Raw genomic sequence first — 57,671 nt, forward strand, 5'->3', positions numbered from 1 at the left:
AAACACTTCTAAATTTTGCGGTTACTTGTTTTACATTTTGCGGTTTATCTCTTTTTTTGAGTAATAAAAAACCGTCACCGGGATCAGAATGCTCCCCAATATACCAATGAAAAATCCTCCAACCCATTCCTCCCGGGACAAAAATGGAGCCCGGTAAAATCAATGTATAAATACTGAAAGTTTTTACAACTTTTTATAATTATATTTTACAGGATCGGCCTCGGCCATTATCCGGTAGATCACTTCAAAAACATTTTCAGGGTTAGGTTTTGAAAAATAATCTCCGTCATCACCGTAGGGCGGACGATGTTGTGCCGCAGTCAGGCAATAGGGCGCTGCATCCAGGTATCGATAACCTCCCTGAACTTCAAGTACTTCACGCATCATAAATGCGGTAGCACCTCCCGGAACATCTTCATCCATAAATACGATTCGGTTCGTCTTTTTCAAAGACTCGACAATGCGGTGTTCAATATCAAAAGGAAGCAAACTTTGCACATCAATCAGTTCGACTGAAATGCCTCTGCTTTTCAACAATGCCAGGCCTTTTTTCGCTACGCGAACACAGGAACCATAAGTTACGAGTGTTACATCTGTGCCGGCTTCCAATACTTCGGGCACCCCAAGCGGAATGGTAAATTCGCCGAGGTTGTCGGGCATTTTTTCTTTCAGTCGGTAACCATTGAGGCATTCCACGATCAGGGCCGGGTCATCGGACTGGAGCATGGTGTTGTAAAAGCCAGCCGCCTGGGTCATATTGCGCGGAACCAGTACATACATACCCCTCAACGAATTGAGGATCATTCCCATCGGTGAGCCGGAGTGCCAGATTCCTTCAAGCCTGTGGCCGCGGGTTCGGATAATGGCAGGCGAATGTTGTAAACCATTGCTCCGGTAGCGCACGGTTGAAAGGTCGTCCGCCAAAGGCTGCAAACCGAAAACAAGATAATCGAGATACTGGATCTCTGCAATGGGCCTCAACCCACGCATCGACATCCCGATAGCATGGCCGACAATCGTATTCTCCCGGATCCCGGAATCAAAAACCCGGTCGCTTGAGTATTTTTCCTGCAATCCTGCCATCCCCTGGTTAACGTCCCCAATCTGTCCAACATCTTCGCCAAACGCGTAAAGGTTCGGGTATTTGTCAAAAGAGAGGTCAAAAAAGTCATTCAGAATCTGGTAACCATTTTTCAATACAGACTTTTTTGAAAATACCGGAGGAACAACGGGAACTTTCAATGCTGATTTTTCGCTGGTGCTGTAAAGATTGGTATGGTAATGATTATGCCCCCTGGATTCCACTTCCAGTATCCATGTTTCAAGGGGTTCCATTACCGGGTTTTCCACGTTGAACAAGGCATATCGCATGTGGCGCGCATTCTGAAGAATCTCCGTTACGGTCGGGTTATGGAGTCGGTTCAGTTCTTTTTTTATAGTTTCCACCTCCTCGTTATAGGCAGGCATAGTCTGATAAATTTCCAACAGGGCCTGCTTCCTTTGCTTTCCCGGAGCAAGGTAATTGTTCCAGGCTATTTGTTGTTTCTGTTTTACTTCTTCCTTGGCAGATTCGCGAATGGCCTCCGTTTCCTCTCTCGTGGCGATACCCGATTCGATCATCCAATTTTCCATTATAAGGATACAATCTTTTTCTTTTTCCCATTCCAGGCGCTCCGTGGATTTATATCGTTCGTGAGAACCTGAAGTAGAGTGTCCCTGAGGTTGAGTCACTTCCTCCACATGGATGACAGAAGGCCGATGGTATTTGCGCACCCGGCCGGAAACGTTTTTATACAAGGCCACGAGGCCGGGATAATCCCATGCTTTGGCGGTATAAATTTCAATGCCCTGATTTTTATTTTTATCGTAGGCAAATCCGCCGAGCACTTCGGAGATACTGCTTTTGGTCGTTTGCAGTTCAATAGGCACACTGATCCCAAAGCCATCATCCCATACTGATATCAACAGCGGTACCTGCATGACCCCCGCTGCGTTAATGGTTTCCCAGAAAACGCCCTCAGAAGTACTGGCATCCCCGATGGTGGCAAAGGTGATTTCATTGCCTTTGTGGGAAAAATTTGTCGTGGTAGCCAGGGCTTTATTGAAGCGGTATTTTTTGGAAGCTCCTGCCAGCCCCAGGGCACGGGCCATCTGCCCGGCAGTACAGGAAATATCCGCACTTACGTTGTAGGTTTCAAGATGGTTGGTCCAGCGGCCTTCCTTGTCAATTAAAGGCGTGGCAAAGTGGCTGTTCATTTGGCGACCTCCTGAAAAAGGATCGTTTTCAGGATCGGCGTATAATTGAGCAAAAAGCTGTTCGACCGTTGCCAGCCCCTTGGCCAGCATGAAGGTTTGATCGCGGTAATAACCGGATCTGAAATCGCCTTTTTCAAAGACGCGGGCCATGGCCACCTGGGGAACTTCTTTCCCGGCACCGAATATCCCGAACTTTCCTCGTCCTGATAAAACGGCCTTTCGGCCCAGCAAACTTACCTCCCGGCTGATACAACAAATTTCAAAATCACGAAGGATGGAAGCCTTACCGGCAGGAAATGCTTTTTTTGTCTTTGAATCTGGATTCAATACAATATCTTTGGCCATAGGTAAATTTAGGTTAGGACTAAAAAAAAATTGGGCTTGGTCAAAATATAATTTGGAAAATACACTTTTTGGTTTTGCTAATATAAGGTTTGTTTTTCGAAAATCAATAACTTAGGTATAATTATCTTTTTCAACCCTATATCTGCTACGAATTACAAATGGAGTATCGAGGTTTTTTTAAGGTACTTCATGTAAAGAGGCAAAATGCTGAATTGCTGCTTTTGATTTTTTTTGATATTCCTCAAAATTACAGTATTTATTTTGTTCGGGGAAAAAAATCTGGAAGGGTGTTACCAATAGACTTTCAATCCGTCTAAAAATTTGGAATTTCAGGGTTTAACTTTGCATTAACAAAATATAACTTTTCAAAGTTTACATATTACTTTTTATCCGTTAAATTTGCCTCTCGGTATTTCATACTGAACATTGATCAAAAATTAACTAAACAAAATTCAATAATGATGAAGAAATTTCTTTCTGTATTAACGCTTGTTTTTGCTGTTTCTGTTTTTGCTATGGCTCAACAAACCACTGCACCTGTAGCTGTTTCCGCTGAACAAGCCGTTAAGGTACCTGGTCCTGCAATTACCTTCGAATCTGATCTCGTAGATTACGGAACCATTACCCAGGGATCTGATCCTTACCGTTTTTTCAATTTTACCAATACAGGCGATGCTCCTTTGGTCATCACTGCAGCGAAAGGAAGTTGCGGATGTACAGTTCCAACCTATCCTAAAGATCCTATTCTTCCGGGAGAAACCGGCCAAATCAAGGTAAGATATGACACTAACCGCGTTGGTCCTTTCACCAAGCGTGTTACTTTGACCATCCAGGACATAGAGGAAAATTCAGTATTGACCATCAAAGGCAATGTTGAAAAGAAAGCTGAAGAACCAGCTGGTGTTCCTTCAAATGATGGCGGAATTTTCAAAAACAACTAATACTTGTTTTGTTCATTTCGAATATTATATCCTAAAATAAAAAATCCCTTTGGGCAAACCCGAAGGGATTTTTTATTTATCACCTGAATAAAAAGGGATTCCACAATACCTAAATGAAAAGACCCTTGCAGTGTTGCAAAGGTCTCTAACCCAAACAAATAAACACAAAAACTACTTTAAGATATACAAAGCTAAATCTTTTTCCACTAACAGGCAATTATTTTGATGTTTTTTCCTAACCTTAATATAGTCATCACCGGCCCTGAATCTTCGGGCAAAACCTGGTTATCGCAAAGTCTATCAGAACATTATGAGACTATCTGGACACCAGAATTCACCCGTTCGTACCTCAAAACGATAGATCGGCCCTATGTTGAAGAGGATTTGCTTATCATCGCAAAAACACAGTTGGAAAAACAAAAATCCGACCTTTTGTTAGCCAATCGCTTCCTGTTTTCCGATACGGGTTTACTCGTGCTCAAAATATGGTCAGAGGTCAAATTCGGACGCTGCGCCCCCTGGATAGACCGGGAATTAAAAAACGGGCACTATGATCTTTTTCTTTTATGCGCCCCCGACCTTCCCTGGGTTTACGACCCTCTTAGAGAAAATCCGGATGACAGGGCACTACTTTTCGAACGATACGAAACTACGCTCAAGCGTTTTGAACTGCCCTATGCAGTCATAACGGGCGAGGGCGAGGCCCGTCTCCTCAATGCCACACAGGCGGTGGAGCGGTTCCTTCTCACACCAGGAATCAGTCAATATTAAAAAAAACAGGTGGATGCTTTCCTTTTTGTGTTTCATTGAATACCTTTGCAACGCTTACATGACACATCAGAAACAGATTTCAACTCCCAGTTGTAATTTAATTACATTTTACTAAGGCGAAAAGTATTATAGAATCAAAGTCAGGCTGCACAAAATGAGAAACAACATTGTTTTCTCTTTTGGGGCTGTTGTGCTTTGGTCAAAGAATTATTGTCCCCAACACACGCAATCCAATCGTGTGCTTTCGCCCTTCCGCTACTCGCGGGAGGGTTTTTTTATCCCTCACATTTAAGGCCGGTATACTAAAAAAGACAACCGAATAGCCTATTTTTGTCCGATCAATCAAAATGTACCATTTCAAATATGACCTACCAAAATTTACAATTATCCGAAGAAGAAGGAATCCTCATCGTTACCATCAATCGCGAGAAAGCGCTGAATGCACTCAACGGGCAAACCATGAAGGAATTGCACCACCTGTTTGCTGAAGATGCTCCCGGGAGGCCCCATATCAAAGGGATCATCATTACCGGGGCCGGCGAAAAATCTTTCGTGGCCGGGGCCGACATCAAGGAATTCCTTAACCTTAGCGATATAGGCGGCGGCAGAGAAATGTCTCAATTCGGGCATGACACATTTTTCCTGATTGAACGCTTTCACAAGCCGGTCATCGCCGCCATCAACGGATTTGCCCTGGGCGGTGGCTGCGAACTGGCCATGGCCTGCCACCTCAGGATTGCCGGTGAAAAAGCACGTTTTAGCCAACCGGAGGTAAGCCTGGGCATCATTCCGGGTTACGGAGGCACCCAACGCCTTATCCAGTGTATTGGTAAGACAAAAGCTATGGAAATGCTGATGACAGGGGATATGATCGATGCCGCCGAAGCCCATCGACTTGGACTCGTCAATCATGTGGTGCCGGCAGGTGAGGAAGTGACCAGCAGCAAGGCTCTGCTCGGAAAAATCGCCAGCAAAGGACCTGTAGCCATTGCCAAGATCATCGAAGCCGTCAACGCTTATGCACAGCATGACGTAGATGGGTTTGCCAAAGAAGTGGAAGCATTTGGACAAACCACCAATACCGAAGATTTTGTGGAAGGCGCTACAGCTTTTGTGGAAAAGCGGAAGGCCGAGTTTAAGAATAAGTAACTCTTTTTTTAGATTCCTGATCGGCTTTCTCTCCTCTGGAAAGCCGATCAGGAGCTAAATGATCAATTATTAACTGACGTTACGCGGACAGATCCAATAATAAATTATTTTGATTCTTTTTGGAAAATGGTTCTCGCCCGAATATCAGATAGGCACGTTGCTTTTAGCTTTTGAAATGCCTGTTTTAGATGTGTTCATTTTGAATCCTTTATCTTTTTTTCCGGCCAAAAAAAGATAGAAAAAAGGCCTGGAAATGCAAGGCGGCAAGCTCAAACCCGGTATTATCGGATGGCATAATCGAAGGTTTTATCAGGCTCTTTCGTTTGATATAAGGCGATTTTCCCGTTAAGTGGCACCGATTCCGTTTACTTGGGAATTGAAATAACTTAAACATCCACAGATAAGAATCATTTTTTGTTTTTGCCACTTCCCGAAGCCATCTGACGCCTTATATCTCTTTGAGCCGCTGTGCATTTCCAATTTTTGAATTAATCAGAACCCTTCCCGGAATTAATTTAAAACAGAGTTAACGCATAACGTCAATTATTAATGCCTTTATCTGCATTGAATACGTCGATGATTGAATCCTGTAACCCTTCATCCGTCAGGATATACTGGAAATTGCCAAAATCATTGGCGGCGATGCCTTCAAAATTTCGTTTATCTGGGTTGGCTCCCTGTTCTACCAGCAGGTTAGCCAGTTTTTCATTGCCATTTTGTGCCGCGGCCATGATCGGTGTCGTCCCCATAATATTGGGATGATCAGGATCGGCCCCTCTTCCTAAAAACAATAGGGCTATGGCATCAAAACCTTTTTCCACCGCAACATTTAACCCGGAATTTTCCATAAAATCCACCTGGTTTGGGTCGGCGCCGTAATCGAGTAATAGTCTTACCATCTGCTCATTTCCCTGGGCGGCCGCCAGGTTCAGCAGAGGCTCTCCAAGTGGTGTTTGCCAGTTGGCATCCTTACCCGGGTGATTGCTTTTAAACAAAAGCACTCCTGTCATTACCGTCAGGCCATTTTCAATCGCAAGAAACAAGGGGCTTTCCCCGTTATCATTGGCTTTACTGGCATCGGCACCATTGCGGATGAGGAGCGCAACGGTCTTTAGCTGGTTTTGCTTTACAGCCTGGGCAAGCGGGGTTACCCCGTTGGATTTTCTGTTGACATCCGCTCCCCTGTCGATTAAATTCTGGAGCAGGTCGAGGTTGGCCAGGTCGACGGCCAGGTACAAAGGAGCCTCTCCCTGTTCATTTTTCAGAGAAGGCTTGGCACGAGTCAGGAGGATATTGGCGATTTCGGCACTCCCCAGCTTGAGGGCAAGGCTCAGCGGTGTTTCTCCTGCTTCATTTTTGTAATTCGATATGGCGTTCTGAACCAGGAGTTCGACCATTTTTAAATCGCCGTTCAGAATAGCCTGGGTAAGGATGGTTTCTCCCTCTTCATTTTTGAGATAATAAACAGAAGAATTGAGTAAGCCCGCGACCTCTTTTGTATCTCCTCCGTTAACGGTTTCAAAAACCAACCTTTTCTTTTCTTCCATGGTAAGTTTTGATAAATCGTCCCCGGGGATTTTAGGGTCCTCCACAACTGCTGAACTATTGGGTTCCTCTGAAATAATTTGAGAAACAGCGACCTCTTGCGCAGACAAATAAGTCAAAGGCAAAAGGGTCATGGCTAAAAAAGCAAAAAGGGTATTCTTCATGATGCACAATTTTTGTTAAAAAAGTGTAGACTTACCGCATAGCATTATCATGGTTTTAATTTTGATTAAAACATTATTAAAATAATCATTACTCTGACTGATTTTTCAGTCATGGAGTAAACCAAGGAAAGAGAAAAGAAAAAAGGAAATTACCGGAAGTGAATGCTTTTGTTGTTTGTTTTGGCCGGCATGGTGTATAAAATGCATATTCAGGCCTTTTTATTTTACGAAAATGAAAAAATTTGTTTTTTTTATTAAAATCTCCTTACTTTTCCTTAACATTGATTGTTTATACAGCATCATAACACTAAATAATACTGATGCCTGTAAATCAAGGAAAAATTACTTTTCTTTGTACCTTGAAAAATAATTGAATCACTAAAAGCTTTATAATATGGCTATGTCAAAACTCGATTTCATCACTATTTTAATTGTTGCCATTTGTGTGGGTGCGCTGGGATTCCTGGTGTACAAAACGGTCCGACTGATGAATCCAACGGACGGAACGACCACAGAAGTCTCTGAACAAAAGGATACTACAACTTATGACCCGGCGGATGATTACACGCTTGATGATGAGGGGGATGTCGTTTCTGATGATACTCCTGCTTCGGGGGAAAGTTCAGAAGATGTACCTGCCACCGCTGAAGATTTCCCTGTTACTGAAGATGCTGCCGACCAGCTCACCGAAAAGGAGGAAACAGCCACTAAAACGCCTGAAAAAACCACGCCTACTTCCTATAATGAAAGTACCAAAACAGGAGCCTACATGGTCTTGGCTGGTTCTTATAAACAAAAGATCAATGCCTCCAATCAAGTCAGCAAACTTAAAAAAATGGGATATGATGAGGCAGCAGTAGAGCTTTTTAACGGGGGGGCGCTGGCCGTAGCACTGGTGAACCGGTTTGATTCCTACAATGAAGCTGCCAAATTAAAAAAAGAACTCGAATCGAAAGGGTTTGATGTTTTCATCAAAAAAAAATAAAGTAAAGTAACTTATGGAATTTACCGTTGAGCCCAAAGAACAACAAAAACCGGATCCAAAACCAGGCGACCATCTCAAAGATAAGCTGAAGATTTTTTTAAATAACGCCTGGAATTTCCTCAAATCACCGGTTTTTTTAAAAAACCTGGGCGCCATATTCCTGTTCCTGATCCTCTGCTTCTGGATTTTAACCGTATTGCTGAAAGTGTACACGCATCACAATGAATCTATGCAGGTAGACAATTACGTTGGCATGGACCTGGAAGATGCCCGGCGTAAGATCCGCAAAAAAGACTTCCGCATTGAAGTAAAAGAGATCTTTGGACAACCCGCCAACAAGGTATTGATGCAATATCCCGAACCTTTGTCCCGTGTTAAGGAAGGCAGAACCATCTACCTTACCGTGAATAACGGTAAAATGGAGGAAGTTGAAATACCCGATTATTCGGATATGGATAATTACGACACTTACAAAAAGCATCTGAAAGCAAGAGGGCTCAACCACATTATTGAAAAAGAATTTAACGCAAAATATTCTGAAAATACGATTCTTTACATCACCTACAAAGGCAAAAAGATTTCCGGGCTCGACCTCCGCAGAGGCGTAAAAGCCCATAAAGGAGATACGATTAAGTGTGTGATCACAACCCGGTTTTCTGCCACCGTATCCTTACCCAACCTCGTTTGCCAGGATTACGAAGCTGCGACCTTTCTGCTAGAAACCCACGATCTGATCATCGGAAGGATATTCGGTGATGTGGCTGACAGGAACAGTGCCTTTGTCTGGAAACAGGATCCTCCCTTCGAGGCAGGACAGCAGATTCAAAAAGGAACACAGGTGGATGTTTACCTGACGGATACTTATCCGGATGGATGTAATTAGTCCTGTGTAGCAAAAGATTCATTATAATTTTTGAATAGGAAAATTTTTCAGATTTTTCCTGGAAATTAAATTTTTTAAAAGCCATCTATCGCCCTGTGATTATTGGCTTTGAACATTTAATCGCCGAATACCATTAGGTGCAGCGCACCTTAATCTTTGTCACCAAACAAGAGGAAAGAGGTTTCAAGGTGCAGAGCACCGCAACCTTTGTCACCAAACAAGAGGAAAGAGGTTTCAAGGTGCAGAGCACCGCAACCTTTGTCACCAAACAAGAGGAAAGAGGTTTCAAGGTGCAGAGCACCTTAGATAGATTGCGGTAATTAAAGTAAATTAAACAAGGCCTGGGTTCTTGATGATATTTCCCCGGGCACAAAAGCACTGGGCAATCGGAATTTAATTTAAAGCAATTATTTTTATTACACGGAATTGAATTCAAACAGAAGGCCCTGTTTGAAAAAAGATCTTTAGCACAACGCTAATTTAATTTCCCAACACTCTGACTTTCAAACCAGTCGATACCGAAAAGGTATGCAAGACATCCTTGAAGGGTCCCAAACCACCGCCGTAATAATATAAAGTATGTTGGTAATTGGCTTGTGAAAAGAAACTCCAGCGGTCGCTGATATATCTTTCAAACCCGAGGCTTCCATTCACACTGAGGTAAGTATTTTCCCGAAGTCCTCCCTCCTGGAAAAGACCTTCTGACAGCCCGCGTTCCAGTTGTTCGATAACACTATTGCGCCCCCCGTAAGTAGAAGGCTCATCCCTGCTATCATCCGAAAGCTCTGGAGTTCCGACATGGTAAAAGGCCTGGGCGGTAAAATGGATGGCTCCGCCTGCTAAGGCATACACGCGCCATTTGCCTTTGGAAACAAAATCATACTTCAGATTAAGTGGAACGGAGAGGGTATTGAATTCAAAAAACTTAAAGGCCTCATTCTTAAATCCTTTTTCAACATTTCCGGCCACAAACTGTACTTCAATGGGTTCATACCTCTTGGAAGTATAAATGAGTCCGGTTTCCACTTCAAAACGATTGACGCCGAAACCTGCTGAAATTCCACCACTGTACCCCAGCGCGTAACGGTTAAGGGAGGGAATTTCCTCTCCCCCGATGACAGAAGGCTGGTTGATGATATGATCCACATTGGGTGATCCGTACATTCCTATCCGAACGATGATATTTTCCTGGGGAAACTTAAACCGATCCCTGCCCAATAGCCTTTTGGAAGGTTCCAAAAGAGCGATTTCACCGGAAGTCAGTTCTTGCACGACGGGAAGATGTATCCTTATCTCCGAATGGGTTCCTACAGGCGAAAGACCCAAAGATCTTGGTGTATTGTTTTCCAATAAAGCCATGGCTCTGGCTTCGATAAAGGGCATTTGAGTTCTATCATGAAGATTGGATAAGATGCTTATTCCATCCAATCCTGTTTTTTCAAATCCGTTACTTTCGGCAACATTTTCCATGAAACTTTCGGCAGGTTGAGCTTCAGCAGCGTTGGAATGAAGCTTTTCGGCCTGCAAATCAGGGACATTAACAACTTCCTGGCGGTTGGCACCGGAGTTATGAACGATAAGATTTTTATCCGTATTTACGGGAGCGGGACGGGTTTCGGTGGGAATGAACCGGCCGATGGTCAGCAAAAGCAGCAACATCAGGCCCACTTCCATGGTTTTCATCCGGAAAAGTTCCTGGATAAAATAAAATTCTCTTTCCAGTTTGCCGGCCATTAATTCCCAGTGGGATTTGTTGAACGGCTTTTCGTAATTGTGCAGTTTTTCGTAACTTATCTGGTCGATCATCTCATTTTCGGGAACGGCATTATCCTCCACGGCTTCTGAAGCATTCATCTTCTGCTCCAGGAAGTCCCAGGATTCAGGAGCTAAGGACGGTTCCAGCCCTTGCATTTTTTCCTTTATGAAATCATCAAATTCCCTGTTATTCTTCATCACCCGAAAAACGCTTATTTAACAAAATTTTTAATTTAATGCGTGCCTTTACCAGATTCGATCGGGAGGTACTCTCCGTTATCTGCAGTAAATCGGCAATTTCTTTGTGTGCAAACCCTTCAATAGCATAAAGGTTGAACACCGCCCTGTAAGCAGGAGAAAGCAGTTGAATGGCCTCCAGTATCTCCTGTTCCGTACACTGGCTCACCGCATCTGCATCACTGCTGCTGACTTCGTAGGCTTCTTCAAGCGTACCCGTTCTGCGCCTGACTTTTTTCCGGTAAAAATCAATTGCCGTATTGATCATTATCCTTCTCATCCAGGCGGAAAGAGATGTTCCGAGTTGATATCTTCCAATGTTTTTGAAGATTTTGATAAAACCTTCATGTAAAATATCCAGGGCATCCTCCCCATCGTTGGAATACCGCAAACAAACGCCCATTAAGACGCCGTAATACTCTTCGTACAGCATCTTTTGGGCCCAGCGTTCTTTGCGAATGCAGGCTTTTATCAGGTCTTCCTCCTGATGATCGAGTTGCAATGCGATATCCATCAATAAACGGGCATTTGGTAAATAAACAGCCTTCTACTTGTCAAATAGAAACCCCTAAATTAGGCAATATCCGGTAATAATCGAAAATTTTAACGTTTACCGGTCGGCCGGGAAACAAAGAGAATTTAACAAATAAACCCCAGGACATGTTTAAACCTGCTCTCGAAAACATTAACGCCCCCCGATCAATAATTGCTGCCTGGCATAGGGGATAAAAGACCACTTTGTCATCATTTGAATGAACGTTCTTGTTCTCACCTTTAAAAAACAAATTTCAACACCATGAAAAAGATATTATCACTCGGCGTTTGCTTCGTTTTTATTTTCCAGGTGGCCCGTGCACAGGAAGAAACCCTGATCAGCGACCTCAGTTTTACAGGAGCCTTTGGCGGTCCCATTCTTGAATTCAGCCAGATCAACGGTCAGCTTACGGCGGACGTTGGCGGCGGCGGCGCCCTCATCCTCAACAATTTTTTCCTCGGCGGGTACGGTATGGGGACCAGTTTTCCGGAATATACCTATGAAAACAAAACCTACGACATCCTTTTCAAACATGGTGGACTGTGGATGGGTTACGTCCAGAAGCCTTACAAGCTGCTACATTTTTACAGCAGCTTAAAAATTGGCTGGGGCAAATCAAAATTGCTCCTCGAAAAAGAGGCGCCCTATTCAGACCGGATCATCAGTCTGCTCCCTGAAATCGGCGTGGAACTCAACGTCACAAAATTCATGCACATCAGCTTTACCGGGGGCTACAGGGTAGTGAGCGGGGTCAACAAACTGCCGGGACTGACCAACGAAGATTTCTCTTCTCCTATCGGAAACATCACCTTTCGCTTCGGGGGATTTGCCTCAATAGATGATTTCTAGGAAATTATTTAAAAAAAAGATGACCGGAACTTTTTTTGAATAGTTTTTTGTTATAAATTTGCATCGCTTTTTAACCAAGGTACCTGCCTGGTGTTGAATAGCGAGGCAAAAAGACCTATAGTGTAATGGTAGCACTCCAGATTTTGGTTCTGTCAGTCAAGGTTCGAGTCCTTGTAGGTCTGCAAAAGCTCTGAAGCAATTCAGGGCTTTTTTTGTTTTTATGTCTTTCGTATCAACGATACCTTTCCTGATTGGCTAAACGCCCTGCAAAAGCATAAGGTTTGACATTTTTTTTGTAAAAATCACCGCTTTTGTTTATATTAGCGGTGATTTTTACAACAATGTCAAAAGAAAAAACACTTCTCGAATTTATCAGGGAACACAATGGTTATGTAAGAACCAGGGATGTTCTTGAAGGTGGTTTCCATAATCATTATCTAAACGTACTTGTGGAACAAGGCGAAGTATTGAAAATAAAAAGAGGGCTATACAGACTATCCAACCTAACCCCTGACGATGAGATGGAGGAAATAAGCCGGATGATTCCCGATGGCGTTCTATGTCTGTTTACTGCATGGAATTATTACGAACTCACGGACTTCGTACCTCCTGAATATCATATTGCTATTGAAAAAAACAAAAAAGTCCTGCTCCCGGACTACCCTCCCATCAAAGTATACTTTTGGAGTGAACAATATTGGAGTCTGGGTATTGCAGAGATTAAAATTGGCAAAACAACCGTAAAAATTTATGAGAAAGAAAAATCTGTATGTGACGCCATCAAGTTCAGGAATAAAATCGGAAAGGAGGTAGAGAAGGAAGTGCTTCAAAACTACCTCAAAGAAAAAGACCGGAATATTGAAAAACTCCTGTATTTCGCCCGATTGCTAAGGGTAGAAGCACAGATGAAAACTTATTTGAGCATATTACTATGAGTGAAAAGAAAAATACCGTAGCATCGATCAAATACCTTTCCATCAGGCTGCGGTTCCACTTACAGAATATTTGTTTTCCATCATCGACAATGCAAATTCTTTACAGGCTTCAATATCTTCAGATTCCAGAACAGGGTATTGTTCCAGAATTTCTTCCCCGCTGGTCCCTGCCAGTAAAAACTCCAGAATAGTTTGCACCGTTATCCTGTACCCCCGAATGGTTGGCCTGCCATTACAAACCTTATCATCTATTGTTATTCTTTTTAATAATTCACTCATATTGCTTTTTTTGGAAATTTTCCCTTCAAAGATAATGTATTTACTTGTTATAAACCTGCTTGTCCTGATTTTCGTTCTAATTTCAATAGACACTGAACCGTTCAGCGAGAAGCTTTAGAGAAGGGGGTCGATCTCCCTTTCATGAACCCGCCTGGAATGGACGGAGCTGGATATATGATGTGCGTATGGGGGCTCGAAGCTGCCAGCCTTATCCTGTCCCATAAATCATGTCGGTTTAGTTTTAAGCATGTAACCTAATTTCTTAAAACATCAAATTGCAATCGCTCCGATCGATCTTTTTTATTTTTTTATCGGCATGCTTCGGACATCAGGGGATGTCCCCTCGTCTTAGCAGACAGTTACCCGAGCCATATTTTAGAGGGCATGATGGGAGTCGAACCCACGAATTCAGGATTTGCAGTCCTGTCCCATTACCACCTGGGAACATGCCCGTATTTGAAATGTAAAATGTAAAACGCTAAATGTAAAACCGAACGAAGTGAGATCCCGCGAAAAGGAATCCCAAGGGCCGGGATGTAAAAGGAAGTTGTGGGGGTTGAGAATTGGATATGGGAAAAAACCTACAACTTTTACATTTTACATTTGATATTTTACATTCTACATTCCTTTGGTGCTCAGGGGCGGACTCGAACCGACATTTTCAACCCTTACCTGACTCCGGCATATCAGACCGGGCGGTTACCTGAGCATATACTTTGTGGAGGACAAGGGATTCGAACCCTCACTACCCTAAACAGGCAGACTGCTTTAGCAAAGCAGCGCAGCAAACCGTATCTGCCTATCCTCAATATTTTTTTTGGAAAACAACTACGGATGATAAATCTGGAAAAAAGAAAGAAATGCCGCCCGGAGCTGTTTTCCAACAGTCCGGACTCCTATGAGTGGAGACTGTTAGAAAAGGGAATACTGACAACAACTTGTAATTCGAAATTCTGAAAAACGAATTCCGGCAAAGGCGAGGTGCCCCTGAGTTACAAGTTGTGCCGACCGAATTTCGGCACCGATACTTTCTGTATGTCGATAAGTATGTGTCATAAAAGGTTCCCTTCCGGGTTTTTTAATGATTTGAAACCTAAAACTAAAGATTCAGGAAAAAAGTTCCATGGAGGAGGAAAAATGTTGTTTGCCGGGCCCGGCCGGCATGTATCGGGCAGAGATGACACCTTTTTTCCCGCCTTAATGGCCCACACGCGAAGATGTCACATCGGCTTAGCACCTACGCCGCCTCGATCTCCAGTAGCACGATCGTATTTTCCCAACAATCATCCGAAAGTTCATAATCGAGCAGTACCTCGAAAGGATAGTCAGTGATATCATCGGCGTTGAATTCACTGCCTTCCGGGAAATCTAAAAAATGATAGTTTTGTCCGTCAATTTCAATAAACCAGCCGCTGCAACAAATGGTCGGACAGGCCATAGGATTAGGGCCGGTAATGGTTCCGTGTACCATATTATTGGTCGGAGAAGTTGCTTCCTGGTGACAATTGGCAAACATCAGTAACATGAAAATGGCGGGCAAAAGTAATTTTTTCATATCGGCATTTTTTTACTAAACAATCTAAGGTTCAATTATATAGACCTTCAAACGAGATTAAAGGGTTGGATCAATTCGAACGTCTTAATTTCTTTGCTTAAAAATCATCTTTCAAATTGAGCACTTGGACTATTTTTTAACACATAGGCACATAGAGTACAGCAGCTTTTTTGACTAAACTCATGGAGCTATCCCGACCTACTGTACTGGATGTCGCGGCGCTTCATCTACCTGTGGCACAACGGAAGACAGGTTTGAATTTTAGACTATTTTAATTCCCGCTCGCCATCATGATAAAATTGTCCTTAAACAGCTTTATCGCAATGGATAAGAGGATGATACCAAAAACCTTTCTCAGGATCATCGCCCCGCCGTTACCCAGTTTTTTTCCGATCCAGGTAGAAGATCTCAGTACCAGGTAAACGAAAACGATGTTTAAAATAATGCCCATTTGTATATCAATCACACTGTATTTCGCTTTGAGTGCGATAATGGTGGTCATGGTACCTGCCCCGGCCACGAGAGGAAAAGCAATGGGTACAATACTCCCTGATTTTGTGTCTGGCGGATCGTGAAAAATCCGGATACCGAGGATCATTTCCAGGCCAATTAAAAAAATAACAATTGCCCCGGCCACGGCAAATGAGGGAATGTCCACCCCGAACAATTTGAGGATGGAGGCTCCGCCGTATAAAAATACAGTCATGAGCAACAATGCTACGATGGAAGCTTTCGCGGATTCAATCTCTATGCCCTTCTTTTTCATATCGATCAGCACAGGAATGGAACCGATGATATCAATCACTGAAAAGAGGATGAGGGATACGGCGAATAAGTCTTTAAAGATCATGGCAATTTAATTTTATTTTTGGGGCGGCAAAGGTATAGCTTTACGCCATCAATACTTCTACATTTTATATTGGATATTCTACATTCTGCAGTTCTGGTATGCTTCTATGTATCTTACCCCTATCCTTTCTGATTTAGGATTACAAATTTTAAAACCGTTAAAATTTAGAAAAAAGATATCCGGGGTGCTGGACCAGTATGTAAAAATTTAAAACACATCAAATAACCTCAAAATCGCCACGATCACCACCACCACCAAAACCCGATGAGCCCAGACATTGGCTTTGGGATGTTTCGCCGCCACATTGGCCATAACATATCCTCCGATCATTTGCCCTACCGCCATAATAGCGCCTATTTTCCAATCGACCAATCCCTTGTAGTGAAAGATGACCAACACAATCGCCGTATAAACGGCCACAATGAGCGATTTAATGACATTGCTGTCCATAAGGCTGTGGCGGGCACCCAGCACCATGATGGCGAGAAAAAAGATCCCCATGCCCATTTGAATGAACCCGCCGTAAAAGCCAAGGGCCAAAAACATCGGCACGATAAACCACATGGAGGGCGGGTTGTCAGTATCCGTCTCACGAAGCCATCTTTTGGGTTTGACCAACACGACGACCAGCATCACGATCATCAGGTACCTGAATACCTGGATAAAGGCTTCATTGGAGATGCGGGTGGCCACGTAAACCCCGAACATTGCCCCGATGATGGTGAGGATAATGTAATAACGGCTCTCAAAAATATGGAGTTTGCCTTTGCGATGGAATGCATAGGTGGAGGCCACCGTCTGGGAAAGCACCCCCACCCTGTTCGTTCCGTTGGCAATATTGCCCGGCAGGCCGAGCAGTTCCGTGAGGATCGTCAGCGTAATGGCCGAACCGTTGCCGGCGAGGGTATTGATGGCCCCCGCGAGCGCGCTGCCTACAATGGCGATGATGTAGTGGTAATATTCCAGTTCCATTTATATGCTTTGACAAAGTTCAACGAGCACGCCGTTGGCACTTTTGGGATGAATGAAACAGACGAGCTTATTGTCGGCCCCACGTTTGGGTGTTTCATTGAGCAGCTGAAAACCTTCCTGCCGCAATCGCTCCATTTCCTGCCCGATGTTTTCCACTTCAAAGGCGATATGGTGAATGCCTTCCCCCTTTTTTTCAATAAACCGGGCAATGGGGCTCTCCGGGTCGGTGGCTTCAAGCAACTCGATCTTTGAATCGCCGGTTTCAAAAAAAGAAGTGCGTACGCCTTCGGAAAGGACTTCCTCTATTTTGTAATGGTCTTTGCCGAGAAGTTGTGCAAAAAGCGCGTTGCTCTCTTCCAGGTTTTTGACGGCAATGCCGATGTGTTCAACTTTTCTTACCATGGTGTTAAATTAGGATCATAAAGAAAACCGCAAAATAGGCATTTAACCGCAATGAGCGCAAAGAAAGCGCAATGGACGCAAAGGTTTTTTGGCATAATAACGGCTATTTTTACATAATATTCAGCTTTCGATACATCTCCATCATTTGTATTGCCGCTTCGTCTCCGTCAAATTTTTTTACATATTCATACCCCTTGGTAATCATATGTTGTCGCAACTGCTCATCGGTCAGGGCCTTTTCTATCGCTTCCGCCAATGCCTCAATGGATGCGGGATCCACCTGTAGGGTATCCGGGCCACCAGCTTCGGGAAGGGAGGATACGTTGGAAGTGACCACGGGAGTGTGACTGTACAAAGCTTCAATGACCGGTATCCCAAACCCTTCATAAACAGACGGATAAACAAAGACTTTAGCCTGCTGGTATAAAGCCGGGATATCTTCAAAAACAGGGGCAATAAAAGAAACCTGCTCTTCCATTCCATGTTCAGCCAAGAATTCATGGACCTTATTTTTATAGGCGCTGCCCTCACCGACCACCACGAGGTGAGGGGTTACATTTTTGGGGAGTATTTTTATGGCCTTGACGATATTCAGCAGATTTTTGCGTTCTATCACCGACCCCACATACAGGATAAAATCCTGGGGCAGGTTGTATTTTTCCAACACCGCATTTATTTTTCCGACCGTCCATTTTTGCTTGAACTGATCGTTGCAGGATTGATAGATCACTTCAATTTTTTCGGGATCGATGTGGTAAAAATCGATGATGTCTTTGCGTGTGCTTTCGCTGATGGCGACAATTTTGTCGGCATGGCGGCAGGCATATTTAAATTTCGCATCATAAATCAAATTGTCGATGGGTTTATACTGTTTCGGGTAATGTTTAAAAATGAGGTCGTGAATGGTGACTACAGATTTGATTCCCGTATGCTGGATGCCCAATGGAATCTCATGGCTAAGCCCGTGAAACACATCAATTTCGTGTTTCTTCAACATTTTTTTGATGCCCAGGGATCTCCAGAACACTTTTTGAGCACGTTTTGGCCTATGCACCTGAAATCCGGGGCTATTGAGAAAAAAATTGGTGGCCGGCAAGCTTTTTACTTTAGGCGTATAAAGGAAATAGACTTCTTCAGGAAAATTGGCGGACAGGTCGAGCAAAAGCGTACGGCTGTAATTTCCCAGTCCGGTAAAATTATTGAATAATCGTTTTGCATCGAAGCCTATATTGAGCATTGAAATGAATTTAATTTGAAATACGCATGATCTGAAATTTAGAGGATGTTTATTTAGTCTCTCGAAAACCAGCCCCGTACACGAATAGCCGCGAGCCGCAAGGGCGTAAAGTTTTGATTTTTTAAAAAATCTCCTCCGAATAATTATACCCTGTGTTACTTTTCAGAGAATCGGGCGTTATGTTTTTCGGGGCAAAGAAAGTTACGGGGGTTAAACAAATTTAGCATAAGGATACAATATTTTGTTAAAAAAACGTTTATACCTCCAAATAATGGCTTACGAATCGTTATCATTATGGATTCCAGGAAATCAATTCATGATAAACGGTTAAACACCCTTCGCTTTACTCTGCAGCCGGATAGATACACCCGTATGAAAATTAAAAAGGCAAAATGATAAATTTAAAATTTAAAGGAATTGATCCGTTTTAAATTTATTATTTCAGCACCTTTTACTGATATGTTACTAAAGGCAGGTTTTGCGTCTTAATAAAAGTTAACGACCTTAAAAAGTTGAACTATTATTTAAAAAATATCAATTAACCTTTCTTTGAAAGGATTAATTTCAACCAAAGCCTGTGAGTTTACAATGAAAAATTGCATATTCACAAGTTTAATTAAACGAGAAAACACATGAAAAAATCATTTGTTTTTGTTCTGTTTCTGGCACCGGTCATAGGATTATTGAGTTTTGATTTAGCTGCTATCACCCGCGCCATCAATGATGGAGACGCGGATGCTTTAGGACAATATTTCGGTCCAAAAGTTGAAATTTCGATTGCAGATGATGGAAACGAATATTCCAAACCGGCCGCTATTGAAGCCGTTCGAAAATTTTTCGGCAAAAATCGTCCTTTATCCTTTGTACAGGTACATCAGGGCACCTCCAAAGGAAGTGCTGCGCATTACTGTATCGGAAATATGGAAACAAAGGACGCCACTTTCAGGGTTTACATTTACCTTGAAAAGGTGGCAGAAGATTTTAAAATCAAAGAATTGCGTTTCGATAAGGAATAAAGTCCTCAGCACTTTATTCAGTAACAGGGGTAAGCCAATGTAGGTTTATCCCTGTTTTTTTTAAACCAGGCTTAGAAAAATGTACACATAAGGAACTACGAGAAAAAAGGCATCAAACCTGTCGAGCATCCCGCCATGTCCCGGAAGCAAATTCCCCGAATCCTTAATATCGTAACTGCGTTTGAACTTGGATTCCACCAGGTCGCCCAGGGTGCCAAAAACACCGCATATCAGGGCCAGGGCCATAAATTGCCAAAGTTCGAGAAAATCCTCCTTGAAAATATAAAACAAGGCGATGCTGACCAACATGGAAAATACCCATCCGCCAACGGTACCTTCCCAGGTTTTTTTCGGTGAAATTTTCGGAGCCAGTGGCGTTTTACCGATTAAAGAACCTACCAGGTAGGCCCCTGTATCACTCGACCACACCAACAGCAACATACTGAATATCAGGTAGGGGCTATAACCCTCCAGTGTAAAAAATGCATCCGTCAGCAATAAAGTGAGCGACCCGCCAATGTACACGGCTCCTGCAAATAAATAACCTGTAAGGTGGAAAGGATGCGCCGTCTGTCGCAACAACTCATAAATAAAAACCAAAAATACCCCTCCGATGAAAAGGGAATAAACCCACAGGGGAATGTCCAGACCGAGGCGCCCCATCGCCAGCAAAAAGTAAGGGAAAAGGCCGAAAAATATTCCAAATAATCTCAATCCGGTATGCTTTCCATCCTTCAGTACGATGCCTGAAAATTCCCAAAGTGAAAGTGCGCCAATGATACCAAACAGCAGGAGAAATGAGGTCAATCCTCCAAACAACCCTCCCAACATTACGGCCACAAAAACGATAGCAGTAATCAACCTTTGCACGAAACCTTTCATTCCAATATCTTTAATACTTAGTAAGTAAAATAGCGATCCTTTCTGTTTTTAAGAAAAGGCACGGTCATACTGTATCCTCTTTTTTTAACGCCCGTTTTATATGCAGTGCAAGCGCAATGGTAAAAATCAAAGAGATGATGCCCAGGAACCATGGCGGCTTGTCCACGCTCCCTGCCTCCATATTTTCCATCAGTCCACCGGCAAAATACTTCAATATTACCTGGATACCGTTAAAAACCAAATGTGCCGTAATGGGCACCCACAAATTCCGGCTCCAGCTAAACAGGTATCCCAATATAGCCCCCAACAGAAATCTCGGGAAAAATCCCTCAAATTGCATATGCATCATACTAAAAAGGAAAGCCGTGACCCAAATGGCCGTGTGTTCATTCCTCAACGACCTGGTCAGTACCTTCTGAAAAACGCCCCGGAATAAAAGTTCTTCGCCTATTGCCGGCACGATGGCTATGATGAGCAGGTTGAACAATAACTCTGCCGGGCTGTCCATGGTGAGCAGGGCATTGATCATCTCTTCGGCTCCTTGCTCCAGGGAGGTGGCCCATTCCGGTAGCGGTATCTGCATATTGATCCAATAAATCAGGCTGGTAAAAGGCATAGCCACAAAAATAAGGACGCTCGCCAAAGCGAGGATACGGGGTTCCGGTTTCACATTGAGGGAAAGATATTCGTACCATTTATTACGCCGAATAAAAATGGCAAGCAGCAGGCAAGGCAGTGTAAAGGACATAAAGTGTACTGCCAGGTTGGCAAAACGAACCAGGTTCCTGTTGCCCAGGGTATTATTTTCCCCCAGCGTTTTCAACAGCGTTTCCAGATCCTGGCCGCTGCTGCGGGCAATCATTTGGGCGATCTGGCTACCGCCCCATCCGAGGATAATGACCAGGAATATAACAAAAAGAATCTCCACCAATCCCGGCAATTGTCCAAAGTTTGGCCGGTTGTCCACGGGTTCCCTCTCTTCGGTTGGATCAGTATATTCCATGTTTTATTTTAAAAGATTAAATTTGCGGTAAAAATAGAAATAAAAAATGGCTCGACTCAGTGTAAACATAAATAAAATAGCCCTCATCAGAAATGCAAGAGGCGGTAATCTGCCTGATCTGGTACAGGTAGCTAAAGATTGTGAAAAATTCGGAGCACAGGGCATCACCGTCCACCCGAGGCCGGATGAACGACACATCAGGTATGCCGATGTCCCGTTGTTGAAGGAAGTAGTCCAGACAGAATTCAATATAGAAGGCAATCCTACGGAAAGTTTCCTGGAGATGGTGCTACGGCATCAACCGGACCAGTGTACCCTGGTGCCTGATGATCCCGATGCCCTGACTTCTGATCAGGGGTGGGATACCATCAAACATGAAATTTTCCTGAAGGAGGTGATCGGTCGGCTGAAAGCAAAAGGCATCAGGGTATCCATTTTCCTCGATCCGGTGGAAGCCCAGGTGGAAGGAGCCAAAAAAGTCGGCGCCGACCGCATTGAATTTTATACCGGACCTTATGCCGAGTTTTATGCGCAAGATCGGGAAAAAGCCATCCGGGAGTTTGTCCGGGCGGCCAGGGTGGCCAACGATATAGGCATTGGGATCAATGCCGGCCACGACCTCAACCTGGACAACCTCGCGTATTTCAGGCAGATGATCCCCGGGTTACTGGAAGTTTCCATAGGCCATGCCCTCATCAGCGATGCGCTTTATTTCGGGTTAAAGAATACCATTCAATTATATTTAGCCCGATTATCAGAATAAATTTAACTTTTAATTAACTTTGTGGCAGCACATTGGACCATTCAAACGTATTGTTCAGTGGAAGCTTACGCAACCAACGGACAGAAACAAAAGAACATAATAATCCTTACACTACTATTCTTGTGAACATATTCAAATTAGCAAATCCCAAACGCTATTTGTTTCTACTTCATTTTCAGTAAATTAAATTGTCTGCAAAAGGCTTTTTTAACAAATTTGGATAAAACAACTTAATGGATATTTCATTTTAATTTTTTTATCGCTTGGCTAAAATCTTGTTTTATATATAGGACAGGAGTTTGCCCGATTGTATTATTTTAATTAAATCTTTTTTTAACTAAATTGGACTTAAGTATGAAAAGACTATCACTAGTTTTGACATTTGTGTTCTTTGCATTTGGCTTAGCCATGGCACAAAGAACCGTAAGCGGGACAGTTACTGACGCCAAAGGGGAAACCCTTATCGGCGCGAGCGTTCTCGTGAAAGGTACCACAACCGGTACCGTTACAGATTTTGATGGAAAGTACTCGCTTTCCGTTCCAGAAGGAGCCAAAACCATTGTATTCAGTTATACTGGTTTTGAATCTCAGGAAGTAGAACTCGGCACCAGTAATGTTGTTGATGTTATTATGGCAGAAGGAGTTACCCTTAATGCTGCCGTAGTTACGGCTCTCGGTATCGAAAGAGATAAAAAATCTCTCGGTTATGCTACCCAGGAAGTTTCAGGGGAAGAAGTTACCAAAGCAAAAGATGCTAACTTCATCAACTCCCTTTCCGGTAAAGTAGCCGGGGTGGATATCAAGAGAAGTACCCAGATGGGGGGATCTTCTAACGTTGTGATCAGGGGTGCTAAATCCTTGTATGGCAGCAACCAGGCACTGTTCGTTGTGGACGGAACGCCGATTTCCAATGACATCACTAATACTACCAACCAACAAACAGGCCGCGGTGGTTATGACTTTGGTAACAATGCCATGGACATCAACCCTGAAGATATTGAGTCTGTTTCCATCCTTAGGGGTGCTGCGGCAACCGCTTTGTACGGATCACGCGCTGCGAATGGTGTTATCCTTGTTACTACCAAAAAAGGAAGCAAGAAGAAAGACCTTGGCGTTACTATTTCTTCAGGTATTACTACCAGTGCCATTGACAAATCAACCTTTGTTCGCTACCAGAAGCAATATGGTGGTGGTTATACTACAAAGCTTGGATGGTACCAATCAGATGGCGTAGAAGGCGATCCTCCTGGATTTGACTATTTCGATTTCGGCAATGGAGCAGGTAGCCAACTTAGTGTGGCAACTTACGAAGATGCTTCCATGGGACCTGAATTCGATCCTAACCTGATGGTGTACAGATGGGAGTCTTACTACCCTGAATTGTCCACTTACCAGCAGTTGGTTCCTCACGTTGCCGCAGAAAATGATGCGTCAACCTTCTACGAAAGAGGATTTACCTACAACAACAGTATCGCTATCGATGGTGGAGGCGACAAGAGCCAGTACCGTTTGAGTTATACTAACTTTGACCAGACAGGTAACCTGCCTAACAGTAGCCTCAAGAAAAACACAATCGCTTTCAGCGGTGGTTATGATGTTACCGATAAATTGAAAGCTTCGTCTTCCATCAACTTCGTCAATACGAAAGGTTTGGGAAGATACGGAACAGGATACGACAACAGGAACCCTAACCAGTCTTTCCGTCAGTGGTACCAGGTGTCCACTGATATGGTAACATTGAAAAATGCTTACTTCGACACAGGTAAGAACATTTCCTGGAATCCTTATGGTCCTTTGGATCCTTCCATTTCCACCACTCCGCACTACTTTGACAACTATTACTTCGTACGTTACGAAAATTTTGAAAGTGATGAACGTAACAGGGTTATTGGAAACACTGCTTTAACCTATGAGTTTAACTCATGGTTCAGCCTGATGGGACGTGTATCTATGGACCGTTATGATGATATCCAGGAAGAAAGAATCGCAGTTGGATCTGTTGATGTACCTATGTACTTAAGACGTAACAGGAATTTCTCAGAAATGAACTATGACCTGATCGCGTCTTTCAACAAATACTTCGGTACTGACAATAAAATCAACTTTGACGGTAACCTCGGTATGAACATACGCAGAACGGCATATTCTTACATTGGTGCTTCCACTAATGGAGGTTTGGTTGTTCCGGGCATCTACGCTTTATCAAACAGCCTTAATACTCCTGCGGCTCCTAGTGAAAATGCTTATCAGATTGGAACCAATGGATACTTTGCCAGAGCAAGTGTTGGATATGACAACTTCCTGTACTTAGATCTCGCAGGACGTTATGATATATCTTCTACATTGCCTAAAGCAAACAATGGTTACTTCTACCCATCAGCCTCTTTGAGCCTCGTGTTCTCTGAATTGATGAATTCTTCTGTATTGAGTTTCGGTAAATTGAGATTCAACTACGCTGAAGTAGGTAGCCCTGCTCCTGCACAGTCTATTTTGAATACTTATAGCCTTTCAACTCCTTTTTCTGGACTTGCATTGGCTACAGCAACAGGCCCTGAAAAGAATCCTGACCTGGTAGCTGAGAATACCAAGAGTCTTGAAGCTGGTTTGGAAATGAACTTCCTGAACAACAGAATTGGATTGGACTTCTCTGTTTACAGATCTAATACTTACAACCAGATCATTCCTGTTTCAGTAACAGGAGCTACTGGTAGCTTGTCCAGATACGTGAACGCAGGTAACATTCAGAACCAGGGACTTGAGTTGGCTTTGAATACTGTGCCAATCAAAATGGGAGACTTCCGTTGGAACCTGAACCTGACATGGGCTAAGAACCAGAACGAAGTAATTGAATTGTTTGAAGATCAGACCAATATCCAGTTGACAAACGTACAGGGTGGAGTAACCATCAACGCAACCAAAGGTGAGCCTTATGGTGCACTTTGGGGAACCAACTACGTTTACCACACCAATGGAGAAATTATTGTTTATCCTCACCCATACGGAGGAGTACGCCCAAGGAAAACAGCTTCCCCTGAGGTTATCGGAAACGTAAACCCAGACTGGAAGGGAGGAATCCTGAACTCATTCTCTTACAAAAACCTGGCATTGAGCTTCCTGATCGACATCCAGAAAGGTGGAGACTTCTTCTCACTGGATATGTGGTACGGAACATCTACAGGTCTGTATGACTTTACTGCCGGAAACAACGATAAAGGAAATCCAATCAGGGATTTACCTGCCGACGGTGGTGGATTACCAATTGGTGGTGTGCTTCAAACCGGTACAGATGAAGATGGAAAACCGATTTCTGACGGTACCGTAAATACTGAATATGCTTATGCATCAGATTATTATTCTTCATTTGGTAGCGCAATTGCTCCAAACGCTGAACACATTTATGATGCTTCTTACGTAAAACTGAGAGAATTAACATTGACTTATACGCTTCCTTCAAGATTATTTGAAAATAACTTCATCGGAGGAATCGACTTGTCACTGATCGGAAGAAACCTCTGGATTATCTTCAAGAACTCTGAATACTCTGACCCTGAAGCTGGTCTGAGTGCAGGTAGTTACTTAGGAAACCAGTCAGGTGCTTATCCTTCTGTTAAAGAGGTCGGATTCAACCTTAAAGTTAGATTTTAATTGAATCGTAAAAATTAATAGGAAGAAATGAAAACAGGATTGATTTTTCATCTTGTTTTCGTTTCCTCTGAACATTAATTAAAAATTAATAAATATGAAAAAAATAATATTTCTCGTCTTAATGGTTTTCGTGCTCGGAGCTTGTTCAGACAATATCTCTGACCTCAACATTGACACGAAAAAACCTGAAGTAGTACCGGCAAGTTCCCTTATCGGTCATGCCACGCTCAACCTTTTTGATTTAATGACTGAAACCAATGTGAACTGGAATAATTTCAGATTATGGGCACAACAGTGGTCACAGACTACTTATGCGGACGAATCAAACTACGAACTGGTTGAACGTAACGTAAACGGTAGAATGTGGAATACCATGTATGCTACTGTACTGCGTGATATCAAAGATGCTAAAAAGTTTATCGAGGCCGATGTGGTTTTGACACAGCAAGTAAAGGACAATCAGTATGCCATCCTGGCCATCATGGAAACTTATGTTTATTCTGTGCTCGTGGATGTTTTCGGTGATGTTCCTTTTACTGAAGCATTAGCAGAAGGAATCATTACGCCTGCTTATGACAATGATACGGATATTTATTCCACGATCATTTCAAACCTGAATAAAGCGATCGATGACCTTGGCGGCGCAACCGGCATGGAAGCTGATCTCATTTACGGTGGTGATGCCGAACAATGGAAAAAATTCGGTAACTCTCTGAAGTTGAAACTGGCTATCCGTATCGCTGATCTGGATAATGCAAAAGCAAAATCCATGGCTGAAGCAGCTGTGGCAAGCGGTGTTTTCACTTCCAGTGATGATGACTTCCAACTTGCTTACGAAAGTTCTCCTCCATATACCAACCCATTGTGGGATCAGTTAGTCCAGAGTGGACGTTCTGATTTTATTGCTGCCAATACCCTGGGTGACTATATGAATGATCTTAACGATCCGAGAAGAGCGTATTATTTCAAAGATTTGGACGTAGACGGCAATGTTATTGGTGGAGTTTACGGTGATAACGGTAGCTTCCCTACCAGCTCAAAACCTGGTTATATCCAGGAAGACCCAACCCATCCAGGTACCATCATGAGTTACTCTGAAGTGGAATTCCTTTTGGCTGATGCCGTTGAAAGAGGATATAGTGTTGGTGGAACTGCTGCGGATCACTATAATGCAGGAGTAACCAATTCTATCATGGAATGGGGTGGCTCTGCTGATGATGCAGCGGCTTACCTTGCTCAGGCTGACGTAGCTTATGCTACTGCTCCGGGTACATGGAAAGAAAAGATCGCGCTCCAGAAGTGGATCGCACTTTATGACATGGGCTTTGAAGCATGGTGTACCTACAAAGTTTACGATGCTCCTGTTTTGAACATTGCAGCTGTAGCACAAGTGCCTACGCCTAAGCGTTATACTTATCCTGTTACAGAATTCTCTCTTAACGGAGACAATGTAAAAGCAGCAGGTGTTGCCATTGGCGGTGACTTAAAAACTACTCCTGTATTCTGGGATGTAAACTAAGAAATTTAAAATTATAAATGTAAAATGTAAAATTGTAAAGGATGGTTTACCGGAAGATTATAGTTTAGCATTGATCATTTAATTTTTAAAAAACAACAAAGTGCTGTTCTCGATTGATTCGGGGGCAGCACTTTTTTTTGTCCCTCCCCTGGAAAATGTAGTTCGATCTGCTTTCGCTGATTCCGGAATTTCCATCTCGGAATTTGTCTGTTTTATTAATTTTGACTTTTCCGGGAATCATCAATTTAAAATTTATCATTTCACCAATTCCCTTCCACGCTTTACAGGAATATGTTATTTTTGCGCTCAGAAAAACGAAATAACCTGTAAATAATGGAACAACTCAATGTTTACGTGGAGAAGATAGGCACTATGGTCATCGACTTTGCCCCCAAGCTGGGCCTTGCACTGGTCGTCCTATGGGCAGGGTTTAAAATTGTAAACAAGCTGGCCGCCATCGTGGGCAAAGCCCTGGAGAAAGCCGGTATCAGTGACAACATCCGCCCTTTTTTAACTTCTATCCTGGGCATATCCCTCAAGGTGTTGATCATCTTCAGTGTAGCGGGCATTATTGGTATTGAGACGGCTTCTTTTGTGGCGGTATTAGCTGCTGCCGGTTTTGCCATCGGTCTTTCCCTCCAGGGAAGTTTGAGCAATTTCGCTGCCGGCATCATCATCCTGATTTTCAAACCTTATAAAGTAGGTGACTGGATAGAAGTGCAGGAAAAATTTGGCAAAGTGGAAGAAATCCAGATTTTCAATACCACCATAGTTACCCCTGGCAGCAAAACACTGATCATTCCCAATGGACAGGTTGTGGAAAGCATCGTAACCAATTATTCCAAGAAGGGCTTCATCCGCATGGAACTCCAGGTGACCATGCCTTACGCTGAAAATTTTCCACAGGTAAAACAAATTATTCTGGACGCCCTGAAAACGATTCCCAAAATTTTACAGGACCCGGAACCTGAAGTAGGGATAGAAACTTACGAAAGCCACAGCATCATTCTCGCCGTACGTCCATACGTCAGCCCCGATGACTTCTGGGAAGTTCGCTTTCAGACCTACGAAAAGATCAAAACCGCCTTCCACGACCACAACATCAAAGTGGCCTATTCCGAAGGGGTGGAAATGGGCAGTATCGGGAAATAAGATATTTTCTCTGTTTTATTCCTCTATTTTGGCAAGCTTTTTTTTTTGGGATTAAGTTATTGGCTCAAGGTACTACGGAACCCATGGAGGATTTTCGGTTAATTCCGTCAATCCATATCAGCGGCTTTCGAACTCACCCGAGGTGCCTTCTTCATATGCTTCGAGATTATACAAGCCTTATCCAAAACTCAAACCTCCAGCCGATACCCCACCCCATGTATGGTCTTAATATTTACCCCTTCATCCGCTTTCAACAATTTCCGCAGGCGCGAAATGAACACATCCAGGCTGCGACCGACGATGACCCCTTCGTCTCCCCAAACCTCTTCGAGCAGGGTGTCACGGGCGATGACTTCATTGGGGCGACAAGCTAAAAAGTACAACAGTTTGTTTTCCCGGAAAGTCAGCGATTGCTGTTCTCCATTTAATTGAAGGATTTGATTTTGGAAATCAAAGCTGATATTGCCCAAAGCCATGGTGGAATTGGTTGAGGTCGAAGCGACTTTAGTCCTGTTATTTGTCTTCCAGTAAAAACCAAAACTTATCCCCACTATACCCAAAAGAAACCAGGGAATCAATTGCCTCCGATTGCCGGCAAGAGGGCCGGCCGGTGAGATAAAGGTGAGTACTATGTTGTTGCAGCTGGACTTTAATGCTCTTCCAACACACGGAACTTCGCCAGCGGTAAAAGCCAGCCGGTTATACCCGAGAATGGTAGTATTGTCGATACATTGTTTGATGGCCACTTGGTAATCGCGGTGAATGCCAAAAGACAAGAAAGCCTTGTTGAGCAGCTGGGGCAGGGTATCATAGTTGAAGGAATGCTCCAGGTAGAGGGTGAATTCATTGGGACCGGTCATTTGAACCGGAGGCACTGTAGAACGCTCATCCCCCGCCAACTGGAGTAACTGGTGACCCACCTGCCGCAGGGACAGGTTGACCTGATCGGAGAAATGGTCGTCTGTGCCGGGAGTGGCCGCATTGAGCCTTCCAAAACTCAATCCCATCAAAAGGAGGAATATTACTTGCTTCATGGGTGCAAATTTACGCTCATTAATGTTCTAAAAAAATACATTTACATTTCGTTTACATTGTTTTACAAGGATTTATGGCTTCAAGGTCTTTTCACCCGCATCTTTGTGGCGACAATTATGAATGGCTTTTCAGGACAGAACATGCTTAGATCAATAGAAAAGTCCTCAAGTCCTTCTTCTTTTCTAACTCAATAAAAAAACAAACCATGAAAGTTGTAAAATTTATCTTCGCCGTCCTGCTTTTAATGTCCATTACGTTATCTTCGAGTGCCCAATCCCAGCAGGTATTCAACCCGCTTTTATTCCCTCCTTTTATTCCGCCTCCGAAATATACGGATTGCGCCGCCATTTTGTTCAACGGCAAAGTTCTGGTCAACGATTATTCTCCGGAAGGCACCTGCAAACTGGAGGACATCCGGCACGGAACGCTAAGCGTGGCCACCGTAGATTTATCGGACGACTCCAAAACACCCGCCAAAAACATCGGATTTAAAGTGGCTATCAAAAACCACCGGACCAACACCCTTTCCATGTATTCGGACGAGACCTTTCAGGAAGTCCGGCTGAAACATATCATCGAAAAATGCGAAATGGGCGACCACATCATTATCATGACGGTGGATCAAAAATATTCCCTGCCGCATCATGAGATTGAAATCCGGTGGGGGTGTTGAGGCAAAACGGTAATTAAAAACCAGTGAAGCAGGTTCGGTGTTCTGGAACAAAAATGTCCGGAACACCGAATAGGCTTAATCCTGATTTTTAGCCTTTCCTGAAGCCTTCCTGACACGGCAAAAATTGCATACTATGCTTCAACAATCATCTGAACCTTCCTGCCCCGGGCGGGACAGCGGCGAAATAACTGTTATGAAGAATCGTAGTTGGCATGATTGTTTAATAAATTACAACCCATATACATATCTAAAAAGGAAAAAGTCCCTCACCCCACTCAAAAGAGACCAACTATTCCTTTTTCTCAATATTCCCGACTCTGGAATCACCTCCAGGGTTAAGGGGAAAATATTTATATTTTGTCAAAAAAAAAAATTATTTTTCAGTACCAGCGCTATTAATAACATTTAATATTGTTTTTTTGATGAATTTGTTTATTTTTGAAAAAATTCCCCCTTTTAATTTTCTCAGATTGAATATTAATCCCTTTTATCCCGAAGGATAGCAGGAAAGTCTTTTTTGTTTCCAAACAGGGTAGATTACTTCATTTTAAAATTACGTCTGTTAAAATTCAGAAGGAAAGCACCAGTATTAAATGAACACCTAAACCCGAATTGAACTATGCCTGAAACGAAAGAACAAAAAACGGACAAACAACCGTCCAAAGTAGCAATAGCCAAAGCAAAAGTCAAAGAGAAATTTACCAAGCAAAAAGGCAAGGGAACCGCCCGGGGGCTCAAGTTTTTATCGAAAGAAATTAATCAAGACATAGTTAAAAACCACAAAATTCACCACTTCGTCATTCCTTCTAGATTCAGGTTCTACACACACCAGGAATTGTTCAACCGCCTTTTCGTTTTAAGTCCTGATTACAAAGGTCAATATGGCTTCAGTTTTGCAGAGACTGGAGTGGGCATTGGCGTTGGAGTTTCCGTTGATATCGCTAAATTATTGGCATCTCCATTATTCCCCGTTGAATTAAGCGCCGATTTAGAAATTAAATATGACAACCTGACGGAAATAGTTGTATTGCTTTCCAGAATGATAGAGACTAAAAGAGGTATTCTGATCACTCCTGGGTCCAGAACCATTAAAACACCTAACCCTTTCTGTCTACAAACATTTTACGGAAGAAAACACAGGCTTAAAGTTAAATTCGGTGTTACGGCAGGAATCAGCCTCAAACCCCCATTAAGCCTTGGAAAGGCAGATTTACGATTCAGTCTGGCACAAGCAGGACTTTCCGGATCTTCCGGTTTTACCCGTTATTATTACATAGATAAAACTCCCGGGTGGTATATTAATGACCAGGACCCATCCCTTGAAATGGATCTTGAGAACCTCATGTTGTCTGGGCTAAAAGTGGAACTAAAGAAACAGATCGTAGATTGGCTCCGGGACCACATCCAGAAGCTAATTCACCTAAAAAGAAGAAGAAGACAAGTCAAAAATGAATTAACTACCGATGAAAATCAAAAATTAAAGGAACTAGAGGAAAAACTTGATGCCCTTCCCAAACGGACTAAGTTTGACAGGCTGAAAAAAGCCGCTTCCAGAGTAGCTGAAGGAAAAATCCCTGGTAAAAAAGCCGGAACAGATGAAATCCTGAAAAAAATGGAAGAAATAAAGGAAAAACTTAATGAGCTCCCCGTAAACTTTTTCAGTCAAAATGACCTGGTCAGAATAAACAACCAGATATTCAATTATGGTCAAAAACTGAAACAAGCTAAGGATAATTTCGATGATGTTGTTAAAACTAACGAACTTCCTCCAAAGCATGGTTCTAATCATTTACCTGCCGATTACCCTTTCTTCCAGAACCTTTGCTTTGTGAAAATGAATATGATAGGGCCTCATTCCGGAAAGCTGAATCTCAGTCTTCTGAAATTCAAACTGGCAAAAGCAAAGGACGCCATGGAAGAAGAGGACCAGCCCACCTGGACTTCCGATCCCGGGCAAAAAGTCCTGAACACCCTCAAGGAAAAAACAGTGGACGAAGTAACTGGAAAATTAAATGTAGTCGAAAAGGTCAAAAAATTCAACATAGGCAGCAATTTGGGGGTTGATGCAACCCTTCATAAAACTTCTGTCAGAACAAAATACCAGACCCTTGGAATCACCAAAAATGAAGCTTCTCCTGTTATTTTCACCCAATTGACTCATATCGATTATTTGCTGACTGAATTAAAACTTGGAAAAAACTTCCCTTTAAATGCAGAAGAAGCCCCACCAAAAGAATTTCTAATCGATGAAACGAAAAAAGAAGAAGAAAAAGATGGACCAACACTTTGGGAGTCATTTACCAATAGTTTTATAGATGATAACGTTGTCGAAAAAATTAATGAAAAAGTAAAAGCAAAAATTAAAGCAAAGTATGATAAGGAAATTGGGGATAAAATTGATAAAACAAACGTTGGAAAAACACGAAAAAAAATAGTAGATGCAAAATTCGAAAGTGAACACCAGAGAATTACCCGCAATGGTAAAATCTATTCGACAGGTCAGCTTTCTGAGTTGGGGTTTGGAATTTCCATCATTATCAAAAAGATGGAATACTCGTCCGTTTCAGCATATTGGGTATATCCTAAGAATGGGCAGGGAGACAAGGTGAAACTTGAAAGGGGAAGTGGTATTTCCTTTGGTATTTCAATTGAAAAAGCAGACCTGATGAAAATTGCCAGGCAGTCTTTGGGTATTACTAAAAAAACAGAAAAAACCAATCAAAATGCATTCATCGGGGACTTTTTTAGAATCGCTGAGCTGCTGAAAGTCCCTAATCGAACCCTAAAGTCATTCCTTCACAAATTCCATGAACTGTATGGTTCAAAAGGGCCTATGGGTTCAGAATGGAAAGATGACAAAAAAATCGGAGGTACCTTATTACTTGAATCTGCACATTTTCTGGATACAGCCATTTCTGTCGAGAAAGAAAATGGCGAAGAAAAAGACGAGGAAAAAGACTTTTTTGTTGATTTAGAAAGGACAGAAGAGTCAAAAGCCGCATTTTCTGTCAAAGATCTTTTCAAAAATAAAGTTTTTAAAAACTTCCTTGAAGGCAATCCTCCTGAGGAAGATGGACCAAAGATCCTGCCAGAGAGCATTAGGGTCAGACACAGAATTGCTGACAGTGTCAATGATAACCAAACCTTTAGTCTTGGTTTAGACGTAGGAGTAGGTGTTAATGTTAATTTCAGCAGATACAAGAGTTCAGGAAATGAAGCTATCAAAGACCTGCTTATTTACACCGTAAATAATAAATCATTCCACTTTAATGAATTCCCGTTAACGGACCTTGACGAAGCTGTTCCTCCCACTATTCTTTTGCCTCACGTATTTCCGGAAACTGAATAACCCAAAACGATCACCATGCCAATATCTGATTATTTTCAAGCAGAAAACTTAGAAATCATTTCTTCAGAGGAGGGAATAGCAATAAAGGGTCCAATTGATTTTAAAGACATCAATAAGTTTTATGAAGCTTTAAAGGGACTTGTCAATGACTATCTTGTAACAATTGATGATGACCTGGCCGAGATATTCAAGTCTTTGTTCCCCGATATCGAATTACCGGAACTGCCTTTGATCATTACTGAATTTAGTTTGATCAAGGCAACAGAAGAAACCCCGTCTCAGCTTTACTTCTCTCTTATTTTCCAGGATTGGGAATGGGTGATTTTCCCCAAAGACAAAGACAATGAAAATGAGGAAGACTATTTCACCATAAAAGAAATTAGTATTGATGTTGCCATTCTTGGAACCGAACCTTCTGCTATACTTCAGGGGATTGTAGATTTTGAAGGAATTGAGCTGCTCGCCACAGTGGAATTGCCAAGTCTATATATGGAGCTGGCCTTACAAGATCCGAAAACAGATACTGGGCCCTCTCCTATTCAATTACTAAAAAGATTCGATTTTGACCCCGAAAAAGAATTAGCCGGAAAAACTGAAAATGGATTAAATAAACAATTAAAATTATCACAATTATTAGTCCGAGCAATGCCCCGGGATCGGATATTTACCCTGAACCTTAGCATTGATAATATTGATTTGGATATCCTTCATTTGAATCTTGCCACAAATATTTCCTATAATCCAGGTAAAATTTATTTTGAGTTTTTTGCCAATCTCGACTTCGATGGCATCAAAAACACTCCCTCCTTTTCCATTCCCATAAAAGCAGTTTTTGACCATAAAGAAGCAGGGAATGAAATGAAGTTCGAGGGCGGCATCTCCCTGCGTAATTTCACCCTGCTCGAAGTGATCGAAATCATCGGTAACAAACTGGGAGCACCCTTTGAATTCCCTACATTTTCAGAACAAAAACAGGATGCTTTAAGGCTCAACTATATGGCCGTGGCTTTTGAAACGCCCAGCTATAATTTCGAGTTCGAGATGGAACTCGTCAACCTGATCAGGGTGACCCACGCTGACAAACCAATTTTTTCGCTGGAGAAACTGCTGCTGCATCTCGATTACTCCAATGACGAAAATGGTAAAAAAGAGCTGCTCGGTCTGATCGCTTGTGAAATGAATATCGTTGATGGACTTCAGTTGATCGCAACAGCTGAAAAAGATCCTGAAGGCTGGGAGTTTACCGCAGAAATTGACAAAGACTGGGATGTGATCACCTGGGCAGCAGGTATTTTCGGACTCACTCCTCCACCGGGACTCGCAGACTTTAAAATAAAAAAAGGAGCAAAGGTTACCTACCATACCGGCACCAAAGCCTTTTATGTGGCAGGCGAGTCTGAAGGAGCTATTACCATTCCGCTCGGAAGTGCTTCCAATCCATTATCCATTTCAGATCTTAGTTTTTCTTTTGGCAGGAATGAAGATAAAGAAACTGAATTTGAATTTTCAGGAAAAACCACTCTCGATAAAAATGGGACCGGTAAACCTCTGGAAATAGAAGTTAACATAAAATACGAAGATGGTGACTGGAGTTTTGAAGGAATGACAGGAAGGAAAGGAAGTAAAACCCTTGGCAATAAAATACAGCTTGGTAAAATGCTGGAATCGGCCTTTGACAGCACAAGTATTAGCTTACCAACACCAATACGGGAATTCTCTGCTTCTGAAATCGGAATAAGTTACCATACCAAAGATAAAAAATTCAACCTCTCAGCTTTAGTGGAAACGGAAGGGTTTCCGATGGAAGGTGTTGATGCCTCTTTGAGGCTGAATTTCAACTACCAGGGAGGGGGAACATCAGCACTTGGGGTATCCGGGAAAATGGATCTCAAAAATAAATCCGGAGAAGTTTACCAGTTTGCCCTCGCCTTTGGAAAATCAGCCGACAACAGTACTTTTCTCGCCAGCTACCAGGGGCATCTTACCTTCAAAAAGGTGATCAGCATTCTATCCAATGATATTGCTAAAGGAATGCCCATCTGGCTGAACCCCGAAATGAACGGGGCTCACTTTATCGTTACCATTCCTTCCAAAGCGGAAAAAGGTAAAAAGAACCGGGTGATCTTTCTGTTGAAAGGAAACCTGGAATTCAACCCCAGTAACCTCGAACTTGTAGGGAAGTTCTTGCCGGATGAAAAAGTGAAGGTCGACCTTACCATGAACATTGTTACCCAGGCTCTGAAAGAAGAAAAGGAAATCGGCACCATACAAATGATGGTAAGAGACCTCGACCTGGATGATGTTATCAAAATTCCAGATGAAGGACAAGAAGCCGGATTCAGCATAACTGCCAATATTGGCGAAAGTTCCATATTGCCTAAATTTGATGGGTTAAACTTTTCGACAATAACTACGGGCGGAAAATCCGAGGAACAAGGCAATAAACCATCTAGCAAAACCGAATGGAAGGAACCCAAACAAAAACAATTCGGCCCGGTCTTCATCAAAAAATTCGGCGTCACGCTGGAAGAAGGGAAATTCAAAGTCCTTGTCGACGGGGGCATGACCCTGGGAGGTTTCACCTTCCGTCTGTTGGATCTGGCAGTCAGAATTCCTTTGTCCATGCCATTCGATCCGTCGGGTATTGATTTTGGCCTGGCAGGATTGGAGTTACGCTATAAAACGGCCACTGCCTCGATTTCAGGGGCCTTCCTTTCCGAAAAAGTATTGGTCGATTATAATGGCGAGAAAATCCTGGTCAACGGCTACTTCGGGGAGGCCATGTTAAGGTTTCAGGACAAATCTTTTACGGCAATGGGAAGTTATATCAACCATCCCGTTGATCCGTCCTTTTTCCTCTATGCTGTGGTGACCATGCCTATTGGTGGCCCATCCTATTTTTACGTCAACGGATTTGCATTGGGTCTGGGCATCAACAGCCGCCTGATGATCCCTGAAGTGGATAAGGTTCGTGATTTTGTGCTGGTCAAATCGGCCTTTAATGAATCGCAGTTTTCCGATGCGTTGCCCGAGAGTAACCTAAAGCTCATGCAAAGGGATATTGTGCCTGAAGCAGGCTCTTACTGGATTGCGATTGGCCTTAAAGTCATGCACGTCAAGATACTGCAGTCCTTTTTCCTGGCGACCGTCGAATTTGGCAATAGAGTTGAGATCAACCTATTAGGACTTACCAAATTGATTCTTCCTCCCCCCGGCGATAGTATTGTCAAAGCAGAATTACAAATAAAAGCCAGGTTTGTCCCCGACGAAGGTACGCTAACCATTGAAGGCAGATTAAGCGAAGATTCTTTCATCTTAAGCCCCGATGCTCATCTCACGGGTGGTTTTGCCTTCTTTGCATGGTTCAAAGGGAAAAAAGCTGGTGACTTTGTCCTTTCCATGGGAGGGTATCATCCTAAATTTAAGAAACCACCTCATTACCCTACCGTTCCAAGGTTGGGTGTCAATTGGCAAGTCACTAAAAACATTTTAATTAAGGGAGGAGAATATTATGCCTTAACACCCAATTCTTTCATGGCAGGAGGCCGTCTGGAAGCCAGTGCAGAAGTAGGTCCGGTAGAAGCCTTTTTTATTGCCGAAGCACACTTCCTGGTGAATTTCAGCCCTTTCCAATACGAAGGTTTTGTCAATGTAAGCCTTGGGGCAACCTTTTATTTCTTAGGCAAACATACCGTCAGAGTAAGTGCAGGGGTAGAATTGTGGGGACCACCATTCGCTGGGAAAGCTGTAGTGGACCTTGGGTTAATCGATGTGGAGATCGAATTTGGACCAGCGAAAAAACCGGCTCTGCCAATTTCCTGGCAATCCTTTTCCACTCAATTCCTGCCGCCAAAAGAAAAAACACTGATGATAGAAACCAGCAATGGTTTGGTGAAAGAACTGGATAGATCAGCTAACCCTGAGAACCTGGACTGGATCGTCAACCCGGCAACTTTAATTTTATCCTTTGAAACTGGGATTCCTACCCAATCCATTGAAATAATAGGTGCCGCAAAAACAGAAGATGAAGTTGGAATAATACCTGCTGGCAAGGATAATAAACCCTGGAAAATCGGCATTGCGCCAATGAATTTGACCAGCGACTATTATAGTTCCAAAATGACCATTGAGGTTTTTAAAGGAACGGACTCGGTATCCGAAAAATTTCATTTTCATGAGCAACCTACCTATCGAAGGGAACCAAAGGCGTTATGGGGGAAATTCCAAGATAAAGAACTAGATGGTTCACAATCCCGAATGGAAGAATCGCTTGCAGGAATCAGCATTATTCCAATTGTTCATAAACCAGAAAAAACGCTTGAAATTTCAGTTAAAAGCCTCTTGTGGGGAGCTCCTGAAAATCGAGAAGTAAAAATGGTTTTGGGGGAAATCCAGCCAGGGAAAAAATTCGATACCGAAAGAATAATCGATACCGTCACCACCCCCGAAAAGAGTCATTTAAATGCATTTAAAAATTTAGGCATAGGTTTCGAGGATCCGGATGATTTTACACTGGATGAATCTGAACTTAAAATGATGGAATCCCAATTGACTTATAAAACTACCGGATCAATTTTAATACCTTAAATCATGGCAGATAAAAAAATAGAAAGCGAATTAACATCAGGAAATATTCGGTTTGTCCAAAACTATCGACCAGCATTGGAAGCCGGATCTTACAGGATAGAAACAAAACAAACGGTAGAAAGTACATACCCTGAGGGGTCTCTCCTGAAAGGCCACCCCTATTTCCCTGAAATTCCTAAGGGAACTGAATTCTATGCTGAAAAGCAATTCTACGTCCGAGGAGAACGGTTTAACTTCAAACCTATTAACATCGATTCCGTATTTCCTCCCGATATGAGCCTGGGGGATTTTGAAGATACTTTACCACACCTTGTTTTCAATAATCTGACCTTACCCTGGGAAAGGAACTTGATTATGTCCGGAGATGAAAATACTAATCTAAAGACTGAGGACCTCCAATCAAAAAATGGGGATTACCCTCCTTGGATGGCCCTTTTTCTGTTTGATGAAGATGACCCAGCCCCTGTTCCCCGTAAAATACCTGTTCGGGAACTTCTCGAATTAAAAAATGAACCACCTCAAGGTATTTGGTTTCCACCTGCTTTTGAGCTGGAATACGGAGAGAATCCTAATGAAGAATGCACCATCATTGATGTACCCAAGGCCCTTTTTATGGAAATTTGTCCCAGTATCGAAGATTTAAAATTATTGGCACATGGAAGAATCGTAAAGGTAGATAATAAAGCCAAAGATAAAAGTCGTGAACTATCAGGAGAGTACTCAGTGATCATTGGGAACCGATTACCTAATAAAGGAAAAGAAAGTATGGTACACCTGGTGTCTCTTGAGGGGTTTGTTGATGCCATAAATGACCCTGAAAAAAAATTAAAGGATTTTCATCATGTTAGAATGGTCAGTTTTAGAAAATGGCGTTTTTCATGTAATGATCGCCCTGAATCGTTCTCACAGCTGCTATTAAACCTCAATAAGCAGAAAAAAGAACTAATTAAACCTGCTCAAGAAAACGAAAAAAAACCAAAAAACCCTTTGGACCTCCCTTTGCTTAAATTAAACTCTGCAAAAGCCCCTGAAACCAAAGTCGAAAAACAAGTTCAGGAATGGTTGGATGCCGGTTATGTGCCCATGAATCACCAACTCAGGCAAGGGCATAATACAGTTTCCCTGTACAGAGGGCCCCTGGTTCCTTTAAAGGTTCCCGCTTATTTAGGTATTTCCTATACCAACCAGGATGAATTGTATTATCGAGATCCTGTCACCAATTTCCTGGACCTATCCTATGCTTCTGCCTGGCAACTCGGACAATTATTAGGATTGAAGAATCAGGAATTCGCCCAAAATTTATATAAATGGAAACGAAGTACAAAGCTTGCTGAAATCAGGAAATGGGAACAAAAATTACTCGAAGCAGAACTAAACGTCATCCCTAACGAAACTGGAATGCTATTACCGCTGGAGGATTCAAAGAAGAAAATTAAAGACACTCCATTGAAATCAAACATCGAGACTATTCGTGATAACAAAAAGAATCCCAGCCCATTCAAAAGAAACCAACCAAAAGAACCGGAAAGTCCTGCTACCCTTGAAAATTTACCGGATGAAGTAAATAGCTTCCTCGAAGAATTGGACGCATTACATCATGTGCCTTTCCATTATCTGGTTCCGGAACCAGAAATGCTGCCTTCCGAATCCCTGAAATTCTTTTACCTGGACCGTAATTGGACCAGAGCTTTAAGGGCAGGAGCCCTGAGTATTGGTGATTTCGTTAGGAAAAGGGAGGATGAATCCCGAGAGTATATATTAAAAATATTGGTCATTTGCCCGGAAGATAAAGCCAGCGACTATATCGAAATGGGCGCAGATTATGCCGGCCTGGATCAATACCTTAACAAGATCAAAAAGGATGGCTGGCGTGATTTTGATTTGATCCTTTTTGATAGAAGCCTAGAGTCGAAAACGGCAGATTTTCAGGAAATCCTCGACTTATTGACTATACAAATGCCTTTGGACCAATATTGGGTTCCTGGTAATCATCCAAATAATCTCATCTCAAATATCCGGGAAAATTTTCAACTCGAAAAAACAGCTAAAATATTGCTGGCTCTCAGCCCTCGAATGAAACAAAAAGTGAAACCAGTACCTGATGACAATGATTCTGATGTTATACATGGTTTTCTTTTACGGAGTTCCGTTCTGGTCGGTTGGCCGGGGATGGAAATATTGATTAATGCACCCAAGTCTAATGAAAGTAATGAATCCCAACCGGCTCAGTTTGTTCGTATTGAACGTATGGCACCGGATATTGCCCTCGTGATGTTCAAAGGGGATATTCAAACCGTAACATTCCGGGAACCGGGGGAAGGCTTGCATTTTGGTGTTGATCTAAAAAGTGGATCTCCAAAGAAAGCATTCCGGGAATTGACGGGAGAGGCAGGTTTTATTAAAGACACCGAAGACAATAATATTATTGAAAAACCACTTGACCCGAATGAACACAACGTAATCGGTATGGAGGATCTTAGAAAAAAAATTCTTGGTGACTCCGACCTCAAAAAAGCATATTCCTCGTTTACAACCGCTGAATTTGCTTTCGTTATGGTGGAAGGAGTAGACAATGTCATTTTTGATTTAAGTGAAAACAAAATAGGTACTGTAAAGCTGGAACCGGTTACCCAAAAACCACCGCCACCGCCTGCAAGAAGAGGTAGCGGTAGAGGTGAACGGGGAGCAAGCAGTAGAAGGAGGGTATAAATCCTATGATATTAAATCATTATCGAGGTTGCCTGATTAGCTGCATTTCAACATTATCAATTAAGAAACAAACATGGAAGATCAATATTATTATTTAAGGATTCCCATTGACCTGGATTGTTATCCGGTATATGAAGAAACGCGGAATGACACCTACACCTTTGCCGGACAACTGGCTGATTTCTCCATGTTGCCTCATCGGGGGAGTCCGGACGAAGAACAATGTATTGCCCCCCGATTGAGCCCTTATATAAGTGAAGACCTGGTTTCCAAACCTTTTGAATCCACTAGCGTCCCTTTAAGAGAAGGCATCCATGTACATTGGGCCCTTCCAAAAGCTTTACGCACCGCCATTTTTACAGACATGGAGGATGAAAAGGCAACAGTCCATTATCGCCCTGTTCCTAATCGTTGGATGATCAGGAGAAAAGTCTTTAAAAATGGATCTGAAATAAAAACATACAAAAAAACCTTTATCCTCGAAAGTGATCTTTTATCAAAAAATAATCCGGGCAACAGTAATGCTTTCCCTTATAAACCAGAAAATTTCCAAAAAGGAGACCTGCTTTTCAGGTATTTAGGTAAACTGTGGCCTTATGAAAAGGAAGACGATATTAGTGCTTTCAAAAAAGAGGAAGAAGAGAAGTTATACCTTAAAGATTTGAATGCACTTGGATATGGAGATCCACTATTTTCTGCTTATTACCCTGAATGCAGGAATGTTTTTGGTTTTCATGACTCGTTTGCTGATATTGACCTTGCCAAAGAAGAAGGGTTAATGGCTTCCTATCAGGTTATCGGATGGTATAGTGATCCCGAAAAAGATCCTTTTTTCAATGGTAGTATCAACATAAAAGAATCGGATCCGTCTGAATTCAATGCGGATAATATTGAGGAAACCATTGCAGCCAGGAATAAACAATATTTCCTGGAAGATGGAACGGGAGCCTCTTTTGACTGGGACATTGTTTTCGAACAGGCAGCCTTTGATCCCGACAACATTGACCCTTATGACGAACGTATTTTCGGCAGATCGCTCTATTGCGGTGTAATTAAAAAAATCCCCGTCAACCCAACAGAACCCGAAAAATATAAAACCAAGTCTGACAACCAGACCGCAATGACCCAAACGAGGATTTCCATCGGCAATACACCCGGACAGGCATTGGCAGCGTTGCTGGCCAACACTACCGAAGGGGCTGACGTCCAAAGTATGGAATTGATGCTGGATGCACTCCAGTTGGGGCTATTGTCTCAATCCGATCAGGCCGACCTTATTGCTAAAATAGATAATGGTATGCACCAAGCTTCCTTCACCCCTGAAGCAGGAGGGCATACATGGCAGATCAGAACAAAAAAACCCGAACCGGTCTCCGGTCAAAAGGAAACACCTCCCTTGAAATCCATGACCCAGGAAGACCTCTCCTACTGGAACAAAAGGTTGACGGATCTAAATAAAATGCAGCAAGAATCTGATGACATTCAGTTTAAGATAAATGATGAACAAATTCAGCTTTATGCCGATTGGTATAAATACATGATAACAGAATACAACCTTCGTTTGGGACCAATAACCAGGGAAAACAGAGTGAACGATATCCGTCACTATCTTGGGAAACAAATGGAACACCTCACCGCTCAATTTTTCCGCCTGGAACAATTGGAAATGGATATTGAACTCCAGGTCGAAGAATTGAACAACGGTTTTGAAAGCTGGAATAATAAAGTGGATACTCCTAGGTGGCAATACAAATTATTAAAAAAACCAGCAGCTCGTTTTTGGAAGCCTGCCGAACCGGCCATTCTGTTTCATGGAGATAATATTAAACATTCCCCACGATACAACAAGGAGGAACCCACCTCGGGTACCATCCTTTTATTGGAAGAATTTTTGTCAGATAGAAATCCATCCGCGACGGAACAAGTCCGTAATATTTTTGACAATGATGCCTTGTTGAATAAGTTGTTTGATTTCACCTCAGAGGAACATGACTTCAGCGGTATTTCCTGGGGACCATTATTTCTGGACTGGCAGGTAAGAATCACTCCGGTAACTAAACCTTATGATAAACATGGCAATCAACAGCCTTGGTCAACAGCGTCTGTTATTGAAAAATTTGACTTATCATCAGGTGAAATTGACTTGCACAGAACCAATATTGAAAAACAACCTGATGGGGAGGAAGTCCAGATTTTTGATGGGCGCTCCATTCTGACCTCGGGAGCTCATAAAAGCCTCATTCAAGCGGTTGAAGATGGTCTAAAATCCATTAATGGAGAAATCGAAAAAGAAGAGGATCGAAAATTAATCAAATCACTAAAAGACAAAGAAGTTCTTTCCCAAAATCTTAGCGGCCTTAATGACGCCTTTGCTATGCACAAACAGATCCTGCAATTGGATGTTTTTGATCCTCTGGCAGATAACCTCGTCCTGGATAATTTCACTAATAACCTTTTGAAGAAAATGATCGGCAATGGCAATAAGGTTTCGCCCCTGCCATCCAATCTATTCATGCCCATCCGCGACGGCTGGATGAGGGTGAGTAAATTAAGACTCGTGGATTGTTTCGGGCAATACTCGCAGTGGGAGCACAAAGACCGGGTCCAGGACTCAAAAGGATCCTCCAATTCAAAACAGGCCTACCCTGATGTGATCATCGCCGAAAGCCTAAAGCCAAGTGGGGACGAGCACCCTGACAAAAGACGGTTTGCAGCTTATCTGCCTCCTCGCCTTGTGCAACCGGCCAGGATCAATTTTTCTTTGTTAAGTGCAAATGATGATGAACTTACAGAAAACCACACTGAATTCAACCCTGTCTGTGGCTGGATATTGCCTAACTTTCTTGATGAATCTTTATATGTGTATGATGAAGCAGGCAAAGCCATCGGAGTGCTTCAATTACAAACCCAAAGAGGAGGAGAACAAATTATCAACTGGGTAAAACCTCCCGGGGAAACAACTTTTGAATCCATTGAAAATCCCCTGTTAAAAAATTGGGTGGACTTTTTCCAATCACAAGATGGAAGTTACCTGGAGGAATTCAACCGTTTATGTTTCGAATCTTTACAAAACATCGACCCGGAGAATTTTGCCAGCTTTACGGGCATCAATATGTTGATGGGCAGGCCATTGGCTATCGTAAAAGCTTCCATTGGTATGGAATTGAAAGGAGTGCCAATGAAGAATCAAAGCTGGAAATCAAGGTTAAAAGCTTATGCTGGTGATGACTATGGTCAAACAATGAACTTTGAGAGTGTTCAATTTCCTATTCATTTAGGAGATGTTTCTCAATCCAATGATGGCCTGGTAGGTTTTTATGCAAAATATGATGAAGACCCATGTTTTGAAGAATTCTATTGTTCCTTTTCGGAAAATGAATTTGGCCCTAAAGGTATGCCTGAAATTGTTCAACAGTTTATAAAGGATGAAATGGCCAAGATAAGCAATGCAATAGAACTGGCAATTCTTGATCTAAAATCCAGACACGATGAAGACAGGCTCGCATTATTGAAACAAAAAGGAAGTTATTCCGATGAGAAAAAGTTAGCTGAAATTGCAGACATGAATGCAGCAAAACGAAAAATCAAGGAATTCGAGGACATCCTGAATCCATTCAAAAAAGAGTCTCTAAATCAGTTAAAGGAAGCTGAAGAAGCTAGTGGTAAATTGTTTTATAAAAAGCCAAAAAAAGATTACTTCAACATTTCTTGTAGCTCAAGTGATAAATTCGAAGTGGTGATGGTGATAGACCCCCGAGGAAAGGTACACCTGACTTCAGGAATCTTGCCCGTAAAATCCATCCAACTGGACCAAAACGCCATCGCGGAAGCACTTAGCCGGATTGAAACAGCTTTCCTGACTACGCCTATTTTGACCCCAGGTAATCCATTGCTCATTCCTACTATAAATGATGCAGAAATGTCCTGGTCGTGGTTGGAACAGAACAAACCCAATAATTGGGAAGAAATCCCTCCAGGTAAAATCAAACAGCCCTCAGAGCAATTTGTCCCCTTTGTGGACAAACTAAAACTAAAGGAAGGTTGGTTAAAAATTAATTCTAAAAACACTAAAGATCAATAGATATGAATCCTTATGTAAAAATCAAGGAGATAAATACCCATATTTCCAAAAGCCTAAGCATTACTCTGGAAAACCCTGTCAGTAAAGGGAAAGCAACGCCTCCCCTCTTTATCAGTCAGAGCCAACAAAACCCCGAGCACCTTAATCAATTGATTGTTAAAATAACAAATCAAAGTGATACGGATCTAATTATAAAAAAGGATCAATCCCCCGACCAAAGTATTATTTCTATGCTAAAAACTCCTTTGTTTGGATTTTTTGGTAAAACCACCTCCTCCTTTATTGATCCGAAAGCAGAGAACGATATCGGATGGTCCTTTGGTCTCGATTTTTCTGACTTCATGGAAGCAGACCAGCAGGCTTTGTTAAAAATATCAGTCCAGGGCCAGGAGGATAATTTTGAAGTACTGGAACTACAAAAGGAATCCAATTACCCTGGTTCAATATGGACCATTAGATACAACAACCGGGATGAGGATTTTATATTCAAAAGCGATGAGGTGCTGACCATCCTCGTCGAAAACATGGCAGTTTATCAAAGACCAAGCTTACGCTACCTTGATTTTCATTATCGCGATTCAGAAACGAAAGATGCGCTGGCTTTTATTCAGCATTCGATTTTACTCAAACGCCCGGCCAATTATGTAAGCCCTCCTTTCCCATTGGTAACCTACTGGCTGGACAATCATAATACCGTTTACATTTCCACTCCTAATCTGGAGATAGAAAATGAACTGAGCTTTGCCATCAGCAATATTGGTCTAAACAAATTGGAGTTAGATTGCAGGCAGGATGTGAGGGAAAGCCCCTATTTTGAACTGATAATCCTTGGAAAAAAAGATGACGAAGGGGATAAAGAGGATAATAAAAAGGATAAAAACCCAGGGTTCCTGGTAGGGGAAAAAGCGATAAAAGATATTCAGCTGGAAATAGACAATGATAATTATGGGAACCATTGGACCCACCATAAAATGATACAAGGCCCTGTCGTTACCTGGCGTATTGAACCCAGACTTTTTAATGATGATGGCATACGTAATAAAACCATCATGGGTATTGAAGAAAAAGGAAATATTTCTTTCCGGTTTAAACAAATTGAAACTTTGGGGATAGAAGGCATCTCTATGATGTATTTGAGGTATTATAACATTCCTGATTTTGATGATGGCCAAATGGTTCTGTTTGTTCAGAAACAACTCCCAAAAGGTTCTATTCCTATGGCAGGAATCGAAAGCAAATACCTTGAACCAAAATCCAACGCAACCAAAAAACCTTATATCACTCCACCCATAAAATGGGAAATATACCCCACCGGAGAAGATACAACAGAAACGAAAGTTATCCTGGGGAATAAGGTGGGGATTGGTACAAATAATCCGGGAGCAGAACTTGAAGTGCTTGGTAACCTTCATGTGAAAAATGGGGATTCAGGAGCCACCCCGGATTTCAACAGAGCTTATGCTGTTTTTGAACACGGTGGTGTTTATAAATACATCAGTTTATTATGTCCTCAGGGACATGAAAATGGTTTCATTTTCAGCCAAAAAGGTAAAGATGCTGAAGATGCCGGGATCTATTATAACCTGGCAGACGGTACAGGCAATGGCCTTCAATTTCGGGTGGGTGGTAATAAAAAGACCATGACCATTGCTCATGACCAAAAAATTGGAATTGGGACAACCTCACCCAAAGAAAAAATTGAAATTAAAGACGCCAAACCCGTAATTTCATTCCACAATCCCAATAAATCCACCTTCAAAATAGGTACAGATGAAAAAGTATTCAAAATTGCCGCGATGGATGGTAGTAAAGGGGGGCACGATGGGGATTTCAACGAAAATAATGACACCGTAATATCCTTAACCCAAGAGGGTAAAGTTGGAATAGGTACTCATAAGCCATGGGAAAGATTGACGGTACAAGGTAATGCATACATATCCGGGGAATTACAAACGAGGGCAATAGTTTCAGATCAAGTAAAAATCCATTCAGGGAAAATCATTTTATCATGCGATTATAGAGATCTGTTATTAGAAGGAAACGAACCGAATGTTCAATTGGATCCAATTGAAATTACCCGAGGAGATATTATCCCTTCAAAATTTAAAGAAGGTACAATTCCTGTGACAAAAAAAAAGGGGGAAAGAGGTTCAAGACTGGGAAAAAAAGAACAACCCTTTCAAGAGATCCACTGCAAAATCGGATATTTTGAGGATATATCCTATAAGGGAAAAAAATTGTCAGAAAGCCCTTTTAGTGGAATGTGGACAGCTTCGGATTTCTCTCTTAAAAAGGAAATCGGCCCTCTAGATAAAACATTCAATGCCTTAAAACTGATCAATAACTTAAACCCTGTAAGCTATTTCTGGGCAGAAAAAAACCCTTTTGACCTGGAAATCCCCGAAGATGTTCTTCTTAAAAAACAATACGGGTTCATTGCTAATGAGGTAGAAAAAATCCTGCCGGAAATCGTTAAACGGGAAAATGAAGAATCTCCGCGCAAACTCAACTACCAGGCCCTCAATACCATCCTCTTTCAGGCGGTGAAGGATCAGCAGAAGATCATTGACGGTCTGCAAAATGAAGTTTCGGACCTAAAAAAGGGACAGCAGACCATGAGGCAGGAACTGGATGAGTTAAAGGCACTGATCGGACAAATGGCCAAAACAGTTTTGGGATAAAATTTAAAATGCGGTTGGATTGATTGGGTAAAAGAGGAAGCGCAGGATAATCGTCTCAGGTATTTCTAAAGTATGTCCTATAAATCCTCTTCCTCGGATAAAACCCCAAAAAAATAGCCGGATAAAGCAGCAAGGTAAACAGGATATTCCTGCCTTCGAAAGTAATGTCATCGATAATCCAGGAGGAGTCTTCCGTTATTTTCCGCACGATATGTTTGTGTTTCCAGTATTTCAACGGAAAGGGAAGCAGGGTACCTTCATCGGTAAAATAAGCTTCGTCAGCATTGATCTCATCTTCTGTTATAAGGCTGACCCAGTCGGCTTTTACCGGACTCAGAAAACGAATATGTACCTTGTCTCCTTTTTGGGAACCGGTGAATTCGACGATTTCCATTTTGGCCATTCCGGGCGCCAGGGCCTCGAAAAGCTGCCGGTCGAAGCGGGTTATTATGTTCTTGTAATGGCCATTGACCCGGGTGCTGAGTTGAATATGCATCATATCAATTTATTTGGACTGTTGCCGGTCAGGATTTCCCCTGGGTTAATTTAAGATAGACATTTTGCATCGTCATCTTCAGCCATTCTTCGAAGGTATCCTGTTGAAGATGGTCTTTATGCTTGATGGCTTGGTGAGCCGTTTCGTGATAGAGGAAACGGGAGGCGTCAAAGTCGTTGACCAGTTTGTGGGCAAGTCTCTGAATAAACGGCCTCTTTTGATTAAATTGTTGGTAGAAGTCTTGTGTTGTCATAATAATAGAAACACGGACTAAATAATTTTGTTTAATTAATTTAAAAAAATATTAAACAAAAAAATCTTCTTGCTTCCAACCTTTGACGAGGCACTCGGACTTAAAAACGGCCTTTTTTAGAGAGGGAAATCACCCGAAGCCACATTCACAGCAGCTTCGGGTAATTTTAGTGATTGCAGGGCTTCAAAACCCCTGCTTCATGTTATTTAGACCAATCCGTCGATCAGGGCGAACAAACCTGCGAGGATAGCAAGACCTAATACGCCCATGAAGTAGTAAAAGGACAGTCTATTGATATCTGATTTCATTGTGTTATAATTTTCCGATGCGTTTATGCCAGATCATCCGGGGACGGAACCCCATAATGTCGTGCCATAAACACACCTAATGATATGAATAAATGACACCCAATACCTTTACACGGCATAAGAGCCGGGCAGCAGTATTTACGTGAATGATAAAAAGGAAGGAAAATCCTTAACTGTGGGCTATTTTCAGACAATGAAAAAGCAGGAAAAGACGCTGAAACTGCTCTCCTTTTTTGTGGGAGCGAGCCAGATCATACGGAAGCTTTCCACTAAAACAGAAATACCCCCGACCATCGGGTGATTTACCGAAACTGAAGGCATCTTCCTGTTGATCCTCCGTATCCTTTTCCAGGAATGCTTCTTTCTCAGGAGGAATATTTTGAAAGGAATAACGGTCGGTAGTTGAGCCATTATCCCCCATAGTGGCTTCGACATGATCCAGGGGCAAAGGAAAGCTATAGGCTCCCCCTATCGAACTTATCAGGATAAGAACGATGAGTAAAAAATCCCCCAATTGCCAAAAGCGTCTTTTCATGGCGCAAAGCTACATTATTGGCAAGGATTTGTCAATAGGAAAATGTCACATCATGATAGAGCAATCAGACCTCCGGGACTTTAACAAGTTCGGGAGCCGGAATCTTGAATACTAAAGCGATTTAAAATCATTACTGCCCACCATTACTTTAAAGCTGGTTCTGAAACAAATACCCCCTAATATTGAAACATCTCCCATTAAAGAATTTGCCTGGCAGGCATTATCTTTGGCATTGAATAAAATATTTGCAAAAATGAAAATCAAGATCTACATCCTGTGTTTGTTCCTGAGCTCTAGTTTTATGATTCAGGCCCAGGACAACTACCATACCTCCCTGCAAACTTCCCTGCAAAGTAACTTCGGCCTCCCCGCCGGAAGCTGGGTTTTTAATAATACCGAAGCCGCTAATTTAAACAGCGATTATGTCTATGGAGCCGTCACGGCCTCCAACCAGACCACCGTGATGCAGCCCTTTGCCCAAAAGGTGAATATCGTCGTCAACAGTGCCGGAGCCAATGCCTGGGATGCAGGCTACGGAATGAAAAACGTAAATACGATAAACAGTGGCGACGCCTGCCTGCTGATCGTCTGGCTGCGCTCCGCCACAGGCACCGGGCACGTCACCCTTTTTGTCGAAAACGCATCGACCTACGACAAAGAGGTGCTCCTGACCACGGATCTCTCGGACCAGTGGACACAATTCATAGTGCCTTTCGAGGCCAACACCACCTACGCGCCCAACGGACTCACTACAGGGCTGCACCTCGCCTGGCAGGCCCAAACCATTGAAGTGGGCGGACTGGCCATGCTCAATTACCATACTGCCGTCAATGTAGAGGACCTGCCCAGCGACACCAATAACGACCATTACGGCGGCTGGGAACCGGATGCGCCCTGGAGAGCTGAAGCCGCCTACAGGATAGAACAAATACGAAAAGCCAACCTTACCGTCAGGGTGGAAGATGCCGAAGGCAATCCCGTACCCGATGCTTCCGTCCAGGTGGAAATGCTCAGGCACGATTACGCCTTTGGCACAGCGATAGTGTCGCGCTTTATTGCCGGCAACAGCGGCCAGAATGAGACCTATGAATCCAAAATACTGGATCTCGACGGAGAGGGCCATGGTTTCAACTGGGTGGTCTTCGAAAATGGCCTCAAATGGCCGGGCTGGGAAAACAACTGGAACGGCCCCAAAACCGAAAAGGCCAACGCCGCCGAATGGCTTAGAGATCATGATATTAAAATCAGGGGACACAACCTACTGTGGCCGGGATGGAGCAACCTGCCCGGCGATATCCAGCAAAACCAGAATAACCACCAATACATCCGCGACCGCATTAGCAACCATATTGAGGAAATCGTCACTTATCCCGGTATCGCCGGCAATATTGCTGAGTGGGATGTGCTGAACGAGATCACCTCCAACCGTGACCTGGAATACACTTTCCAGGGAGATCCCGGCTACCCCACCGGCCGCGAACTTTACCGGGAAGTTTTCCAAAAACTCGCCGATGTCGACCCTGACACCAAAACCTACTACAATGATTATGTCACCATCAGCCAGGCCAATACGGGCGGCGGGTTGTACGACCTGAAAAAACAATTCATCCATGAAATGATCGACGCCGGCGTAAAACTGGACGGAATCGGTTTCCAGGGTCATATCGGCGGATTCCCTACTTCTATTTATTCCGTTTATGACATTTTAGAAGACTTCCATTCCACTTTTGGTCTGAAAGCCAAAATCACGGAATACGATACCAATCCCGCCATGAGTGATGATTTGTGCGCCACCTATCTTCGTGATTTTCTGACCATGGTTTTTAGCCATGAGAGCACCGACGGATTCATGATGTGGGGTTTTTGGGATGGAGCCCACTGGTACCAAAACGCACCTATGTTCCGGCAGGACTGGTCGCTTAAACCGGCAGGGCAGACGTTCATCGACATGGTTTTTAACGAATGGTGGACCAATGCATCCGGACAAACCGACAGCTCAGGAGAGTTTAAGGTGCGTGGTTTTAAAGGAAAATATAAAATCTCTGTTGATACAGGAAACGGGGTCATGACCGACACCATTGAAATGCTTACCAATGTAATCGTCGTCAAAACGGGAGAATCCCCTTTCGTGGTGGCCAACCAATCCATTGACAAGGACCCTTCTTTCAAAATTTACCCTAACCCTGCCAGGGATTTTATCAATATCGAAAAATCAACCCCGGAAAACGTGATGATCCGCATCATAGACATGACAGGGAGAGTCGTTTTTTCCAAAAAAATGAAAACAGAAAAATGCACCATCCCCTTAAATTTCGGGGCGGGAGTTTATGAAGTCATCCTGGAGAAAAACGGAAAAATTTATTCCGAAAGAATTATCGTGCAGTGAAAAAAGGTTAATTTAGATGCCTAGGTGAACATAAAAGCATAAAATTCAAATAAACCAAAAGCCTGCAACCGGGACTGGTTTCTTATGATGACCGGGCTTATCAAAAGCTGCTGGTGGAGGATCCACCAGGAAAATAATCCCGTATTATCCGGTCTTTTCACTGGCTTTTTAGTCCAAAATTGAGTATATTTATGGATTGCAAATGACGGCTTGCTGCATTTCTTCGGGTAGGTATTGTCATTTGGTCCCCCCCCTCGTGTTTTTCCGGAGGTTAAACAAACTTCTCCGCGCAAAACCAGCCAATAACATTAAGGAAATGCTCTCTTCTCTTCCGAATTGATTCCCTTTTGACAAAGCTTGAAGTCCATCTTTATCAACAGATGCAAGCCAATGCGCTTCATGTTAAAGAGAATATTATTCATCATTATACCCCATAAGATGAAAAAAATAACTTGTTTCATGCTCATCTTTTGTATCGGATTGGCACTTTCCATGGAGGCACAGGAATGCAATTTGAGCGGTAAAGAAGATCTAGAGACTGTAAAAAATCACTATCCGGAGTGTACCGTTGATGATTCACTTTTGAAAGAGGCTTTTAATTTCGCCTTGAGCTATTTTCCCGAATTCGAGCATCTTACCATCAAGGTAAAATTTAAAAAAATGAAATATTCGATGCTCTGCCGCCCGACACTAAGAAGCTTACGCATCCCGCCACGATCCTATATTATCGCGGTGAACAATGACACTAAAAACCCTCTTCACCCGTTAAACGCAGGATTTAAAGCCCTGACGGGATGTTTCGGCCATGAGCTGGCACATATTGTAACGTACAAGAATCAGTCAAAAAAAGAATTGATCTCCGATTGTTTCAGGTATCTTTTCAGCAGGCAGTTCAGGAGAAACTATGAAAGGCAAACAGACATCATTACTGCCCAAAAAGGCCTTGGATTTGAAAACTACCTGTTTGAAAAATACCTTGAAAAGTTCGTTGACCCCTCAAAAGGGTTCCTGAAAAAACGCTATAAAACCTACTCCAGATCGGAAGACTTATGGAAAATTTTCCTCGAATACAATCCCGAGAATACAGACCAGGCTTTCATTTTACGTCAGGATCTGCTTCACCGCTCCCCGGTAAGCGGAAGGACTATTCCCCGTTTTTTCCTTGAATAACTTATTGAAGTGAGAAAAATTATTGAACCCGCTCTCAAAGGCAATTTCCGTAATGCTTTTTTGTTCTTCTATAAGTAATTTACAAGCATGGATCACCCTGAATTCATTAACAAATTGAGTAAAGGTCTTCCCTGACTGCTTTTTAAAATAGCGGCAGAATGCCGGGACAGTCATATTCACTTCAGCTGAAATTTCATCCAGGGGAATAGCCCGGGTAAAATTGGAATGCACAAAATCATAAATTTCATTGATCCTGTCATTGTCCTGCGGTTTCACCTCCAGCGCAAACTCTCTGGCGTTGAGCAACTCATATTCTTCAGACTCGGCCATCTGCCTGAGAATGGACAGCAATTCCATCAAACGGTCAAACTGATCCATCACGGCAAGTTGTTCCAGCCGCCCCCCTATCACCTTCCTGGTCTCCCCGAAAAAAGAAATTCCTAAACGGGCACGTTCGAATAATTGCCGGACTGGTTTCATCTCCGGGATATCAAAAAAATTATCTCCCAAAAAGTTCTCTCTCATCTGAACCACTACCTCCGATTCATTACGGGTCATGCGATCCGTAAATCCGGCATGAGGTAAGCCCGACCCCATGAGGATCAGTTCCCCATTTTGGTAGCAGGACAAATGATTGCCAATATGCCGCTTACCACTCCCTCCTTTCACATAGATCAACTCCAGTTCCGGGTGGAAATGATAAAATCGGGGGGAATTTTTATTTTGCTCATTAAAAACCCTTACCGTAAAAGAGCTTCCAAAGGTGGGATCTATTTTTTCAAATGCCGGCTTAAGCTTGGTCATAATTTTCAAATTGAATGATAAGGCAAAATTATACAGGTCTCAAGTATTAAACCTGTACTATATTACCCTATATCAATGTAAAATTAACTATATGGACTGAAAGTTTATTTAATTCAGGTAAAATAACACATATATCGGCCAATTCTCAGGTAGTATTGGGCTGAATGTGCCTATATCTTTGTCCTGTCAATTCCTCAAAAAAGGAGTTGCGTTTTTTTCACCCAACAAAATGATCATAATTGATCCATTCGTAAATCTTAAAAAACTGTTTTAACTATGCAATTATTTAAATTGAAATCGCTGGTAAAAGTTGTCGCCCTTTTTGTAATGTTGACCACTGCCGGCACCGCGCTGTTTGCTACTGATGTGAATCCGGGCATAGTAGTAACAAAAGGAAATCAAAAGTCTTTTGCGCTTCACCTGAACTATCAAACAGAAAGGAGTTTTAAGATTGCTTTGAAAGATGCTGCCTCCACGACACTCTTTAAGGAGAACGTAAAGCAGGCCAAGGCATTTGCCAAAAATTTTGACCTGAAAAATCTCCCTGATGGAACTTACTTCCTGCAAATCGAAGACCAGCAGAGTATTCACACCCAGGCGATTGAGGTTCACGGCAATACTTTAACCATCGACAAAAGTGGAGAAGAGAAAATCTTTAAACCTGTCGTTTATAAAAAGGATCAAAAAGTCTACCTGACAGCCCTTTTGCTGGATGGTGCAGACGTAGAAATCTCAGTACGCGACGACAATGGTGACCTGGTTTACCGGGAAATGATCGAGAATCAGGTAAGTATTGAAAAAGTTTTCAGCTTTGCCGGACAGAATCCTGAGGATTTTAACATCTCTGTTCGCTACAAAAATTATGCGTTCGAGTTTAACAATTACTCCACCATTCCTTCAATCTTACACGAGTCCACTCGCACGTTAAAGTAAGATTTTAGATGAGACCATGAACATTTCCGCAGCCCGGTACCGAATGCATTCGGTACCGGGCTTTTTTTTTGCGGCATTCATCCTTCAGGCGGATGAGGAAAACCAATATTAAATCTTCCAGTGCTAATGTCTGCAGGAACAACCGGAATGCATAAAACTGTTGGTAACGCTATCCAATGGCCAGGCGTTTCCGCTACCCGGCTGTTCAAAGTAAAATTTGCTGCGTTTTTTATCGTAATTCCCGGTTTCATTCAACGTAGCTGCATCATACAACCTTCCGTTCAACATGACATACCGGATCGATTCGGAATGGTGAATATCTTCAAGAGGATTTTCATCCAAAATGATCAAATCAGCCAGTTTACCCGCTTCTATGGAACCGATCTCTTTGTCCATTCCCAAATATTTAGCTCCGTTAATCGTGGCGCATTTTAATGCCTGGTGGTTGGACATTCCGCCCTGGGCCAGCATCCAAAGTTCCCAGTGAGCGCCCAATCCCTGCAACTGGCCATGGGAACCTAAATTGATGTTCACTCCATTTTCCTGAAGTTTGGCACAGGATTGGGAGGTTAAAATGTGTCCGTTTTGGTATTCCTCTTCGGGAATCATAGTACGGTGACGGGAACGGGCATCAATGATGGCACGGGGGGTAAACGACAACAATTTCTCGTTTTCCCAAACATTGCTGTGTTGATAAAAATAGTACTCTCCGTTAACCCCGCCATAATTGACGATAAGTGTGGGGGTATTGTGGGAGTCTGTTGACCCCCAGAATTTTAAAACATCCTGATACAAAGGCGCCACAGGTATATTGTGCTCTATCCCGGTGTGGCCATCCGCCACCATGGTGAGATTGTGATAGAAGAAAGAACCTCCTTCCGGCACCACCAGCATGCCCAGTTCACGGGCGGCCTGGATCACCTGCTGGCGCTGGTCCCTGCGTGGCTGATTGTAACTTTTTACAGAAAAAGCGCCATAGGCTTTGGTACGTCTAAGGGCTGAACGGGCGTCATCAAGGCTATTGATGACTGCTTTAAAATCACCTTCTGCCCCATACAAAATAACCCCTGTTGAAAATAAACGGGGGCCGAGCATCTCCCCGGCTTTGATCATTTCAGATTGGGAAAAGATCATTTCAGAATTGGAAGAGGGGTCATGAGCCGTTGTTACCCCAAAAGCAAGGTTGGCGTAATACTCCCATTGCTTTTTTGGGCTGAGGCCCATTCTGAAATTTCCCAGGTGACCGTGAACGTCAACCATTCCGGGCATGATGGTTTTTCCTTCCATGTTGTAAACTTTAGCCTCTTGCGGAATACGTACATTTTTACCCACTTTTTTGATCCGGTTGCCTTCCACCAGTACGGTACCCGATTCAATCACTTTATCGCCATCCATGGTAATGATCCTGACATTAGTGAAAGCCACCGTCCCTTCAGGGCGATCAGAAGGCAACTGCAGATTAATTTTCAAGCCTGCAGTATCAACAGGAGGCACCGTATCCAGGGAACCTTCCAAAAAAGTAAACCGTCGTGTCAGTTCGTCGCTAAAATACTCATTGCCAAGGGTCCAGAACAGTTTTTTGCTGTTGGAAGACCAGTGCAAATTCACCCCGGCATCCCGAGCTACCTGGGCCACGGGTATCGCTTTGGTCTCTGCGGAAAGTTCCATAGCTTTTCCAGGCAACGGCATGGGAGCAATGTAAACCTTGTATAAGTCTGAAAAGGCAATCCACTTATTATCGGGGCTGGGTGAAAATTGAGTGGCATATTTGGTTTCAAAAATGACCTTTTCATCCGAACCATCCGGTTTGATGGATTTGAAAGATTTTTTTAAACTGCCGAAAATTTCGCCCCCTGTGGAAAGAAAAAGTCTTTTACCTACTTGATCAAAAACCGGATTTTCTCCTTGTTCCGTAACAAATTTCAAATCACTGCCATTCGCATTCATCAAATAAATTCCTGCCTTTTCCGAATGGGTAAAGCCTTGATGGCCATTGCCGCCTTCCTTCCTAAAGACGATAAATTTACCATCCGGTGAAAAGCAAGGGGTACGATATATTCCTTTTTGGGAAGTCAGCTTCACGATCCGCTCCTCCCCCGCGCCGGCATCCAGCTTAAAAAGGTTAACAGCTCCCATTGCTTCATCGTCCCAGGATACATAAACGACAGATTTTCCATCAGGCGAAAAGCAAGGTTCAAATTCCAGGTCTGTGCTATGGGTCAGCCGTTGAGGCGTTCCATTGGGCAGATCCATTTTCCAAAGGTGGCCGACGGCATTAAAAACAGCCGTTTTCTCATCAGGCGAGGTGCGCAGGTGGCGGATGGCTTTCACCTCGAAATTATCTGTGAAGGCATGATTTTCAAACCGCAATGTTTCAGCGAATTTTTGTTTGGCTTTTACACTAAAAGGAATATTCGAGGCTTCCCCTGTTTTGGCATCCACCTTCCACAATTTACCCTTTCCCCAAATTACGATATTTTTATCATCCGGCATCCAGTCGAAACCAGTGTAAGAACCAAAAATAGTCCAGGCCTCCTGCTGGTCTTTGGTGAGCCCGTCAAATAAAGGAAATTGTTCCCCTGTCTCCAGGTCATGTACAAAAAGAACTGATTTCGTTCGTATTCTTCTGACAAAAGCCAGTTTTTTACCGTCATTGGATATCTGCGGCCGAACCGCTCCACCCGGGCCGCTGACGACCGTTTCAATTTTACCCTCTTGCCTGTCATAACGTTTGATGACGAATATCTGGCTATTGGGGTCTTTATTGTATTGAAAATAACCTCCGGGGTACACATCTTCACTGAAATAAACATACCGCCCGTCGGGAGAAATTGAAGGCTCATTGACATCCTGCTGATCATTTTTGCGTTTGGTCAATTGCACGCCGGTTCCTCCGGAAATATGATACAGCCACATTTCTCCTGCCCCAAGGGAACGCTCGGAGGTGAAATGTTTTCTGGCTACAAAGTATTGATTGTCCGGCATCCAGGCGGCATTATTGAGCAGGCGAAACTTTTCCTCTGTGACCTGTTTTGCCTCCTTTCCT

The 57,671-nt window shown here is 42.8% G+C and carries 39 protein-coding genes and 3 tRNA genes (1 of these 42 cut by a window edge); 22 read left to right on the forward strand and 20 right to left on the reverse strand.

What is annotated here, in order from left to right; genetic code table 11:
• Window positions 1-183: 183 nt before the first annotated feature.
• Window positions 184-2,601, reverse strand: coding sequence for a transketolase (locus H6571_24825; GenBank protein MCB9326977.1), 2,418 nt, complete (start codon window positions 2,599-2,601; stop codon window positions 184-186).
• Window positions 2,602-3,116: 515 nt separating this feature from the next.
• Between H6571_24825 and H6571_24830 the strand changes: the two genes are divergently transcribed.
• The 3 genes from H6571_24830 (at window position 3,117) to H6571_24840 (ending at window position 5,462) form a co-directional block, all read left to right on the forward strand.
• The gene (locus H6571_24830) at window positions 3,117-3,542 is read left to right on the forward strand and encodes a DUF1573 domain-containing protein (protein ID MCB9326978.1); all 426 of its coding nucleotides are present in this window, start codon (window positions 3,117-3,119) and stop codon (window positions 3,540-3,542) included.
• A gap of 225 nt (window positions 3,543-3,767) precedes the next feature.
• Complete coding sequence (locus H6571_24835; protein MCB9326979.1) at window positions 3,768-4,313, forward strand: ATP-binding protein; 546 nt, start codon at window positions 3,768-3,770, stop codon at window positions 4,311-4,313.
• A 363-nt stretch (window positions 4,314-4,676) separates the two neighbouring features.
• Entirely contained in the window at window positions 4,677-5,462 is a 786-nt protein-coding gene (locus H6571_24840) for an enoyl-CoA hydratase/isomerase family protein (protein MCB9326980.1), read from the forward strand.
• Window positions 5,463-6,001: 539 nt separating this feature from the next.
• Here H6571_24840 and H6571_24845 read toward each other — a convergent pair.
• Window positions 6,002-7,171: an ankyrin repeat domain-containing protein gene (locus H6571_24845; GenBank protein ID MCB9326981.1), complete on the reverse strand. Its 1,170-nt coding sequence runs from the start codon at window positions 7,169-7,171 to the stop codon at window positions 6,002-6,004.
• Window positions 7,172-7,565: 394 nt separating this feature from the next.
• On the opposite strand from H6571_24845, the gene H6571_24850 reads away from it, so the two are divergent.
• Both H6571_24850 and H6571_24855 read left to right on the forward strand, forming a co-directional pair.
• A complete protein-coding gene (locus tag H6571_24850) occupies window positions 7,566-8,156 on the forward strand; it encodes an SPOR domain-containing protein (protein MCB9326982.1) in 591 nt (196 codons plus the stop codon).
• Between the two features lie 13 nt (window positions 8,157-8,169).
• Complete coding sequence (locus tag H6571_24855) at window positions 8,170-9,039, forward strand: PASTA domain-containing protein (protein MCB9326983.1); 870 nt, start codon at window positions 8,170-8,172, stop codon at window positions 9,037-9,039.
• Between the two features lie 480 nt (window positions 9,040-9,519).
• Here H6571_24855 and H6571_24860 read toward each other — a convergent pair whose 3' ends face one another.
• Together H6571_24860 and H6571_24865 are read right to left on the reverse strand one after the other, a co-directional pair.
• Complete coding sequence (locus H6571_24860; protein MCB9326984.1) at window positions 9,520-10,995, reverse strand: hypothetical protein; 1,476 nt, start codon at window positions 10,993-10,995, stop codon at window positions 9,520-9,522.
• Entirely contained in the window at window positions 10,982-11,545 is a 564-nt protein-coding gene (locus H6571_24865) for a sigma-70 family RNA polymerase sigma factor (GenBank protein MCB9326985.1), read from the reverse strand. Before H6571_24865 ends, H6571_24860 begins: the two co-directional genes overlap by 14 nt.
• A gap of 282 nt (window positions 11,546-11,827) precedes the next feature.
• On the opposite strand from H6571_24865, the gene H6571_24870 reads away from it, so the two are divergent.
• From H6571_24870 to H6571_24880, 3 genes are all read left to right on the forward strand, one after another.
• Entirely contained in the window at window positions 11,828-12,415 is a 588-nt protein-coding gene (locus tag H6571_24870; GenBank protein ID MCB9326986.1) for a hypothetical protein, read from the forward strand.
• A gap of 111 nt (window positions 12,416-12,526) precedes the next feature.
• Window positions 12,527-12,597 (forward strand) — tRNA-Gln (locus tag H6571_24875).
• Between the two features lie 159 nt (window positions 12,598-12,756).
• Window positions 12,757-13,350, forward strand: a complete 594-nt coding sequence (locus H6571_24880) for a type IV toxin-antitoxin system AbiEi family antitoxin domain-containing protein (GenBank protein MCB9326987.1) — start codon at window positions 12,757-12,759, stop codon at window positions 13,348-13,350.
• A 42-nt stretch (window positions 13,351-13,392) separates the two neighbouring features.
• Here the strand turns inward: H6571_24880 and H6571_24885 are convergent, their stop codons facing one another.
• The 8 genes from H6571_24885 to H6571_24920 all read right to left on the reverse strand — a co-directional run bounded on the left by H6571_24885 (window position 13,393) and on the right by H6571_24920 (window position 18,645).
• A complete protein-coding gene (locus H6571_24885; GenBank protein MCB9326988.1) occupies window positions 13,393-13,629 on the reverse strand; it encodes a DUF433 domain-containing protein in 237 nt (78 codons plus the stop codon).
• 379 nt (window positions 13,630-14,008) lie between these two features.
• Window positions 14,009-14,081: transfer RNA gene (locus H6571_24890), tRNA-Cys, on the reverse strand.
• Window positions 14,082-14,348: 267 nt separating this feature from the next.
• A tRNA-Ser gene (locus tag H6571_24895) sits at window positions 14,349-14,436 on the reverse strand.
• 430 nt (window positions 14,437-14,866) lie between these two features.
• The gene (locus H6571_24900) at window positions 14,867-15,184 is read right to left on the reverse strand and encodes a hypothetical protein (GenBank protein ID MCB9326989.1); all 318 of its coding nucleotides are present in this window, start codon (window positions 15,182-15,184) and stop codon (window positions 14,867-14,869) included.
• A gap of 271 nt (window positions 15,185-15,455) precedes the next feature.
• A complete protein-coding gene (locus tag H6571_24905; GenBank protein ID MCB9326990.1) occupies window positions 15,456-16,034 on the reverse strand; it encodes a MarC family protein in 579 nt (192 codons plus the stop codon).
• A 207-nt stretch (window positions 16,035-16,241) separates the two neighbouring features.
• Window positions 16,242-17,006: a sulfite exporter TauE/SafE family protein gene (locus tag H6571_24910; protein ID MCB9326991.1), complete on the reverse strand. Its 765-nt coding sequence runs from the start codon at window positions 17,004-17,006 to the stop codon at window positions 16,242-16,244.
• Window positions 17,007-17,408 carry a methylmalonyl-CoA epimerase gene (gene mce / locus H6571_24915; protein MCB9326992.1) on the reverse strand — a complete coding sequence of 134 codons (402 nt, stop codon included), beginning with the start codon at window positions 17,406-17,408 and terminating at the stop codon, window positions 17,007-17,009.
• Between the two features lie 109 nt (window positions 17,409-17,517).
• Window positions 17,518-18,645 (reverse strand): glycosyltransferase family 4 protein, encoded by a 1,128-nt coding sequence (locus tag H6571_24920; protein ID MCB9326993.1) that lies wholly within the window; start codon window positions 18,643-18,645, stop codon window positions 17,518-17,520.
• A 632-nt stretch (window positions 18,646-19,277) separates the two neighbouring features.
• On the opposite strand from H6571_24920, the gene H6571_24925 reads away from it, so the two are divergent.
• Window positions 19,278-19,661, forward strand: a complete 384-nt coding sequence (locus tag H6571_24925; GenBank protein MCB9326994.1) for a DUF4783 domain-containing protein — start codon at window positions 19,278-19,280, stop codon at window positions 19,659-19,661.
• A gap of 60 nt (window positions 19,662-19,721) precedes the next feature.
• Here H6571_24925 and H6571_24930 read toward each other — a convergent pair whose 3' ends face one another.
• Together H6571_24930 and H6571_24935 are read right to left on the reverse strand one after the other, a co-directional pair.
• On the reverse strand, window positions 19,722-20,543 hold the full coding sequence (locus H6571_24930; GenBank protein MCB9326995.1) for a phosphatidate cytidylyltransferase: 822 nt from the start codon (window positions 20,541-20,543) through the stop codon (window positions 19,722-19,724).
• A 64-nt stretch (window positions 20,544-20,607) separates the two neighbouring features.
• A complete protein-coding gene (locus tag H6571_24935; protein MCB9326996.1) occupies window positions 20,608-21,546 on the reverse strand; it encodes a CPBP family intramembrane metalloprotease in 939 nt (312 codons plus the stop codon).
• A 46-nt stretch (window positions 21,547-21,592) separates the two neighbouring features.
• Between H6571_24935 and H6571_24940 the strand changes: the two genes are divergently transcribed.
• The 4 genes from H6571_24940 to H6571_24955 all read left to right on the forward strand — a co-directional run bounded on the left by H6571_24940 (window position 21,593) and on the right by H6571_24955 (window position 28,625).
• On the forward strand, window positions 21,593-22,309 hold the full coding sequence (locus tag H6571_24940; GenBank protein MCB9326997.1) for a pyridoxine 5'-phosphate synthase: 717 nt from the start codon (window positions 21,593-21,595) through the stop codon (window positions 22,307-22,309).
• Between the two features lie 354 nt (window positions 22,310-22,663).
• On the forward strand, window positions 22,664-25,954 hold the full coding sequence (locus H6571_24945) for a SusC/RagA family TonB-linked outer membrane protein (protein MCB9326998.1): 3,291 nt from the start codon (window positions 22,664-22,666) through the stop codon (window positions 25,952-25,954).
• Between the two features lie 94 nt (window positions 25,955-26,048).
• The gene (locus H6571_24950) at window positions 26,049-27,473 is read left to right on the forward strand and encodes a SusD/RagB family nutrient-binding outer membrane lipoprotein (protein ID MCB9326999.1); all 1,425 of its coding nucleotides are present in this window, start codon (window positions 26,049-26,051) and stop codon (window positions 27,471-27,473) included.
• 333 nt (window positions 27,474-27,806) lie between these two features.
• Window positions 27,807-28,625 carry a mechanosensitive ion channel gene (locus H6571_24955; protein ID MCB9327000.1) on the forward strand — a complete coding sequence of 273 codons (819 nt, stop codon included), beginning with the start codon at window positions 27,807-27,809 and terminating at the stop codon, window positions 28,623-28,625.
• A gap of 188 nt (window positions 28,626-28,813) precedes the next feature.
• Here H6571_24955 and H6571_24960 read toward each other — a convergent pair whose 3' ends face one another.
• Window positions 28,814-29,659 carry a winged helix-turn-helix transcriptional regulator gene (locus H6571_24960; GenBank protein ID MCB9327001.1) on the reverse strand — a complete coding sequence of 282 codons (846 nt, stop codon included), beginning with the start codon at window positions 29,657-29,659 and terminating at the stop codon, window positions 28,814-28,816.
• 206 nt (window positions 29,660-29,865) lie between these two features.
• Between H6571_24960 and H6571_24965 the strand changes: the two genes are divergently transcribed.
• From H6571_24965 to H6571_24990, 6 genes are all read left to right on the forward strand, one after another.
• Complete coding sequence (locus tag H6571_24965; protein ID MCB9327002.1) at window positions 29,866-30,333, forward strand: hypothetical protein; 468 nt, start codon at window positions 29,866-29,868, stop codon at window positions 30,331-30,333.
• A 619-nt stretch (window positions 30,334-30,952) separates the two neighbouring features.
• A complete protein-coding gene (locus H6571_24970) occupies window positions 30,953-33,682 on the forward strand; it encodes a hypothetical protein (protein ID MCB9327003.1) in 2,730 nt (909 codons plus the stop codon).
• A gap of 15 nt (window positions 33,683-33,697) precedes the next feature.
• A complete protein-coding gene (locus H6571_24975) occupies window positions 33,698-38,269 on the forward strand; it encodes a hypothetical protein (GenBank protein ID MCB9327004.1) in 4,572 nt (1,523 codons plus the stop codon).
• 3 nt (window positions 38,270-38,272) lie between these two features.
• Complete coding sequence (locus H6571_24980; GenBank protein ID MCB9327005.1) at window positions 38,273-40,978, forward strand: hypothetical protein; 2,706 nt, start codon at window positions 38,273-38,275, stop codon at window positions 40,976-40,978.
• 73 nt (window positions 40,979-41,051) lie between these two features.
• Window positions 41,052-45,059 carry a hypothetical protein gene (locus tag H6571_24985; GenBank protein ID MCB9327006.1) on the forward strand — a complete coding sequence of 1,336 codons (4,008 nt, stop codon included), beginning with the start codon at window positions 41,052-41,054 and terminating at the stop codon, window positions 45,057-45,059.
• 2 nt (window positions 45,060-45,061) lie between these two features.
• Complete coding sequence (locus H6571_24990) at window positions 45,062-47,740, forward strand: tail fiber domain-containing protein (GenBank protein MCB9327007.1); 2,679 nt, start codon at window positions 45,062-45,064, stop codon at window positions 47,738-47,740.
• 55 nt (window positions 47,741-47,795) lie between these two features.
• Here H6571_24990 and H6571_24995 read toward each other — a convergent pair whose 3' ends face one another.
• From H6571_24995 to H6571_25005, 3 genes are all read right to left on the reverse strand, one after another.
• A complete protein-coding gene (locus H6571_24995) occupies window positions 47,796-48,239 on the reverse strand; it encodes a hypothetical protein (GenBank protein ID MCB9327008.1) in 444 nt (147 codons plus the stop codon).
• Between the two features lie 25 nt (window positions 48,240-48,264).
• Window positions 48,265-48,489 (reverse strand): hypothetical protein, encoded by a 225-nt coding sequence (locus H6571_25000; protein MCB9327009.1) that lies wholly within the window; start codon window positions 48,487-48,489, stop codon window positions 48,265-48,267.
• Between the two features lie 477 nt (window positions 48,490-48,966).
• Complete coding sequence (locus H6571_25005; GenBank protein ID MCB9327010.1) at window positions 48,967-49,332, reverse strand: hypothetical protein; 366 nt, start codon at window positions 49,330-49,332, stop codon at window positions 48,967-48,969.
• A 253-nt stretch (window positions 49,333-49,585) separates the two neighbouring features.
• Here H6571_25005 and H6571_25010 point away from each other — a divergent pair, with 253 nt between their 5' ends.
• Both H6571_25010 and H6571_25015 read left to right on the forward strand, forming a co-directional pair.
• Window positions 49,586-51,718 (forward strand): endo-1,4-beta-xylanase, encoded by a 2,133-nt coding sequence (locus tag H6571_25010; GenBank protein MCB9327011.1) that lies wholly within the window; start codon window positions 49,586-49,588, stop codon window positions 51,716-51,718.
• A 438-nt stretch (window positions 51,719-52,156) separates the two neighbouring features.
• Window positions 52,157-52,888 (forward strand): hypothetical protein, encoded by a 732-nt coding sequence (locus tag H6571_25015; protein ID MCB9327012.1) that lies wholly within the window; start codon window positions 52,157-52,159, stop codon window positions 52,886-52,888.
• Here the strand turns inward: H6571_25015 and H6571_25020 are convergent.
• Window positions 52,820-53,692, reverse strand: a complete 873-nt coding sequence (locus H6571_25020) for a helix-turn-helix transcriptional regulator (GenBank protein ID MCB9327013.1) — start codon at window positions 53,690-53,692, stop codon at window positions 52,820-52,822. The genes H6571_25015 and H6571_25020 overlap by 69 nt on opposite strands.
• Window positions 53,693-53,968: 276 nt before the next feature.
• Here H6571_25020 and H6571_25025 point away from each other — a divergent pair, with 276 nt between their 5' ends.
• Window positions 53,969-54,625, forward strand: a complete 657-nt coding sequence (locus H6571_25025; protein MCB9327014.1) for a hypothetical protein — start codon at window positions 53,969-53,971, stop codon at window positions 54,623-54,625.
• A 123-nt stretch (window positions 54,626-54,748) separates the two neighbouring features.
• Here the strand turns inward: H6571_25025 and H6571_25030 are convergent, their stop codons facing one another.
• Window positions 54,749-57,671, reverse strand: the 3' portion of a protein-coding gene (locus H6571_25030; GenBank protein ID MCB9327015.1) for a PD40 domain-containing protein. It continues 356 nt past the right edge of the window; the window shows 2,923 of its 3,279 coding nt (coding positions 357-3,279); its start codon lies beyond the right edge, outside the window — the gene reads right to left on this strand; the stop codon is at window positions 54,749-54,751.

It is taken from the genome of Lewinellaceae bacterium, assembly GCA_020636105.1.
GTDB lineage: Bacteria > Bacteroidota > Bacteroidia > Chitinophagales > Saprospiraceae > BCD1.

What these genes read in the sequence shown, in the direction of transcription:
- H6571_24825 (MCB9326977.1), bottom strand. Translation starts at nt 2,601, where the DNA reads ATGGCCAAAGATATTGTATTGAATCCAGATTCAAAGACAAAAAAAGCA.
- H6571_24830 (MCB9326978.1), top strand. Translation starts at nt 3,117, where the DNA reads ATGGCTCAACAAACCACTGCACCTGTAGCTGTTTCCGCTGAACAAGCC.
- H6571_24835 (MCB9326979.1), top strand. Translation starts at nt 3,768, where the DNA reads ATGTTTTTTCCTAACCTTAATATAGTCATCACCGGCCCTGAATCTTCG.
- H6571_24840 (MCB9326980.1), top strand. Translation starts at nt 4,677, where the DNA reads ATGACCTACCAAAATTTACAATTATCCGAAGAAGAAGGAATCCTCATC.
- H6571_24845 (MCB9326981.1), bottom strand. Translation starts at nt 7,171, where the DNA reads ATGAAGAATACCCTTTTTGCTTTTTTAGCCATGACCCTTTTGCCTTTG.
- H6571_24850 (MCB9326982.1), top strand. Translation starts at nt 7,566, where the DNA reads ATGGCTATGTCAAAACTCGATTTCATCACTATTTTAATTGTTGCCATT.
- H6571_24855 (MCB9326983.1), top strand. Translation starts at nt 8,170, where the DNA reads ATGGAATTTACCGTTGAGCCCAAAGAACAACAAAAACCGGATCCAAAA.
- H6571_24865 (MCB9326985.1), bottom strand. Translation starts at nt 11,545, where the DNA reads ATGGATATCGCATTGCAACTCGATCATCAGGAGGAAGACCTGATAAAA.
- H6571_24870 (MCB9326986.1), top strand. Translation starts at nt 11,828, where the DNA reads ATGAAAAAGATATTATCACTCGGCGTTTGCTTCGTTTTTATTTTCCAG.
- H6571_24880 (MCB9326987.1), top strand. Translation starts at nt 12,757, where the DNA reads ATGTCAAAAGAAAAAACACTTCTCGAATTTATCAGGGAACACAATGGT.
- H6571_24885 (MCB9326988.1), bottom strand. Translation starts at nt 13,629, where the DNA reads ATGAGTGAATTATTAAAAAGAATAACAATAGATGATAAGGTTTGTAAT.
- H6571_24900 (MCB9326989.1), bottom strand. Translation starts at nt 15,184, where the DNA reads ATGAAAAAATTACTTTTGCCCGCCATTTTCATGTTACTGATGTTTGCC.
- H6571_24905 (MCB9326990.1), bottom strand. Translation starts at nt 16,034, where the DNA reads ATGATCTTTAAAGACTTATTCGCCGTATCCCTCATCCTCTTTTCAGTG.
- H6571_24910 (MCB9326991.1), bottom strand. Translation starts at nt 17,006, where the DNA reads ATGGAACTGGAATATTACCACTACATCATCGCCATTGTAGGCAGCGCG.
- mce (MCB9326992.1), bottom strand. Translation starts at nt 17,408, where the DNA reads ATGGTAAGAAAAGTTGAACACATCGGCATTGCCGTCAAAAACCTGGAA.
- H6571_24920 (MCB9326993.1), bottom strand. Translation starts at nt 18,645, where the DNA reads ATGCTCAATATAGGCTTCGATGCAAAACGATTATTCAATAATTTTACC.
- H6571_24925 (MCB9326994.1), top strand. Translation starts at nt 19,278, where the DNA reads ATGAAAAAATCATTTGTTTTTGTTCTGTTTCTGGCACCGGTCATAGGA.
- H6571_24930 (MCB9326995.1), bottom strand. Translation starts at nt 20,543, where the DNA reads ATGAAAGGTTTCGTGCAAAGGTTGATTACTGCTATCGTTTTTGTGGCC.
- H6571_24935 (MCB9326996.1), bottom strand. Translation starts at nt 21,546, where the DNA reads ATGGAATATACTGATCCAACCGAAGAGAGGGAACCCGTGGACAACCGG.
- H6571_24940 (MCB9326997.1), top strand. Translation starts at nt 21,593, where the DNA reads ATGGCTCGACTCAGTGTAAACATAAATAAAATAGCCCTCATCAGAAAT.
- H6571_24945 (MCB9326998.1), top strand. Translation starts at nt 22,664, where the DNA reads ATGAAAAGACTATCACTAGTTTTGACATTTGTGTTCTTTGCATTTGGC.
- H6571_24950 (MCB9326999.1), top strand. Translation starts at nt 26,049, where the DNA reads ATGAAAAAAATAATATTTCTCGTCTTAATGGTTTTCGTGCTCGGAGCT.
- H6571_24955 (MCB9327000.1), top strand. Translation starts at nt 27,807, where the DNA reads ATGGAACAACTCAATGTTTACGTGGAGAAGATAGGCACTATGGTCATC.
- H6571_24960 (MCB9327001.1), bottom strand. Translation starts at nt 29,659, where the DNA reads ATGAAGCAAGTAATATTCCTCCTTTTGATGGGATTGAGTTTTGGAAGG.
- H6571_24965 (MCB9327002.1), top strand. Translation starts at nt 29,866, where the DNA reads ATGAAAGTTGTAAAATTTATCTTCGCCGTCCTGCTTTTAATGTCCATT.
- H6571_24970 (MCB9327003.1), top strand. Translation starts at nt 30,953, where the DNA reads ATGCCTGAAACGAAAGAACAAAAAACGGACAAACAACCGTCCAAAGTA.
- H6571_24975 (MCB9327004.1), top strand. Translation starts at nt 33,698, where the DNA reads ATGCCAATATCTGATTATTTTCAAGCAGAAAACTTAGAAATCATTTCT.
- H6571_24980 (MCB9327005.1), top strand. Translation starts at nt 38,273, where the DNA reads ATGGCAGATAAAAAAATAGAAAGCGAATTAACATCAGGAAATATTCGG.
- H6571_24985 (MCB9327006.1), top strand. Translation starts at nt 41,052, where the DNA reads ATGGAAGATCAATATTATTATTTAAGGATTCCCATTGACCTGGATTGT.
- H6571_24990 (MCB9327007.1), top strand. Translation starts at nt 45,062, where the DNA reads ATGAATCCTTATGTAAAAATCAAGGAGATAAATACCCATATTTCCAAA.
- H6571_24995 (MCB9327008.1), bottom strand. Translation starts at nt 48,239, where the DNA reads ATGATGCATATTCAACTCAGCACCCGGGTCAATGGCCATTACAAGAAC.
- H6571_25000 (MCB9327009.1), bottom strand. Translation starts at nt 48,489, where the DNA reads ATGACAACACAAGACTTCTACCAACAATTTAATCAAAAGAGGCCGTTT.
- H6571_25005 (MCB9327010.1), bottom strand. Translation starts at nt 49,332, where the DNA reads ATGAAAAGACGCTTTTGGCAATTGGGGGATTTTTTACTCATCGTTCTT.
- H6571_25010 (MCB9327011.1), top strand. Translation starts at nt 49,586, where the DNA reads ATGAAAATCAAGATCTACATCCTGTGTTTGTTCCTGAGCTCTAGTTTT.
- H6571_25015 (MCB9327012.1), top strand. Translation starts at nt 52,157, where the DNA reads ATGAAAAAAATAACTTGTTTCATGCTCATCTTTTGTATCGGATTGGCA.
- H6571_25020 (MCB9327013.1), bottom strand. Translation starts at nt 53,692, where the DNA reads ATGACCAAGCTTAAGCCGGCATTTGAAAAAATAGATCCCACCTTTGGA.
- H6571_25025 (MCB9327014.1), top strand. Translation starts at nt 53,969, where the DNA reads ATGCAATTATTTAAATTGAAATCGCTGGTAAAAGTTGTCGCCCTTTTT.